This is a genomic window from Pantoea sp. 1.19, assembly GCF_001922585.1.
Taxonomy (GTDB): Bacteria; Pseudomonadota; Gammaproteobacteria; order Enterobacterales; family Enterobacteriaceae; genus 1-19.
Window position 1 is genome coordinate 457133 of the sequence record NZ_MRBS01000003.1, and the last position, 57671, is coordinate 514803.

54 protein-coding genes (2 of these 54 running past the window's edge) are annotated in these 57671 nt (G+C 61.2%); 19 read left to right on the forward strand and 35 right to left on the reverse strand.

Translation table 11 applies throughout. The features are described 5' to 3' along the window. The 3 genes from BS626_RS08805 to BS626_RS08815 all read right to left on the reverse strand — a co-directional run. Positions 1-225, reverse strand: partial view of a S9 family peptidase gene (locus BS626_RS08805; RefSeq protein WP_075182104.1) — the start only. Its footprint begins 1836 nt before the window's first position; 225 of the gene's 2061 nt are visible here — the first part of the coding sequence; its start codon is at positions 223-225; the stop codon falls past the left edge of the window. Positions 226-322: 97 nt separating this feature from the next. Next, positions 323-979: a tellurite resistance TerB family protein gene (locus tag BS626_RS08810; protein WP_075181996.1), complete on the reverse strand. Its 657-nt coding sequence runs from the start codon at positions 977-979 to the stop codon at positions 323-325. 137 nt (positions 980-1116) lie between these two features. Beyond that, complete coding sequence (locus BS626_RS08815; protein WP_075181997.1) at positions 1117-1425, reverse strand: YebG family protein; 309 nt, start codon at positions 1423-1425, stop codon at positions 1117-1119. Positions 1426-1556: 131 nt separating this feature from the next. Between BS626_RS08815 and purT the strand changes: the two genes are divergently transcribed. Beyond that, entirely contained in the window at positions 1557-2738 is a 1182-nt protein-coding gene (gene purT / locus BS626_RS08820; RefSeq protein WP_075181998.1) for a formate-dependent phosphoribosylglycinamide formyltransferase, read from the forward strand. 12 nt (positions 2739-2750) lie between these two features. Here the strand turns inward: purT and BS626_RS08825 are convergent, their stop codons facing one another. Then, positions 2751-3389: a bifunctional 4-hydroxy-2-oxoglutarate aldolase/2-dehydro-3-deoxy-phosphogluconate aldolase gene (locus BS626_RS08825; protein WP_075181999.1), complete on the reverse strand. Its 639-nt coding sequence runs from the start codon at positions 3387-3389 to the stop codon at positions 2751-2753. 60 nt (positions 3390-3449) lie between these two features. Then, positions 3450-4925: a glucose-6-phosphate dehydrogenase gene (zwf, locus tag BS626_RS08830; RefSeq protein WP_075182000.1), complete on the reverse strand. Its 1476-nt coding sequence runs from the start codon at positions 4923-4925 to the stop codon at positions 3450-3452. Between the two features lie 356 nt (positions 4926-5281). Here zwf and BS626_RS08835 point away from each other — a divergent pair, with 356 nt between their 5' ends. The 6 genes from BS626_RS08835 (at position 5282) to BS626_RS08860 (ending at position 14715) form a co-directional block, all read left to right on the forward strand. Further along, positions 5282-6145 (forward strand): MurR/RpiR family transcriptional regulator, encoded by an 864-nt coding sequence (locus BS626_RS08835; RefSeq protein ID WP_075182001.1) that lies wholly within the window; start codon positions 5282-5284, stop codon positions 6143-6145. 211 nt (positions 6146-6356) lie between these two features. Further along, positions 6357-7799 (forward strand): pyruvate kinase, encoded by a 1443-nt coding sequence (gene pyk / locus BS626_RS08840; protein ID WP_075182002.1) that lies wholly within the window; start codon positions 6357-6359, stop codon positions 7797-7799. A 388-nt stretch (positions 7800-8187) separates the two neighbouring features. After that, positions 8188-9732 (forward strand): aspartate aminotransferase family protein, encoded by a 1545-nt coding sequence (locus BS626_RS08845; protein ID WP_075182003.1) that lies wholly within the window; start codon positions 8188-8190, stop codon positions 9730-9732. A gap of 10 nt (positions 9733-9742) precedes the next feature. After that, entirely contained in the window at positions 9743-11041 is a 1299-nt protein-coding gene (locus tag BS626_RS08850; protein ID WP_075182004.1) for a lysine N(6)-hydroxylase/L-ornithine N(5)-oxygenase family protein, read from the forward strand. Further along, on the forward strand, positions 11034-13406 hold the full coding sequence (locus tag BS626_RS08855; protein ID WP_075182005.1) for a GNAT family N-acetyltransferase: 2373 nt from the start codon (positions 11034-11036) through the stop codon (positions 13404-13406). Before BS626_RS08850 ends, BS626_RS08855 begins: the two co-directional genes overlap by 8 nt. Before the next feature lie 70 nt (positions 13407-13476). Further along, positions 13477-14715: an MFS transporter gene (locus tag BS626_RS08860; RefSeq protein ID WP_075182006.1), complete on the forward strand. Its 1239-nt coding sequence runs from the start codon at positions 13477-13479 to the stop codon at positions 14713-14715. 57 nt (positions 14716-14772) lie between these two features. Here the strand turns inward: BS626_RS08860 and lpxM are convergent, their stop codons facing one another. The 3 genes from lpxM to znuA all read right to left on the reverse strand — a co-directional run bounded on the left by lpxM (position 14773) and on the right by znuA (position 18196). Continuing rightward, positions 14773-15747 carry a lauroyl-Kdo(2)-lipid IV(A) myristoyltransferase gene (gene lpxM / locus BS626_RS08865; RefSeq protein ID WP_075182007.1) on the reverse strand — a complete coding sequence of 325 codons (975 nt, stop codon included), beginning with the start codon at positions 15745-15747 and terminating at the stop codon, positions 14773-14775. Between the two features lie 155 nt (positions 15748-15902). Continuing rightward, positions 15903-17225: a murein DD-endopeptidase MepM gene (gene mepM, locus BS626_RS08870; RefSeq protein ID WP_075182008.1), complete on the reverse strand. Its 1323-nt coding sequence runs from the start codon at positions 17223-17225 to the stop codon at positions 15903-15905. A gap of 11 nt (positions 17226-17236) precedes the next feature. Beyond that, positions 17237-18196 (reverse strand): zinc ABC transporter substrate-binding protein ZnuA, encoded by a 960-nt coding sequence (gene znuA / locus BS626_RS08875; protein ID WP_075182009.1) that lies wholly within the window; start codon positions 18194-18196, stop codon positions 17237-17239. Positions 18197-18273: 77 nt separating this feature from the next. Between znuA and znuC the strand changes: the two genes are divergently transcribed. After that, positions 18274-19029 (forward strand): zinc ABC transporter ATP-binding protein ZnuC, encoded by a 756-nt coding sequence (znuC, locus tag BS626_RS08880; RefSeq protein ID WP_075182010.1) that lies wholly within the window; start codon positions 18274-18276, stop codon positions 19027-19029. Then, positions 19026-19808, forward strand: coding sequence for a zinc ABC transporter permease subunit ZnuB (znuB, locus tag BS626_RS08885; RefSeq protein ID WP_075182011.1), 783 nt, complete (start codon positions 19026-19028; stop codon positions 19806-19808). The genes znuC and znuB overlap by 4 nt, the downstream gene beginning before the upstream one ends. A 37-nt stretch (positions 19809-19845) precedes the next feature. On the opposite strand, the gene ruvB is transcribed toward znuB, so the two are convergent. From ruvB to aspS, 6 genes are all read right to left on the reverse strand, one after another. Further along, complete coding sequence (gene ruvB, locus BS626_RS08890; RefSeq protein ID WP_075182012.1) at positions 19846-20850, reverse strand: Holliday junction branch migration DNA helicase RuvB; 1005 nt, start codon at positions 20848-20850, stop codon at positions 19846-19848. Positions 20851-20858: 8 nt separating this feature from the next. Next, positions 20859-21473: a Holliday junction branch migration protein RuvA gene (ruvA, locus tag BS626_RS08895; RefSeq protein ID WP_075182013.1), complete on the reverse strand. Its 615-nt coding sequence runs from the start codon at positions 21471-21473 to the stop codon at positions 20859-20861. An 87-nt stretch (positions 21474-21560) separates the two neighbouring features. Continuing rightward, positions 21561-22088, reverse strand: coding sequence for a crossover junction endodeoxyribonuclease RuvC (gene ruvC, locus BS626_RS08900; protein ID WP_075182014.1), 528 nt, complete (start codon positions 22086-22088; stop codon positions 21561-21563). 37 nt (positions 22089-22125) lie between these two features. Beyond that, entirely contained in the window at positions 22126-22869 is a 744-nt protein-coding gene (locus tag BS626_RS08905; protein ID WP_075182015.1) for a YebC/PmpR family DNA-binding transcriptional regulator, read from the reverse strand. 60 nt (positions 22870-22929) lie between these two features. Continuing rightward, positions 22930-23367, reverse strand: coding sequence for a dihydroneopterin triphosphate diphosphatase (gene nudB, locus BS626_RS08910; RefSeq protein WP_075182016.1), 438 nt, complete (start codon positions 23365-23367; stop codon positions 22930-22932). Position 23368: 1 nt separating this feature from the next. After that, positions 23369-25147 (reverse strand): aspartate--tRNA ligase, encoded by a 1779-nt coding sequence (gene aspS, locus BS626_RS08915; protein ID WP_075182017.1) that lies wholly within the window; start codon positions 25145-25147, stop codon positions 23369-23371. A gap of 301 nt (positions 25148-25448) precedes the next feature. Here aspS and BS626_RS08920 point away from each other — a divergent pair, with 301 nt between their 5' ends. The 6 genes from BS626_RS08920 (at position 25449) to BS626_RS08945 (ending at position 29560) form a co-directional block, all read left to right on the forward strand. After that, positions 25449-26009 (forward strand): hydrolase, encoded by a 561-nt coding sequence (locus tag BS626_RS08920; protein WP_075182018.1) that lies wholly within the window; start codon positions 25449-25451, stop codon positions 26007-26009. Between the two features lie 49 nt (positions 26010-26058). Then, positions 26059-26886, forward strand: a complete 828-nt coding sequence (locus BS626_RS08925) for a DUF72 domain-containing protein (protein WP_075182019.1) — start codon at positions 26059-26061, stop codon at positions 26884-26886. Between the two features lie 243 nt (positions 26887-27129). Next, positions 27130-27522, forward strand: a complete 393-nt coding sequence (locus tag BS626_RS08930; RefSeq protein WP_075182020.1) for an MAPEG family protein — start codon at positions 27130-27132, stop codon at positions 27520-27522. A 54-nt stretch (positions 27523-27576) separates the two neighbouring features. Beyond that, positions 27577-28311 (forward strand): carboxy-S-adenosyl-L-methionine synthase CmoA, encoded by a 735-nt coding sequence (cmoA, locus tag BS626_RS08935; RefSeq protein ID WP_075182021.1) that lies wholly within the window; start codon positions 27577-27579, stop codon positions 28309-28311. After that, positions 28304-29275, forward strand: a complete 972-nt coding sequence (cmoB, locus tag BS626_RS08940) for a tRNA 5-methoxyuridine(34)/uridine 5-oxyacetic acid(34) synthase CmoB (protein WP_075182022.1) — start codon at positions 28304-28306, stop codon at positions 29273-29275. The genes cmoA and cmoB overlap by 8 nt, the downstream gene beginning before the upstream one ends. Positions 29276-29356: 81 nt before the next feature. Then, positions 29357-29560, forward strand: coding sequence for a hypothetical protein (locus BS626_RS08945; protein ID WP_075182023.1), 204 nt, complete (start codon positions 29357-29359; stop codon positions 29558-29560). Here BS626_RS08945 and BS626_RS08950 read toward each other — a convergent pair. After that, positions 29530-30369, reverse strand: coding sequence for a hypothetical protein (locus BS626_RS08950; RefSeq protein ID WP_139308796.1), 840 nt, complete (start codon positions 30367-30369; stop codon positions 29530-29532). The two genes, BS626_RS08945 and BS626_RS08950, sit on opposite strands and share 31 nt — an antisense overlap. 151 nt (positions 30370-30520) lie before the next feature. Beyond that, positions 30521-31276, reverse strand: coding sequence for a copper homeostasis protein CutC (cutC, locus tag BS626_RS08955; RefSeq protein ID WP_075182025.1), 756 nt, complete (start codon positions 31274-31276; stop codon positions 30521-30523). Between the two features lie 150 nt (positions 31277-31426). Here cutC and BS626_RS08960 point away from each other — a divergent pair, with 150 nt between their 5' ends. Beyond that, positions 31427-32569 (forward strand): MalY/PatB family protein, encoded by a 1143-nt coding sequence (locus BS626_RS08960; RefSeq protein ID WP_075182026.1) that lies wholly within the window; start codon positions 31427-31429, stop codon positions 32567-32569. Here the strand turns inward: BS626_RS08960 and BS626_RS08965 are convergent. Continuing rightward, on the reverse strand, positions 32566-33129 hold the full coding sequence (locus tag BS626_RS08965; protein ID WP_075182027.1) for a VOC family protein: 564 nt from the start codon (positions 33127-33129) through the stop codon (positions 32566-32568). The genes BS626_RS08960 and BS626_RS08965 overlap by 4 nt on opposite strands. Positions 33130-33754: 625 nt before the next feature. Between BS626_RS08965 and argS the strand changes: the two genes are divergently transcribed. Beyond that, positions 33755-35485 carry an arginine--tRNA ligase gene (gene argS, locus BS626_RS08970; protein WP_075182028.1) on the forward strand — a complete coding sequence of 577 codons (1731 nt, stop codon included), beginning with the start codon at positions 33755-33757 and terminating at the stop codon, positions 35483-35485. 23 nt (positions 35486-35508) lie between these two features. Here the strand turns inward: argS and BS626_RS08975 are convergent, their stop codons facing one another. The 18 genes from BS626_RS08975 to otsB all read right to left on the reverse strand — a co-directional run bounded on the left by BS626_RS08975 (position 35509) and on the right by otsB (position 54607). Continuing rightward, positions 35509-35910 (reverse strand): flagellar protein FlhE, encoded by a 402-nt coding sequence (locus BS626_RS08975; RefSeq protein ID WP_075182029.1) that lies wholly within the window; start codon positions 35908-35910, stop codon positions 35509-35511. Next, on the reverse strand, positions 35907-37991 hold the full coding sequence (gene flhA, locus BS626_RS08980) for a flagellar biosynthesis protein FlhA (RefSeq protein ID WP_075182030.1): 2085 nt from the start codon (positions 37989-37991) through the stop codon (positions 35907-35909). Before flhA ends, BS626_RS08975 begins: the two co-directional genes overlap by 4 nt. Continuing rightward, positions 37984-39135 carry a flagellar biosynthesis protein FlhB gene (gene flhB, locus BS626_RS08985; protein ID WP_075182031.1) on the reverse strand — a complete coding sequence of 384 codons (1152 nt, stop codon included), beginning with the start codon at positions 39133-39135 and terminating at the stop codon, positions 37984-37986. The genes flhA and flhB overlap by 8 nt, the downstream gene beginning before the upstream one ends. 147 nt (positions 39136-39282) lie before the next feature. Beyond that, positions 39283-39927: a protein phosphatase CheZ gene (gene cheZ, locus BS626_RS08990; RefSeq protein ID WP_075182032.1), complete on the reverse strand. Its 645-nt coding sequence runs from the start codon at positions 39925-39927 to the stop codon at positions 39283-39285. Positions 39928-39938: 11 nt separating this feature from the next. Further along, the gene (gene cheY, locus BS626_RS08995) at positions 39939-40328 is read right to left on the reverse strand and encodes a chemotaxis response regulator CheY (RefSeq protein ID WP_075182033.1); all 390 of its coding nucleotides are present in this window, start codon (positions 40326-40328) and stop codon (positions 39939-39941) included. Between the two features lie 34 nt (positions 40329-40362). Further along, positions 40363-41412, reverse strand: a complete 1050-nt coding sequence (locus tag BS626_RS09000; RefSeq protein WP_075182034.1) for a chemotaxis response regulator protein-glutamate methylesterase — start codon at positions 41410-41412, stop codon at positions 40363-40365. Next, positions 41409-42284: a protein-glutamate O-methyltransferase CheR gene (gene cheR, locus BS626_RS09005; RefSeq protein WP_075182035.1), complete on the reverse strand. Its 876-nt coding sequence runs from the start codon at positions 42282-42284 to the stop codon at positions 41409-41411. The genes BS626_RS09000 and cheR overlap by 4 nt, the downstream gene beginning before the upstream one ends. Positions 42285-42344: 60 nt before the next feature. Beyond that, on the reverse strand, positions 42345-43958 hold the full coding sequence (locus BS626_RS09010) for a methyl-accepting chemotaxis protein (RefSeq protein ID WP_075182036.1): 1614 nt from the start codon (positions 43956-43958) through the stop codon (positions 42345-42347). Positions 43959-43999: 41 nt separating this feature from the next. Further along, positions 44000-45679 (reverse strand): methyl-accepting chemotaxis protein, encoded by a 1680-nt coding sequence (locus BS626_RS09015; protein ID WP_075182037.1) that lies wholly within the window; start codon positions 45677-45679, stop codon positions 44000-44002. Positions 45680-45845: 166 nt separating this feature from the next. Further along, a complete protein-coding gene (gene cheW / locus BS626_RS09020; RefSeq protein ID WP_075182038.1) occupies positions 45846-46343 on the reverse strand; it encodes a chemotaxis protein CheW in 498 nt (165 codons plus the stop codon). Between the two features lie 20 nt (positions 46344-46363). Further along, the gene (gene cheA, locus BS626_RS09025) at positions 46364-48316 is read right to left on the reverse strand and encodes a chemotaxis protein CheA (protein ID WP_083615923.1); all 1953 of its coding nucleotides are present in this window, start codon (positions 48314-48316) and stop codon (positions 46364-46366) included. Positions 48317-48325: 9 nt separating this feature from the next. Next, a complete protein-coding gene (gene motB, locus BS626_RS09030; protein ID WP_075182040.1) occupies positions 48326-49345 on the reverse strand; it encodes a flagellar motor protein MotB in 1020 nt (339 codons plus the stop codon). After that, positions 49342-50232: a flagellar motor stator protein MotA gene (motA, locus tag BS626_RS09035; RefSeq protein ID WP_075182041.1), complete on the reverse strand. Its 891-nt coding sequence runs from the start codon at positions 50230-50232 to the stop codon at positions 49342-49344. Before motA ends, motB begins: the two co-directional genes overlap by 4 nt. 147 nt (positions 50233-50379) lie before the next feature. Next, a complete protein-coding gene (flhC, locus tag BS626_RS09040) occupies positions 50380-50958 on the reverse strand; it encodes a flagellar transcriptional regulator FlhC (RefSeq protein ID WP_075182042.1) in 579 nt (192 codons plus the stop codon). Further along, positions 50955-51311 (reverse strand): flagellar transcriptional regulator FlhD, encoded by a 357-nt coding sequence (gene flhD / locus BS626_RS09045; protein WP_075182043.1) that lies wholly within the window; start codon positions 51309-51311, stop codon positions 50955-50957. Before flhD ends, flhC begins: the two co-directional genes overlap by 4 nt. A gap of 129 nt (positions 51312-51440) precedes the next feature. After that, entirely contained in the window at positions 51441-51623 is a 183-nt protein-coding gene (locus BS626_RS09050; protein ID WP_075182044.1) for a hypothetical protein, read from the reverse strand. A gap of 774 nt (positions 51624-52397) precedes the next feature. Beyond that, positions 52398-53837, reverse strand: a complete 1440-nt coding sequence (gene otsA, locus BS626_RS09055; RefSeq protein ID WP_075182045.1) for an alpha,alpha-trehalose-phosphate synthase — start codon at positions 53835-53837, stop codon at positions 52398-52400. Then, complete coding sequence (gene otsB / locus BS626_RS09060) at positions 53834-54607, reverse strand: trehalose-phosphatase (RefSeq protein ID WP_075182046.1); 774 nt, start codon at positions 54605-54607, stop codon at positions 53834-53836. Before otsB ends, otsA begins: the two co-directional genes overlap by 4 nt. Positions 54608-55037: 430 nt before the next feature. Here otsB and BS626_RS09065 point away from each other — a divergent pair, with 430 nt between their 5' ends. Together BS626_RS09065 and BS626_RS09070 are read left to right on the forward strand one after the other, a co-directional pair. Beyond that, on the forward strand, positions 55038-55649 hold the full coding sequence (locus BS626_RS09065) for a hypothetical protein (RefSeq protein ID WP_139308797.1): 612 nt from the start codon (positions 55038-55040) through the stop codon (positions 55647-55649). A gap of 213 nt (positions 55650-55862) precedes the next feature. Next, positions 55863-57671 carry the 5' portion of a TonB-dependent receptor domain-containing protein gene (locus tag BS626_RS09070; protein WP_075182048.1) on the forward strand. Its footprint extends 258 nt past the window's final position, so 1809 of the gene's 2067 nt are visible here — the first part of the coding sequence; the start codon lies at positions 55863-55865; the stop codon falls past the right edge of the window.

Consider the following 57671-nt stretch of genomic DNA (forward strand, 5'->3'; position numbering starts at 1 on the left):
ACTGTCCTGCTGAGGGATCCGCGAAATCAGCTCATCCAGCAGCGTCTGTTTGAGCGGCTGCTGGCCGGCCAGTACCGCATCGGCATAGCGATTTTCCGCCTCCAGCCAGGCAATGGCCTCCGGGTTATTTCGCGCATCATCGCGCATCCAGAAATAGTTATCCGTGCGTTTATCACCGTGTTTTTCTAACACGACCGGGCGTTTAGCCGCGGCGGGGGGAGAGATCATTGTCCGTATCCATCGTTACAGGCTGAGGGAGACAGAGTGGCAAAAAACGGGGATGAACGCCAGCGCGGAACAATCGCTCCGCACTGGCCGCCGGTTATTCGCCGACCGTTGCACGCTGCTGGCGGAGGTCGCGCTCAATGTCGCGGCGCACGTCCGCGGGGATCTTCAGCGCATCGCCCAGCGCGTTGAGGTAGCTGCGTTCCATAAAGTGGTCAACATCGATAGCCGCGCAGCTGAGGAACCAGAGCTCGAGCGCCTCCTCCTCGTTGCTGACGCCGCGCGCCAGCCAGTCGGGATCGAGCGGCCGATCCATCGCCTGACGCACCAGCCGCTCACCGTCGTCGCCCAGCCCGATCTGGCGCAGGTTATCATCAATGGCCTGGCGCTCCCGGGCGTCAATGTGGCCGTCGCTTTTGGCGGCAAACACCAGCGCGGTGAGCAGCCGCTCGGCGCGATGATCGACCGGGGTCTCGCGCTGACCAAACTGCGGCTCATCGCGGTGAGTTTCACTGATGCGCTGCTTATACTTGTTCCACAGCACCGTACCGGCTACGGCCCCACCGCCGACAATCAGCGCATTTTTTCCATACTTGCTCAGCAGCTTACGGGAGGACTTATTGGCAATCAGCAGGCCGGCAAGCCCGCCCAGTGCGCCGGGTGCCAGCATCTTGCTCAGCCCCTCTCCCCCTGCGGTGCTGCGCTTGCCGCCGTTACCCAGCAGCCCCTGTAATTGCTGTAACCACTGATTCATTGCACTCTCCTCTGCGCTGCGTCAACAGGATGGTCCGCCGCAGGACGCAGCAGGCTGTCACCACGGCACGCTTTAAAGCTAGAGGTTGCAGTGTCAAGTTACGTCATGCCGTGCAAAGAGTGGCAAAGCTCGCCCACTCAGGCCGCATCCACCGCCTGCAGCGCGCCTTTTGTCGGTTTGTCGCTGGCAGCGGCGGCGTCCGCCGCCGGTGACGGCAGCCTGCCGGCGCGCAGGATATGCTGCAGTACCTCTTTATTTTCGGCAAAGTACAGCCCCAGTGATTCGCACTGGGCGTCGTCCAACGCCAGCGGGCTGTCGCCCAGCCAGTCGCTGAGAGCTTCAGCCATATCTAACGTTTTGTCCCAGGCCTCGGCCTCTTTTTTGCTGGCGAACGTCATTTTTTTCTCACCGTTTCTGACCACCACGTATTCAATTTCCACCGCCATGCGTATGCCCTTTCCATTACTGTGTTTTTATCCAGTATAACTAATCCGGTTGGCCAGATGCAACCGGGGATATCGCCACGCAAACGTTTTCGTTTATACTGCCAACGTTTTTTACTGAAGCAGGTGATGACATGATCCAATTAGGAACAGCGCTGCGCCCCTCTGCCACGCGAGTGATGCTGCTGGGCGCAGGCGAACTGGGAAAAGAGGTCGCCATTGAGTGTCAGCGGCTGGGCATCGAAGTGATTGCCGTCGATCGCTACGCCGATGCGCCGGCGATGCACGTGGCCCACCGCAGCCACGTTATCTCTATGCTGGATGGTGACGCGCTGCGGGCGCTGATTGCTGCCGAACGGCCCGATTTTATCGTCCCGGAGATCGAAGCCATCGCCACCGCCACGCTGGTGGCGCTGGAGGCGGAAGGCCAGCGGGTGGTGCCCTGCGCACGCGCCGCGCAGCTGACCATGAACCGCGAGGGAATTCGCCGGCTCGCTGCCGAAACGCTGCGGCTGCCCACCTCATCATACCGCTTCGCCGACAGTGAGTCGGCGTGTATCGCCGCCGCATTAGCGCTGGGTTTCCCCTGTTTCGTGAAGCCGGTCATGAGCTCTTCGGGAAAAGGACAGAGCCTGGTGCACAACGCCGGTCAGCTGGCAGCGGCCTGGGAAAAAGCCCAGCAGGGCGGGCGTGCGGGAGCCGGACGGGTGATTGTCGAAGGCAGCGTCGCGTTCGATGATGAGATAACCCTGCTGACGATCAGCGCGGTCGACGGCATACATTTTTGTGCGCCGATTGGCCACCGTCAGCAGGATGGCGATTACCGTGAATCCTGGCAGCCGCAGGCGATGAGCGACGCGGCGCTGCTCGCCGCGCAGCGGATTGCCGCCAGCGTCGTGCAGGCGCTGGGTGGCTACGGGCTGTTTGGGGTGGAGCTGTTTGTACGCGGGGATGAGGTCATTTTCAGCGAGGTCTCCCCGCGCCCGCACGATACCGGAATGGTGACGCTGATTTCGCAGGACCTCTCTGAGTTCGCCCTGCACGTGCGCGCCTTCCTCGGTCTGCCGGTTGGCGCAATCCGTCAGTATGGCCCGGCGGCATCGGCGGTGATCCTGCCCACCCTGACCAGCAGCGATATGCAGTTTGGCCAGCTGGAGCAGGCGCTGGCGGCGGGCGTACAGCTGCGGCTGTTTGGCAAGCCGGCATGTCAGGGCACGCGCCGCCTGGGCGTCGCATTGGCCAGCGCGGATTGCGTCGCGGACGCGGTACAGCGGGCGGTGGACGCCGCCGGCCGGGTCAGCGTTCGCGGTGGATAACCGCGGACGTCCTCAGCGGGCGTCCTGCACGGCCAGCCGCGCCAGCTCAGTGATTCGCGCGTAGTCGCCGCGCGCCAGCGCGTCGCCGGGCACCAGCCAGGAACCCCCGATGCACAGCACGCTCTCCAGCGCCAGGTAATCGCGGTAGTTAGCCGGCGTGATGCCGCCGGTTGGACAAAAGCGCACCTGCGGAAAGGGGCCGGCAATGGCGCGCAGCGCCGGGATACCGCCGCTGGCCTCCGCCGGGAAAAATTTGAAGATCTGCAGGCCGTGATCCAGTCCGGTCATCAGTTCAGATACCGTGCTGATACCGGGGATCAGCGGCAGCGGATGCGCCGCGGCGGCGCGCAGCAGGGGCGTCGTCAGTCCGGGGCTGATGGCAAACTGCGCGCCCGCCTCCGCCACCGCCGCCAGCTGCCCGGCATTCAGTACCGTACCGGCGCCAACGATCGCTTCCGGCACCTCCTGTGCGATAGCCCGCAGCGCCGCCAGTGCGCAGGGAGTACGCAGCGTCACCTCCAGTACGCGCACGCCGCCGGCGACCAGCGCCTTTGCCATCGGCACCGCCTGCGCCAGCTCGTGAACGACGATCACCGGTATCACCGGCCCGGTCCGCAGAATCTGCTCTGCCCGCCCCATCCTCTCTGCCATACTCTCTCCCGCCAGATTATTCAGACCATAAAAAGCCCGCCGAAGCGGGCTGTTAGCGCGTTACTCAAACTCGTTCCAGGAACGGCCGTCGCGGGTGATCATGGCCACCGATGCCACCGGGCCCCAGGTCCCGGCCTGATAAGGCTTAGGCGCATCGTTATCGGCGGCCCAGGCTTCAATGATGGAATCCACCCAGGTCCACGCCGCTTCCACTTCATCGCGCCGCACAAACAGCGCCTGGATTCCGCGCATGCTCTCCAGCAGCAGCCGCTCGTAAGCGTCGGCCAGATGTTCGTGGTTGAAGGTTTCTGAATAGCTCAGGTCCAGCTTGGTGGTTTGCAGGTTATGCTTGTGATCCAGCCCCGGCACTTTATTAAGGATCTGAATGTCGACGCCCTCATCCGGCTGCAGACGAATGGTCAGCTTGTTCTGCGGCAGCTCCTGCCAGGAGTCTTTGAACAGGTTCATCTCCGGGTTTTTGAAGTACACCACCACTTCCGAACATTTGGTCGGCAGACGCTTGCCGGTGCGCAGATAAAAGGGCACGCCCGCCCAGCGCCAGTTATCGATATCGACGCGAATGGCCACAAAGGTCTCGGTGTGGCTGGTTTTATTCGCATCCTCTTCTTCCAGATAGCCCGGCACCTTTTTGCCCTGCACAAAGCCGGCAGTGTACTGACCGCGCACGGTTTTCTCGCGCACGTTGCTGTGATCGATACGGCGCAGCGAGCGCAGTACGCGCACTTTTTCATCGCGAATGCTGTCAGCGCTGAGATCGGACGGCGGCGACATGGCAATCATGGTCAGCACCTGCAGCAGGTGGTTCTGAATCATGTCGCGCATCTGGCCGGCTTTGTCAAAATAGCCCCAGCGCCCCTCGATCCCGACCTCTTCAGCTACGGTGATTTGCACGTGATCGATGGTGCGGTTATCCCAGTTGTTGGCGAACAGCGAGTTGGCAAAGCGCAGTGCCAGCAGGTTGAGCACCGTCTCTTTACCGAGATAGTGGTCAATACGGAACACCTGACACTCTTCGAAATATTCACCGACCTGGTTGTTGATCTCCTGCGAGGTCTCCAGCGAGGTACCGAGCGGCTTCTCCATCACTACCCGCGCCGGTTTCGCATTCAGCTTCGCCTGGCCCAGGCCTTTACAGATGGCGCCAAAGGTGTTCGGCGGCATGGCAAAATAGTTGATGGTGACGCGCTTTTTCTGATCGAGCATTTTACCCAGTCGGGTAAAGCCAGCCGCTTCGTTAACGTCCAGATTGCAAAAATCGAGTCGGTTGCTCAGCGTTTCCCACAGCGCCTCATCGATTTTCTCTTTCATGAAGGTTTCCAGCGCTTCACGCACCACCTTGACGTAGGCCGCTTTATCCCAGTCCGCTCGCCCGACGCCAATGATGCGCGTATCGGGATGGGTCTGTCCCGCTTTTTCCAGCTGATACAGCGAAGGTAACAGCTTCCGGCGCGCCAGGTCTCCTTTCGCGCCGAAAATCACCAGATCGCACGCCTGGGCCGTTTGTGTTACCGCCATGTTAACTCTCCTCGTTGCCGGATGGTCCGTTCAGATTAGGTGATACTGAACAGGCCCTTATTGTCATTTTGCTACGCTACAATGTACTTGTTTGGATAACCTGCGTAAACCTGCCCGATGCCGGATCGCTCCTCAGGAGCAGCGATCGCGAAACGGGATGCCGCGCGCGTCGGCGCAGGTATCGCACTGTCGGCTAACGCGGGAAATCTGACCTGGGTCAAGTTCTGATAAAAAAAAGCGGGCTTTTCCGCGTTGCGGGTTGTTAGCGCATCACCGTGGCGGAGTATAGTCTCTCAACTGGCCATCGGTTTCACCTTTAACTGTTATTGATCCTATGTATGCGTGGTCTCTTCCCTATGAATATGCTGGACACTATCCGGTCCCACCTGCCGCAGTTAAGTAAGTCAGAACAAAAAGTCGCCCACGCGGTACTCAGCGATCCCGGCGAGGCGATCCGCATCAGTATCGCCCGCCTGGCGGTCCGCGCCGGCGTCAGTGAACCTACCGTGAACCGCTTTTGCCATCATCTCGGCGCGCGCGGCTTTCCCGATTTCAAGCTGCTGCTGGCGCAGAGCCTTGCGCAGGGTACGCCGGGGCTGAGCCAGCACGTGGCAGAAGATGACAGCGTTGACGCTTACAGCAGTAAAATTTTTGCCTCTGCGCAGGCGAGCCTGGCGCGCGTACGTCAGCAGCTGGACACCCAGGCGGTGGCGCAGGCGGTAACGCAGCTGTGCAACGCAAAGAAGATCGCCTTTTTCGGCCTCGGCGCCTCGGCGGCGGTAGCGCACGATGCCATGAACAAGTTTTTTCGATTTAACGTTCCGGTGTTTTACAGCGATGACGTAGTCATGCAGCGCATGAGCTGCATGAGCGGCGGCGAGGGCGATGTCGTGGTACTGATTTCGCACACCGGACGCACGCGGGCAATGGTGGAACTGGCGCGGCTGGCACGTGCAAACGGATCCACGGTGCTGGCCATCACTTCCCCCGCCTCCCCGCTGGCGGCGGAAGCGCAGCTGGCGCTGACCCTCGACGTGCCGGAGGATACCGATATCTATATGCCGATGCTGTCGCGACTGGCGCAGCTGACGCTGATCGATGTGTTAGCCACCGGTTTTACCCTGCAGCGCGGGGCGACATTTCGCCATAACCTGAAGCGGGTCAAAGACGCACTGCGCGATTCGCGGTTTGATAAAGCACCGCCGCGGGCCGAGAGATAGCGTTTACACTGACCGAACGAACGGGTTATGTTATTGCCAAGTAAAAATAACGTAAACAGAGGTGAGCACAGGGATCGCCTCAAGTTACCGTTTTCATTTAATCTGATGATCGGCGCCCGCTGCGGATCCGATTTCCCTCCTCGCACGGCTTGCCGGATCATGAGGAGGGTGTCAGCCTCAGACAACACCGCGAATAGCAACGGAGTCATACATGTCAAGACGTCTCAGAAGAACCAAGATAGTCACCACCCTCGGTCCCGCCACCGATCGCGATAATAACCTCGAAAAAATCATCGCCGCCGGGGCCAACGTGGTGCGTCTTAATTTCTCCCACGGCACCGCGGAAGATCACCAGCTGCGGGCAGAAAAAGTGCGCGACATTGCGGCCAAACTGGGTCGCCATGTGGCCATCCTCGGCGATTTGCAGGGGCCGAAAATCCGCGTGTCCACCTTCCGCGAAGGTAAAGTGTTCCTTAATCAGGGCGACCGCTTCCTGCTGGATGCCAATCTGGGCAAAGGCGAAGGCGATAAAGAGCGCGTCGGCATCGACTATAAAGGCCTGCCGGAAGATGTGGTGCCGGGAGACATTCTGCTGCTGGACGACGGCCGGGTACAGCTGAAGGTTCTGGACGTTCAGGGCGCGCAGGTGTTTACCGAAGTCACCGTAGGCGGCCCGCTCTCCAACAACAAAGGCATCAATAAGCTTGGCGGCGGCCTGTCGGCCGACGCGCTGACCGCGAAAGACAAGCAGGACATTATAACCGCCGCGAAGATCGGCGTAGACTACCTGGCCGTCTCCTTCCCGCGCTGCGGCGAGGATCTGCACTCTGCCCGCCGCCTGGCGCGCGAAGCCGGCTGTGAGGCGCAGATCGTCTCAAAAGTGGAGCGCGCTGAAGCAGTCAGCTCCCAGGCGGCGATGGATGACATCATTCTGGCCTCCGATGTGGTGATGGTCGCCCGCGGCGATTTAGGGGTGGAAATCGGCGATCCGGAGCTGGTCGGGATTCAGAAGGCGCTGATCCGCCGCGCCCGCCAGCTCAATCGCACGGTTATCACCGCTACGCAGATGATGGAATCGATGATCACCAATCCGATGCCGACCCGCGCGGAGGTGATGGACGTCGCCAACGCCGTGCTTGACGGTACCGATGCGGTGATGCTGTCGGCCGAAACCGCCGCCGGTCAGTATCCGGCTGAAACGGTCAGCGCAATGGCCAAAGTCTGCCTGGGCGCCGAGAAAATCCCCAGCATCAACGTCTCTAAGCACCGCCTTGAGGTCCAGTTTGATAACGTTGAAGAGGCCATTGCCATGTCGGCGATGTATGCCGCCAACCATCTGCAGGGCGTGACCGCCATCATTACCATGACCGAATCCGGCCGCACCGCGCTGATGACCTCGCGGATTACCTCCGGCCTGCCCATTTTTGCCCTCTCCCGCCATGAGCGCACGCTCAATCTGACCGCGCTGTACCGCGGCGTTACGCCGGTGCGTTTCGATAGCGCCAACGATGGCGTCGCCGCGGCCCATGACGCCGTGACTCTGCTGCGTGATAAAGGCTTCCTCGTCTCCGGCGATCTGGTGATCGTGACCCAGGGAGACGTGATGGGCACCACCGGCACCACCAACACCGCGCGGGTGCTGACCGTCGAGTAATCCCCCGCTTCCACCACTTCTTTACGGCCCGCAGCGGGCCGTTTTTTTTGTCCATCGCACTATAACGTGATCTTCGTCACACAAATATCATTAACAATACTAATAACAATGCCGCACGCATTTTGTGGTTGAATGATAATGATTTGTATTTATAATCCCATTTGAAAATTTCAACCTGCTTAACTCGCCTTTAACAGCGGCTAATCCCCAGTAAAGGGAGGGTATCTTACTGCTTAACGGTTAAGCCCAATTTCTCCACATGTCTTGCGTGCTTCGCATCACCGCGAACACATTAAATAAATTAAACATAACCGACCCGGCGTCGGGAAATGCGGCCGTCCTCCCGTCAGGACGGTCAGGCTGGTTTCATCCTTAAAAAGGTATTGCTATGGTCTTTCAATCGACACAACGCGTTTTCACTGCTTCGGACGATGCGGCGCACCCCGGTCGCTTTATTTTTAACCGGCACCGACTGGAAGATTATGCACGGCAAACGGCCAGCGCGCTGGCGCTGGTCACCCGCACGTTTCAGCAGGTAGAGAAACCGTTCAGCGGGATCCTGCCGCATGAGCTGGCACCGCGCCTGCGCGCTATAGATCTGGATGCCCCGCTGGGGGACGTCAGCGCTGCGCTGAGCGAGCTGGAGGCGGTCTGGCTGCGCGATGCGGTCTATTTTCATCTGCCTAAATACGTTGCGCACCTCAACTGTCCGGTGGTGATGCCTTCACTGCTGGCGGAACAGCTGATGGCGGCGGTCAACAGCTCGGTCGATACCTGGGATCAGAGCGCCGGCGGCACGCTGATTGAGCAGAAGGTGATCGACTGGACGCTGGCGCGCATCGGCCTGCCCGCCGGGGCCGACGGCATTTTTACCAGCGGCGGCACGCAGTCCAACCTGATGGCAATGCTGCTGGCCCGCGACAGCGGATGTGAACGGCGGCACGAGGGCTGGCTGATTAAGCAAAAAGGTCTGCCGCCGGAGGCCAGTCAGTGGCGCATATTCACCTCTGACGTTAGCCACTTCAGCATCCAGAAATCGACCGCTATTCTCGGGCTCGGCTACGATGCGGTGGTTCCGGTGCCCACCGATGACGCCTTCCGCATGGATCTGGGCCAGCTGCGCGAAGCTATCGCAGCGTGCCGGGCAGCGGGGCAGATTCCGCTCTGCGTGGTGGCCACCGCCGGCACCACCGATTTCGGCAGTATCGACCCGCTGCCGGCGATCGCCGCGCTGTGCGAACAGGAGCAGCTGTGGATGCATGTCGATGCGGCTTACGGCTGCGGCCTGCTCACCTCCGCCAGCGCCCGTCATCGCCTCGCGGGCATTGAGCGCGCCGACTCGGTGACCGTCGATTACCATAAATCCTTCTTCCAGACGGTGAGCTGCGGTGCGTTCTTTGTACGCGATCGTCGGCACCTGCGCCACGTCACCGTCCATGCAGACTACCTGAATCCGCTGAGCGCCGAGCAGGAAGGCACGCCGAACCTGGTGAGTAAAAGCATCCAGACCACCCGCCGTTTTGACGCGCTAAAAATGTGGCTAACGCTGCGTATCATGGGCGCTGACGCGCTGGGTGAAGCCTTTGACCAGGTGCTGGCGCTGGCCCGCGAGACCCATCAGCGCCTGGCGGCGCATCCGGCTATCGAGGTGCTGCACGCGCCCGAGCTGACCACCCAGGTGTTTCGCTATCTGCCCGGTGCGCGCTACAGCGACGAGCAGATCGATACCATTAACGCCGGGATCCGCAAGGCGCTGTTCCGCGCCGGCCACGCGGTGGTTGCCGGCACCCGAGTGGGCGGCCGCCAGTACCTGAAATTTACCCTGCTCAATCCCAACGCCACGCTGGCCGATCTGGATGACGTGATCGCGATGGTGGTGCATTACGGGCGTGAGCTATCCCATTCGGGCGTGCGCCACGCCGTCGCACAGTGAGGAGTGATGGATGAACCCGATCTACGATTTCGTCGCCATTGGCATCGGTCCGTTTAACCTCGGGCTGGCCTGCCTTACCGATCCGCTGGCGCAGGTGAACGGGGTTTTTCTGGATAAAAACCCCGGATTTGACTGGCATACCGGCATGATGCTGGAGAGCGCCCACCTGCAGACGCCCTTTATGGCTGATCTGGTGACGCTGGCCGATCCTACCAGCCGCTTCAGCCTGCTCAACTACATGAAGCAGAAAGGAAAACTTTACGCGTTTTACATCCGCGAAGACTTCTTTCTGATGCGCAAAGAGTACAACCAGTATTGTCAGTGGGCCTGTTCGCAGCTGTCCAATCTGCACTGGAACACCCATGTCGACAACCTGAGCTGGCTCGAGGAGGAGCAATGCTACCGGGTCGAGAGCCACCATACCGGCAGCGGCGAGCGCCAGATATGGCTGGCGCGCCGGCTGGTACTGGGCACCGGGCCATCCCCCTGGCTGCCGGAGTGCGCTCGCGGCCTGCGCGACCGCGTGACCCACTCCAGCGATTACCTGCGGCAGAAGGCCGCGTTGCAGGCATGCCGCGCCATAACCGTGCTCGGCAGCGGCCAGAGCGCGGCGGAAATTTACCACGATCTGCTGACCGACATTGACCGCTACGGCTATCAGCTGAACTGGATAACCCGCGCCCCGCGCTTCTATCCGCTGGAGTACAGCAAGCTGACGCTGGAAATGACCTCGCCGGAATGGGTGGATTACTTTCACGCCCTGCCCGCGACCCAGCGCGACCGGATTAATGCCGGACAGAAGTCGCTCTATAAGGGCATTAACAGCTCCCTGATCAACGATATTTACGATTTGATGTACGTCAAGCAGCTGGACGGCGAGCTAAATGTCAATCTGTTTACTCACGCTGAGCTGCGGGACATGCGCAAGCTGCCCTCCGGCGAACTGGCCCTGCACTTCTGGCACGAGGAGCAGCAGCAGGCCTTCACCCGCCACACCGAAGGGCTGGTGATGGCGACCGGCTACCACTACCTGCCGCCGCCGTTCGTCGAAGGAATTAGCCGCCAGCTGCGCTGGGACGATCGTGGACGCTATGACGTCCAGCGTAACTACAGCATCGATTGCCATAACCGGGTGTTCGTCCAAAACGCCGAGCTGCACACCCACGGTTTTGTTACCCCGGATTTGGGGATGGCCTGCTACCGCAACTCGGTGATCATTCGCGAGCTGTGCGGCCGGGAAATCTATCCGGTGGAGCGGCAAATCGCCTTTCAAACTTTTTCAGCTCAATCGGATCGTCAACATGTCTGACACGCTTTATACCTGCGCCCGCCCGGCGGGCCAGTTTACCCTGCGCCGCTGGCGTCAGGAGGATGCCGCTCTGATCCACGACTGGGTAACGCGCGACTACGCCCGGTTCTGGGGCATGCAGCAGGACAGCCTGCAGCAGGTAGCGGCATTTTATCGGGAGCTGACGGCGCAGCGCGCCGATGGCGCACTGATCGGCTGCTGCAATGGCCAGCCGGCGTTTCTGATCGAATGCTATCAGGCTCAACATGACGCCGTGGGTCAGCACTATCCGGCCGCCGAGGGTGACTACGGTATGCATCTGCTGCTGGCACCGCCGCAGCAGCCCGTTCCCCAGTTCAGTTGGCAGGTGTTCACCGTGGTGATGGATTACCTGTTCAGCCGGCCGGAAGTGACGCGGGTAGTGGTTGAACCGGACGTGCGCAACGACAAGATCCATCGCCTGAACCGGCGCGCCGGCTTTGTCTATCAGTATCCCATCAATATGGGACACAAAACCGCCTGGCTGGCGTTCTGCCAGCGCAGTGATTATCAGCAAGCACAACAACGGGAAGCGAAGTACATGAGTCATTCATCGGGCGTCATTGAAGGCGCACACTTAACCCGCGACAACTGGGCGCAGGCCAACCGCATGCTGGTCCGCAAGGCAATAGCCGAATTCAGCCACGAGCGTCTGCTGGCGCCGCAGCCGGATCCGCAGGCGCCAGGCTGGTGGACGCTGGCGGTGCCCGCCAGCGAGCGGCGCTACCGCTTTCGCGCCGACGTGCTGACGCTCGAGCACTGGGCGATTGCTCCCGACTCACTGGAAAAATGGGATAATGACGCGCCGCAACCGCTGGACGCGATGCTGTTTATCATTGAGTTTGCCGCGCACATCGGCATTCCTGAGACCATGCGCGCCACCTACCTGGAGGAGATCAGCAGCACCCTCGCCGGCAGCGCATGGAAACTGGCGCACCACACGGCCTCCAGTGCGGATCTGGTGCAGGCCGATTTCCAACAGGTGGAAGCGGCCATGACCGAAGGCCACCCCGGCTTTGTTGCCAACAATGGCCGCATCGGCTTTGATGCCCGCGACTATCTCGCCTATGCGCCGGAAGTGGCCGCGCCGGTGGCGCTGATTTGGGTCGCGGTACACCGCGACAATGCTCACTTCTCCAGCATCGACGGACTGAGCTACGCGCAGCTGCTTGAGGAGGAGCTGGGGAGCCAACAGCTGGCGCGCTTCCATACCCGCCTGCGCGAGCGCGGCGCAGCGCCCGAGGCGTATTGGCTGATGCCGGTTCATCCCTGGCAGTGGCACAATAAGTTGCTGACCGTCTTCGCCGCCGATATCGCCCGGCAGCAGATCATTCTGCTGGGCGAAAGTGAAGATCGCTACCAGGCGCAGCAGTCCATTCGCACCTTTTTCAACCACAGCCAGCCTCAGCGTCGCTACGTCAAAACCGCGCTGTCGGTGCTGAACATGGGCTTTATGCGCGGGCTGTCGCCTTACTACATGGCCACCACGCCGGCGGTCAATCAGTGGCTGGAGCAGCGGGTGAATAATGACCGCTGGCTGCAGCAGCACTGTCACTTTGCCATCCTGCGTGAGGTTGCCGCCATCGGCTATCACAACCGCTATTTTGAACAGGCGATTGCCGGTGACTCCGCCTATAAAAAGATGTTTGCCGCCCTGTGGCGGGATAATCCGGTCAGCCAGCTGCGTCCCGGCCGCCGCCTGATGACCATGGCCTCCCTGCTGCACGTGGACGCTCACCAGCAGGCGCTTCTGCCGCTTATCATCACGGACAGCGGCCTGCCGGCCGTGGAGTGGGTACGCCACTATCTGCGCTGCTACCTCAGCCCGCTGGTGCACTGCTTCTATCAGCACGATCTGGTGTTTATGCCGCACGGTGAAAACCTGATCCTTGAACTGGAACATAACGTGCCGGTGCGCGCGTGGATGAAAGACATCGGCGAGGAGATTGCCGTGCTTAATCCGACGGCCACGCTGCCGGAACAGGCGCAGCGGCTGGCGGTGGACGTCCCTGAGCACCTTAAGCTACTCAGCCTGTTCACCGATGTATTCGACTGCTTCTTCCGCTTTGTCAGTGCCATCCTGCATCAAAGCGGACTGCTGTCGGAAGACAGCTTCTGGCAATGCGTTGCCGACTGCGTGTATGAGTGGCGGGACGCCCACCCGGCGCTGGCCGATAAGGTTGACCGGCTGGATCCGTTTGTCGCGGCGTTTGACCACTCTTGCCTGAACCGCCTGCAGCTGGCAAACAATCAGCAGATGGTCAACCTGGCCGACCCGGCCAGCGCGTTAAAGATAGCCGGGCAGCTGCAGAATCCGATTGCGCGCTTTCGCCGTCAACCGCGATAATCCTCCCTCTGTCTGACGTCACGCGGCCAGACCCTGGCCGCGTCTTTTTTTTACTCATGGAGCGGTAATTATGTCCTCCCCCCCTCCGGTAGCGCGCCTGAGCGCGCGCTATCTGCTGTTTCCCCTGTCGCTGGTGCTGTTTGAGTTTGCCACCTATATTGCCCACGACATGATTCAACCCGCAATGCTGCAGGTTACACAGCAGTTTCACGTTGGCCCCGAGTGGGTGCCCGCTTCGCTGACCGCCTATCTGATCGGCGGGATCGTCTTGCAGTGGCTGCTCGGGCCGCTGTCGGACAAGATTGGCCGCCGGCCGGTGATGCTGGGTGGCGTGATGTTCTTTCTGGTCTGCTGCCTGGCGATGCACGCGGTGCAGAGCATCGAGCAGTTTGTCGCCGTGCGCTTTTTACAGGGCATCAGCCTGTGTTTTATCGGCGCGGTGGGCTATGCGGCGGTGCAGGAGGCGTTTGATGAAACGCTCAGCGTACGCATCATGGCGCTAATGGCCAACGTAGCGCTGCTGGCGCCGCTGCTGGGGCCGGTGGCCGGCGCAGCCTTCCTGTCGTTGGGTGACTGGCGCGGCATGTTTACCCTGTTTGCGGCCATTACCGCCGTGGCGCTGATCGGGCTGTGGCGGGCCATGCCGGAGACCGCCGGTCAGCGCGACACCTCGCTGTCGCTGCCGGCGCTGGGCCGCACCTACTGGCGGCTGGCGCAGGACCGGCAGGTGGTCAGCGGCTCGGTAGCGCTGGGGCTGGTGGCGATCCCGATGCTGGCCTGGGTTGCGCTGTCGCCGGTGATTTTGATTCACGATGAGGGGCTAACGCGTATGCAGTACGCTCTGCTACAGCTGCCGGTATTTTTATCCATGATCGTGGGCAACCTGACGCTCAGCCGACTGGCCGGCCGCTTACCGATTGAAGCCCCGCTGAAGCTGGGAGCGTGGCCGGTACTCGGCGGACTGCTGCTCGCCGCCGCCGCGACGCTGCTGGACCGCCACAGCTATCTGTGGATGACCGCCGGGCTGAGTCTGTACGCCTTTGGCTGCGGGCTGGTGAACGCCGGACTCTACCGCCTGACGCTGTTTGCCAGCCGTGCGGGCAAAGGCAGCGTGGCGGCGATGCTCGGCATGCTGAGTATCGTGGTGTTTGCACTGGGGATTGAGGCGGCGCGCTACGGCTATTTCCGCGGCGGCAACGGGCTGTTCAGCGCCATTAACCTGGCCTGCGGTCTGGCCTGGCTGCTGCTGATCCGCGCATTCCTGCGCGAGCGTCAGCGCCGCAGTCAGCTGACCGCATACGGTCAATAACCGCCCGCGCAGTGCGGATCGTCGGGGCCATCGCGGCCCCGTTTTTTTTCGTCCGGACTATTTGCGCGCGTACAGCTCGTCGCGCGCGTAAGGTTCGGTTTCGCCGGGCTTGCGGGTTTTGAGCAGTTTAAGGATCCAGGTGTACTGCTCCGGATGAGGGCGTACCAGCACTTCGACCTCTTCATTCATCCGCCGGGCGATGTGGCGATCGTCCGCGGTCAGCAGGTCATCCATGGGCGGGCGGACGTACACCTCCAGCCGGTGGGTCTGGCTGTTGTAAACCGGAAACAGCGGCACCACCTTAGCCCGACAGACTTTCATCAGGCGACCCACCGCCGGCAGCGTGGCTTTGTAGGTGGCAAAGAAATCGACAAATTCGCTGTGCTCGGCGCCGTGGTCCTGATCGGGCAGGTAGTATCCCCAGTAGCCCTGGCGTACCGAGGCAATAAACGGCTTGATGCCATCGTTGCGGGCGTGCATCCGACCGCCAAAGCGGCGGCGTACGGCATTCCAGGCGTAATCCAGCAGCTGATTGCGCTGGTTATGGAACATCGCCGCCATCTTTTGCCCCTCCGACGCGAGCAGCATTGCCGGAATATCGACGCCCCAGCCGTGCGGCACCAGGAAGATGACGTTCTCCTGCGCCGCGCGCAGCCGATCGATAATCTCCCGACCGTGCCAGTCCACGCGCTGGCGTATGTTTGCCGCGTTGCCCATCCCCAGCTCGGCCATCATCACCATCGCCTGCGGGGCCGTGGCAAACATCGCATCAATGATCGCTTCGCGCTCCGCCTCGGAGCGTTCGGGCAGACAGTAGTAGAGGTTGATCTGCGCGCGCCGGCGGGCACTGCGGGCCACTTTGCCCGCCAGGCGACCGAGGCTTCCGAGTAGCGGATCGCGCAGGCGCGGGGGCACTTTCGCCAGCGCGGCGAATGCTCCCAGCCCCAGCCAGGCGCCCCAGTATCGCGGGTGTAAAAAGGCCTTCTGAAACTGGGGAATAAACTCAACCTGGCTTTTTCTGTTGTTTTCCATGCACTCGCCTCACACAATAACGCGCTAATGATAGTGGCGGGAGCCGAATTTGCAATGCCTGATTGGCCAAAGCTGCTCTGTTAAGGCAGTAAAAGAACACGCCGACGCGGAAAAAAAACCGACATCACGATAATGTCGGTTTTTTAACAGGGTGATTAATCAAGCTTCAGCTGCGGCTGGTACGCGCGTACCTGAGCCAGATAATCACTGCGATCTTTTCCGGTCAGACCGTCGCTTCGCGGCAGCTTGGCGGTCAGCGGATTGACCGCCTGGTTGTTGATCCAGATTTCATAGTGCAGATGCGGACCGGTAGAGCGGCCGGTATTGCCCGACAGCGCGATGCGGTCGCCGCGCTTCACTTTTTGCCCCGGCTTCACCAGCAGCTTCTTCAGGTGCATATAGCGGGTCATATACTGCCGACCGTGACGGATTGCCACGTAGTTACCGGCCGCGCCGCTGCGTTTGGCGATGACCACTTCGCCGTCGCCCACTGCCAGCACCGGGGTGCCCAGCGGCAGTGCGAAATCGACCCCTTTGTGCGGCGCAATGCGGCCGGTCACCGGATTAACGCGACGCGGGTTAAAATTGGAGGAGACACGGTACTGTTTGACCGTCGGAAAACGCATAAAACCGCGCGCCAGGCCGGAGGCGTTGCGATCGTAGAATTTGCCATCTTCGGCGCGGAACGCATAGTAGTCCTTGTCGCCGCTGCGCAGGCGCACCGCCAGCAAATGGCTCTGCTCGCGTTTGCCGTCCAGCATCTCGCGCGACATCAGTACCGCAAATTTATCGCCTTTGCGCAGCTTGCGGAAGTCAAGCTGCCACTGCATCGCCTTGATCACCGCGCTGGTTTCCGCGCTGGTCAGCCCGGCGTTGGCGGCGCTGCTGGCAAAACTGCCGTTGACCGTGCCGCGCAGCACGCTGTTGCTCCACTCCCCTTTTTGCATCTCCACCGAGCGGGAGAAGCCGCCGGGGGCGCGATCGTAGGTGCGCGTTTCGCGGCGGTTCATCTCCCAGGTAAGCCGCTGCAGCTGCCCCTGATCGGTCAGCGTCCATGAGATCTGCTGCCCGACCCGCAGGTTGCGCAGTTCGCTATCGGTTTTCACCAGCTGGGCAATTTCGCCCATGTCGATACCGTACTGATTCAGAATGCTGCTGAGGGTATCGCCAGAAGAGACCACATAGTCGTGGGTGCCCAGCTCGTTGGGCACGTCTTTGTCGATTTCGTCCTGCGGGATGTCATCATCCGGCGTGGCCTGATCGAGCGGCTCACTGGCGTCCGGCAGCAGCGTACGCAGCTGGTCTTTGTCCAGTTCGATGGTTTTAACGATCGCTGAGGGTTCATCAGATGGGTGATAGATATAAGGCCGCCACACGGCAACGGCCAGTGTGGCGACGGTTAATGACCCCAGCATTACGCGGTGGGGACGCGGTAATTGACCGAAGGCCTGGGCGACAGCGCGGGCTAACTGTTGCACTTCGTTTTCCTCTAATCTCCTTTCAGACAGCTCGCATACTGGCCCGATAGCTGTTTGAGGAACTGCACGTAGCTGTCGCGTACCACGCTAAGATTGGTGCCCAGCGGGTCGAGGGTTCCCTGACGCACTGATGTTCCCCGAGCCACGGCCTGAATCACGGCCGGTCTGAATTGTGGCTCAGCGAAGACGCAAACGGCCTTCTGCTCAACCAGCTCTGTTCGTATTTGGTGTAAACGCTGCGCGCCGGGTTGGATCTCGGGGTTGACGGTGAAATGCCCTCGCGGCGAGAGCCCGTACTGTTTTTCAAAATAGCCGTAGGCGTCGTGAAAAACGAAATATCCCCGATCCTTAACCGGTGCCAACTGCGCACGAATCGACGTCTCTGCGGCGGCCAAATCGGCCTCAAATTGCTGCAGATTCGCATCGAGTTTGTCTTTGCGCTGCGGCATAAGTTCCAATAATTTGTCGTGGATTGCAACCGCCGATTTCCGTGCAATTTCAGGGGACATCCACAAGTGCATGTTGTATTCACCGTGGTGGTGGTGCTCGCCCTGCTCTGCGCTGTGCTCATCGTGGTGAGGGTGATGCTCACCGCCCTCATCCTCATGCGCATCGGCCCCTTTAATCAGCAGGGGTTTTACCGCGGGCAGTGCGCTTAATTCGAGGTTTTTTTGTGCCGGTAACTGGGCGGCGGACTGAGGCAAAAACGCCTCCATTTCCGGCCCCACCCACACAAGTAAGTCAGCGTTTTTTATACGTTTTATATCAGACGGACGCAGGGAATAGTCATGCTCTGATGCCCCATCCGGCAGCAGGACTTCCACCGGGGTGACGCCGTCGGCAATCGCCGCGGCGATAAAGCCCAGCGGCTTCACCGATGCCACAACGGCAGCGTGGCTGACGGCCGGTAATCCCCCCACGGTAAACAGGGCGCAAATTGCCCCTTTTAGCAGCCGGTTTTTATGTAACATAATGCGTCCATCCCTCGTTCGTTGCGCGAAAAGCGTGATATTATAACATCCTAATTGTTTGGCAACCTGAAATCGTGATGTCTCCATTAATTTCGCTGGAAAATATTGCCGTCAGCTTCGGCGGCCGCCGCGTCCTGTCTGATGTGTCGCTGGTGCTGAAGCCGGGACGGATATTGACGCTGTTGGGGCCAAACGGCGCCGGAAAATCGACGCTGGTGCGGGTCGTCCTCGGCCTGATCGCCCCGGACAGCGGCACCCTGACCCGCCCGCCGCGCCTGCGCATCGGCTATGTGCCGCAAAAACTCCATCTTGATCCCACGCTGCCGCTCAGCGTTGAACGCTTTATGCTGCTGCGGCCCGGGGTGAAGCGCGCCGAGATTCTGCCCGCCCTGATGCGCGTGCAGGCCGGTCATCTGCTCCACTACCCTCTGCAAAAACTTTCCGGCGGCGAGATGCAGCGGCTGCTGCTGGCGCGCGCGCTGCTCAACCAACCCCAGCTGCTGGTACTGGACGAACCGACGCAGGGCGTGGACGTTAACGGTCAGGTGGCGCTGTATGATTTGATCAACCAGCTGCGGAACGAACTCCACTGCGGCGTGCTGATGGTCTCGCACGATCTGCATCTGGTGATGGCGAAAACCGATGAGGTACTGTGCCTGAATCAGCACATATGCTGCTCCGGTACGCCGGAGGTGGTCTCCAGCCATCCGGAATTCATCGCCATGTTTGGCCCGCGCGGCGCTGAACAGCTGGCTATCTATCGCCACCACCATAATCATCGTCACGACCTTCAGGGACGCATTATTTTACGCAGAGGACAGGGGCCCTCATGATTGAACTGCTGTTACCGGGCTGGCTGGCCGGCGTGATGCTGGCACTGGCGGCGGGCCCGCTGGGCTCTTTTGTCGTCTGGCGCCGGATGTCTTATTTTGGCGATACCCTCGCCCACGCCTCGCTGCTGGGCGTGGCCTTCGGCCTGCTGTTGCAGGTGAACCCGTTCTACGCGGTGATTGCGGTGACGCTGCTGCTGTCGCTGGGCCTGGTGTGGCTGGAGCGCCGCCCGCAGCTGGCGCTCGATACCCTGCTGGGGATCCTTGCCCACAGCGCCCTGTCGCTGGGGCTGGTAGTGGTCAGCCTGATGAACGGCGTACGCGTCGATTTGATGGCCTATCTGTTTGGCGATCTGCTGGCGGTAACCCCCACCGACCTGCTGACGATTGCTATCGGGGTCACGCTGGTGCTGGCTCTGCTGGCCTGGCAGTGGCGGCCGCTGCTGTCGCTGACCATCAGCCCGGAGCTGGCGCAGGTGGACGGCGTGAATCTGTCGCGGGTGAAGCTGATTCTGATGCTGGTCACCGCGCTGACGATTGGCGTCGCCATGAAGTTTGTCGGCGCGCTGATCATCACGTCGCTGCTGATTATTCCGGCCGCCACCGCCCGCCGCTTCAGCCGCAGTCCAGAGCAGATGGCCGGTTGGGCGATCATCCTTGGGATGGTGGCCGTCAGCGGCGGTCTGAGCCTGTCGGCGTTGTACGATACGCCGGCCGGCCCGTCGGTGGTGCTGTGCGCCGCCGCGCTGTTCCTGTTCAGCCTGATGAAAAAAGCGCGCTAGCGGCACGACGGGCCGGCACAGGCCGGCCCGTCTCGCGTCACTCCCGCGGCGTTAAGCCAAAATGGCGATACGCGTGCTGGGTGGCCATCCGCCCGCGCGGGGTACGCTGAATAAAGCCCTGCTGAATCAGATAGGGCTCCAGAACGTCCTCAATGGTTTCCCGCTCTTCGCCAATGGCCGCCGCCAGGTTATCGAGGCCCACCGGGCCGCCGGAAAACTTCTCGATGATCGCCAGCAGCAGTTTGCGGTCCATATAGTCAAAACCGTGATCGTCCACGTTAAGCATGTCCAGCGCCTGCGCCGACACGCTGCCGCTCATCTCACCGCTGGCGCGCACCTCGGCGAAGTCGCGCACCCGCCGCAGCAGACGGTTGGCGATACGCGGCGTACCGCGCGCGCGTCGCGCCACTTCCAGCGCCCCCTCTTCCGTCAGCGCCAGCCCGAGGCAGCGGGCGCTTCGCGAGACGATGTGCTGCAGATCCGGCACCTGATAAAACTCGAGCCGCTGCACAATCCCAAAGCGATCGCGCAGCGGTGAGGTCAGGGACCCGGCGCGGGTAGTGGCGCCGATCAGCGTAAAGGGCGGCAGATCGATTTTGATCGACCGCGCCGCCGGCCCCTCGCCGATCATAATGTCCAGCTGGTAGTCTTCCATGGCCGGATAGAGCACCTCCTCTACCACCGGCGACAGGCGATGAATCTCATCGATAAACAGCACGTCGTGCGGTTCCAGATTGGTTAACATCGCCGCCAGATCGCCCGCTTTCTCCAGCACCGGGCCGGAGGTGGTGCGCAGATTCACCCCCATCTCATTGGCAACAATGTTAGCCAGCGTGGTCTTCCCGAGCCCGGGCGGGCCGAAAATCAGCAGGTGGTCGAGCGCGTCCCCGCGCATTTTCGCCGCCTGGATAAAGATCTCCATCTGCTCGCGTACCTGCGGCTGCCCGACGTACTCATCCAGCAGCTTCGGCCGGATCGCGCGGTCGATTATCTCTTCTTCGGTGACGGGCTCGGGGGAGACCAGGCGGTCGGCTTCAATCATGGTTGACCTCAGAGTGCAGCGCGCAGGGCTTCACGGATCAGCGTTTCGCAATCCGCATCCGGTTTATTCAGTTTACTCACCATGCGGCTGGCTTCCTGCGGCTTGTAGCCCAGCGCCACCAGCGCCGCTACGGCTTCGCCTTCTGCGTCATTGGCCGCTTCCGGCGGCTGACTGCTGGTCAGGGTAAAGTCAGTTTCCGTGGCAAACAGGTCGCCATGCATGCCTTTGAAGCGGTCTTTCATCTCTACCACCAGCCGCTCGGCGGTTTTCTTGCCCACGCCTGGCAGCTTTACCAAAGAGGCAATCTCCTCTTTTTCCACCGCGGTAACGAACTGTTGGGCAGACATGCCGGAGAGGATTGCCAGCGCCAGCTTTGGCCCGACGCCATTGACTTTGATCAGCTCGCGGAACAGCGTACGCTCCTGTTTGTGGTTAAAGCCAAACAGCAGCTGAGCATCTTCGCGCACCACAAAGTGGGTAAAGATGATCGCTTCCTGGTGCTGCTCCGGCAGCTCATAAAAACAGGTCATCGGCATATGCACTTCATAGCCGACGCCGGCCGCCTCAATTAACACCATCGGCGGCTGTTTTTCTACGATGTTGCCTCTCAGTCGACCAATCACATTCTGTTCCTTTCCGGTTGCGTATCGCAGGGTTATAGCATAAAAAAGGCTGGATGAATATCCAGCCTGGCGCCGATGTGACCCGGGTTACCCGTGACGCAGGCGCCCGCGCGCCAGATTGAGCGGTGAACCACTCATCCGCAGGGCATTTTGACTGACGTGGCAGTGGGTAATGGCAATAGCCAGCGCATCGGCGGCGTCCGCCTGGGGGTTTGCCGCCAGCTTCAGCAGCGAGCGAACCATATGCTGAACCTGGCTTTTTTCCGCGCCGCCGGTGCCGGTAACGGTCTGCTTTACCTGCCGGGCCGCATACTCAAACACCGGCAGATCGTGATTGACCGCCGCGACGATCGCCGCGCCGCGCGCCTGCCCCAGCTTCAGCGCCGAGTCGGCGTTTTTCGCCATGAATACCTGCTCAATGGCGAAGAAATCCGGGCTGAACTGGGTAATGATTTCACTGACGCCGGCGTAGATCAGCTTCAGCCGCGCCGGCAGATCGGTGCTGTTGGTGCGGATACAGCCGCTGCCCAGGTAGCTGAGCTGGCGGCCAGTCTGACGGATCACGCCGTAACCGGTGATGCGCGATCCGGGGTCTATCCCTAAAATGATCGCCATCAGCCGCCTCCCGGGCGCAGAAGCATTCGCGCCGCCATTACAGCGTCGCCGCCACCTCGTCGGAGATTTCACCGTTGTGATACACCTCCTGCACGTCGTCGCAGTCTTCCAGCATATCGATCAGGCGCAGCAGCTTCGGTGCGGTTTCCGCATCCATGTCCGCCTTGGTGGAGGGAATCATCGATACCTCCGCGCTGTCGGCTTTCAGGCCGGCGCCTTCCAGCGCATCGCGCACCTTGCCCAGCTCTTCCCAGGCGGTAAAAACATCGATAGCCCCGTCGTCGTAGCTGATCACGTCTTCGGCGCCCGCTTCCAGCGCCGCATCCATCACCGTGTCTTCATCCAGCCCCGGCGCAAAGGAGATCACCCCTTTTTTGCTGAACAGGTAGGCCACGGAGCCGTCGGTGCCGAGGTTACCACCGGTTTTAGTGAAGGCGTGACGCACTTCACCAACGGTGCGATTACGGTTATCGCTCAGGCACTCGATCATAATAGCCGTGCCGCCTGGTCCGTAACCTTCATAGATGATGGTTTCCATGTTGCTGTCGTCTTCGCCGCCGACGCCGCGCGCGATGGCGCGATTCATGGTGTCACGGGTCATGTTATTGGACAGCGCCTTGTCCATCGCCGCGCGCAGACGCGGGTTAGAAGCCGCATCGCCGCCGCCGAGTTTGGCGGCGGTAACCAGCTCGCGAATAATTTTGGTGAAGATTTTACCGCGCTTGGCGTCCTGCGCCGCTTTGCGGTGCTTGGTGTTCGCCCATTTACTGTGTCCAGCCATTGGATTCTCTCTCTGTCTCTGTGAGGGCGCGTCCACCCGAGCATTCAGGCGGCGCGCCGATCAACACAATACGTATTCTTCAATTGCCTGGCGATTAGACCAGGAGCAGGTCAGCGCCGCCGCCTCGGCGGCGGGTAGCCACCGCGCCGCCAGATGCTCGCTGAGGGCTAAGGCCCGTTCAGCGGGCAACGCCAGCGTAAACCAGTGCTCGCGATTGTGGCTGACCCCGGGGGCATAGCGATGGCGAAAATGGGGAAAGATCTCGAACACGATGCTCTTTGCGGTATCCCGCAGCATCAGCCCTTCGGCTTGGATGTCGATCCCCACCTCCTCCTGCACTTCCCGCAGGGCGGCGTCACGCGGCGTCTCGCCCGGCTCCAGGCTGCCGGTCACCGACTGCCAGAACGCCGTATCGTCGCGACGCTGCAGCATCAGCACCCGCCCGGTCTGCTGCGCATAAATGACTACCAGAACCGAAACCGGGTGCTTAAAGCGCATCTTATTTGCTCTCTGTACCGCCCTTTTTAATCACCTCGATCCCCAGCTCGCTCAGCGCCGACGGATTGGCGAAGCTTGGCGCCTCGGTCATCATACAGGCTGCCGCGGTGGTTTTCGGGAAGGCAATCACATCGCGAATATTATCGGTGCCGGTCAGCAGCATCACCAGGCGATCGAGGCCGAAGGCCAGGCCGGCGTGCGGCGGGGTACCGAACTTCAGCGCGTCGAGCAGGAAGCCAAACTTCTCGCGCTGCTCGGTCTCATTGATGCCGAGGATCCCAAATACCGTCTGCTGCATGGCGCCGTTATGAATACGCACCGAGCCCCCGCCCACTTCGTACCCGTTGATCACCATATCGTAGGCGTTGGCCACGGCGGTTTCCGGGGCGGCCTTCAGCTGCTCCGGGGTCATCTCTTTCGGCGCAGTAAACGGATGGTGCATCGCGCTCAGGCCGCCATCGCCATTCTCCTCAAACATCGGGAAGTCAATTACCCACAGCGGCTTCCACGCCTGCTCATCGGCGATCGCCAGATCGCGGCCCAGCTTCAGGCGCAGCGCGCCCAGCGCATCGGCCACCACGCTGGCGCGGTCGGCACCGAAGAAGATCATATCGCCATCCTGCGCACCGGTGCGGCTCAGCACCGCCTCGACAATGTCGGCGGTCAGGAATTTTGCCACCGGGCTGGTAATGCCCTCCAGCCCCTGCGCGCGGCTGTTGACTTTGATATACGCCAGCCCCTTCGCCCCGTAGATCTCAATAAATTTGCCGTAGTCGTCAATCTGTTTGCGGCTCAGCTGGGCGCCGCCCGGCACGCGCAGCGCGGCTACGCGCCCTTGCGGATCGTTCGCCGGACCGGAGAACACTTTGAATTCAACCTCGGTCAGCAGATCCGCGACGTCCACCAGCTCCATCGGGTTACGCAGGTCCGGTTTGTCCGAACCGTAGCGGCGCATGGCTTCGGCAAAGGTCATCATTGGGAATGACCCCAGATCCACCCCGATCACCTCCTGCCACAGCTGGCGCACCATGCGCTCCATCAGCTCGCGCACGTCCGGCGCGGTCATGAAGGAGGTCTCCACGTCGATCTGGGTGAATTCGGGCTGGCGGTCGGCGCGCAGGTCTTCATCGCGGAAGCATTTGACAATCTGATAGTAGCGATCAAAACCGGACATCATCAGCAGCTGTTTAAACAGCTGCGGCGACTGCGGCAGCGCGTAAAATTTCCCCTTGTGCACGCGGCTCGGCACCAGATAATCGCGCGCGCCCTCCGGGGTGGCTTTGGTCAGCATCGGCGTCTCGATATCGAGAAAGCCGTTGTCGTCCATAAAGCGCCGCACAAAACTGGTGATTTTCGCGCGGGTCTTCAGCCGGGTGGCCATCTCCGGGCGACGCAGGTCGAGGTAGCGATATTTCAGGCGCGCCTCTTCGCTGTTGACGGCGTTGGCGTCCAGCGGCAGCGGCTCAGCGCGGTTGATGATGGTCAGCTCGGTCGCGAACACTTCCACTTCACCGGTGGCCATCTCCGCGTTGCGGTTTTTTTCCTCGCGCGCCCGCACCTTGCCGGTCACCTGAATGCAGAATTCGTTACGCAGCTCGGAGGCGAGCGAGAACGCCTGCTCGCGGTCCGGATCGAAAAACACCTGCACAATGCCTTCGCGGTCACGCATATCAATAAAGATCAGGCTGCCGAGGTCGCGACGGCGATTTACCCATCCAGACAGGGTCACCTGCTGACCCACGTGCGACAGATTAAGCTGCCCACAATATACAGTACGCATAACGATATCCTTTAAACTCACCAAAGCCGACTGGCCGCGCTGAAGGTCGCCCCGCGCCGACTCGCCCGTAACAGAACGGGCCGGACGGGTCAGACGATCGCAAAAAATGGCCGCCATTATAATGGAAAAAGCGTGATGCGATAAGAGCATCGCGACGATTGTGCGCAACAAATGCCCGCCGGCGGCGGCTTCTCATAAACATTAACAAAACAGCGCGGACGTGGGCCGGCAGAGAGTCGTCAGCGCCGCCACTTTCGCGCTATGCTAGGCGTTTTCTTTCCTTTGCAGGGAGTATTTTGCTATGACGCTTCATCCCGCGAGCACGGCGCTGGTTCTGATTGATTTGCAGCAGGGGATCCTGCCGTTTGCCGGCGGCCCGATTGATGGCCAGCAGGTGGTGAGCCGCGCCGCCGCGCTGGCCGACGCTTTTCGCGCCCGCCAGGCAACGGTTGTGCAGGTGCGGGTGGGCTGGTCGCCCGACTTTGCTGACGCGCCGAAGCAGCCGGTCGACGCCGCCGGCGCCCACGCGCTGCCGGCAGACTGGTGGGATTTTCCCGCCGCGCTGAACGTACAGCCGACGGACCTTCAGGTGGTGAAGCACCAGTGGGGAGCGTTCTACGGCACCGACCTTGAGCTGCAGCTGCGCCGCCGCGGCATTGATACCATCGTGCTGGGCGGTATCGCCACCAATATTGGCGTCGAATCCACCGCGCGCGACGCCTGGGAGCGCGGCTTTAATCTGGTGCTGGCCGAAGATGTCTGCGCCGCTCAGGATAGCGAGCAGCACCACCATAGTCTGAAATGGATCTTCCCGCGCCTTGCCCGCGTGCGCAGCAGCGCGGAGATCATCGCCGCGCTCTGAGCGGACCGTTCACCGCGGGCGGCTCCTGCCGTCCGCTCAGGGAGAGACCATGCCGCCGATTCGCCTTGGCCTGCCGCAGTGGCAGCATCCGCAGTGGAAACGCTTCGGCATCGCGACGCTCGCAGATTATGCGCGCTATTTCGATTGCGTCGAGGGCAACACCACCCTCTACGCCTTGCCGCGCGCGGAGATCGTCATGCGCTGGCGCGACATGACCCACGATGATTTTCGCTTCTGCTTTAAGTTTCCCCACACTATCTCACACCAGGCTGCGCTGCAGCAGTGCGACGATCTGCTGGCGGGCTTCTTCCAGCTGATGGCGCCGCTGGCGGCGCGCATCGGCCACTACTGGCTCCAGCTGCCGGCCCGCTTTGGTCCCGACAACCTGCCGGCGCTATGGGCGTTTCTCGACGGCCTGCCGGCGGCGTTTCGCTACAGCGTGGAGGTGCGTCATCCCGCTTTTTTTGCCAAACAGGCGGCGGAGCAGGCGCTGAATCGCGGACTGCATCAGCGCGGGATAAACCGGGTGATCCTCGATTCACGCGGGGTTCATCAGGCGCAGCCCACCACGCCGGCCATCGTGGAGGCGCAGCGTAAAAAGCCCAGGCTGCCGGTACACGCGCTGATCACCGCGCAGGACCCGCTGATTCGCTTTATTGGCGGTGAGGATATTGCCGCCAATGTCGCGCTGTTTGATGCCTGGCTGACGCGGCTGCCGGAGTGGTGTGAACGCAGTCAGCCGTGGCTGTTTATTCACACGCCGGATATTGGTCAGGTGCTGCCGCTGATACAGGCTCTGTGGCCGCGGCTGGCGCAACGCCTGCCCGCACTCGGCCCCACCCCCAACTGGCCACAGCAGGCCTCGCTGTTCTCCTGATGCTGCGCCGCGCAGCGTCAGCCTTTTCCTGAAAAAGCGGGGCGGTCCGCGGACGGCGGTCGTATGGCCGGCCCGGGCCTGCCGCCCGTGACCGGCGAGCCATACGCTTCTTTCCTGCCGCCGCAGAATCAGCCCCCTCCCCCCGGAATACAGGGCCGCGCCGCCGGCGTCACTGTTTTCATGGCGACGCGGGAAGTTGCCCGCTAAGATAGCCGCGCTGAATGCTGGTGAAGGATGTGAAGGATGGTTAGCGCGCTGTATATCGTGTTAGGAGCACTGTTTATTATTAAATTTTCCTGGGATGTGGTGCGGCTGCGTCGTCAGTACCATGTGGCCTGGGGCGACGGCGGATTCTGGGAGCTGCAGAACGCCGTCCGTGTGCAGGGCAATGCGGTGGAGTATTTGCCGCTGGGTGGCCTGCTGCTGGTGATGATGGAGATTAACGGCGGCGACGTGTGGATGGTGCACGTTGGCGGCCTGCTGCTGTTGGCCGGGCGCGTCATGCACTATTTGGGGATGCACCAGCGGGAAATCCGCTGGCGGCGATACGGCATGATCGCCACCTTCGTGGCGCTGCTGTTTGCAATACTGATGAATCTGGTGTTTATGCCCTGGGATCTGATGCTGTCCCTGTAGGGTGCTTTCTGCCAAAATACCGTTTTCTGATGAACTCCCTGACGGACCCAAGATATGTCTGATCGTGATACGCTGTTCTCTGCGCCCATTGAAAAACTGGGCGACTGGACTTTTGACGAGCGCGTAGCCGAAGTTTTTCCCGATATGATCCAGCGCTCGGTGCCGGGTTATTCTAATATTATTGCCATGATCGGCATGCTGGCCGGGCGCTTCGTCACGCCCCATAGCCAGGTTTTTGACCTCGGCTGTTCGCTCGGGGCGGCCACGCTGTCGATCCGTCGCCATCTGCAGGCGGAAGGGTGCCGGATTATCGCTGTCGACAACTCGCCGGCGATGGTCGAACGCTGCCGCCGTCACATTGATGCCTTCCGCGGCGATACGCCGGTGACGGTGCGCGAAGCCGATATTCGCGACGTGAACATCGACAACGCTTCGCTGGTGGTGCTGAATTTTACCCTGCAGTTTCTGGCTCCGGACGATCGTCAGCAGCTGCTGGATCGTATCTATGCCGGTCTGTTACCCGGTGGTGCGCTGGTGCTATCGGAAAAGTTCAGCTTTGAAGACCGCCAGGTGGGAGAACTGCTGTTTGATATGCATCACGACTTTAAGCGCGCCAACGGCTACAGCGAGTTGGAGATCAGTCAGAAGCGCAGCATGCTGGAAAACGTCATGCTGACCGACACGGTAGCCACCCACAAACAGCGTCTGCAGCAGGCCGGTTTTCGCCACGCGGAGCTGTGGTTTCAGTGTTTTAACTTTGGATCGCTGGTGGCGGTAAAAGATGATTGAGTTTGGACGTTTTTATCAGCAGATTGCCACGCATCCGCTGCTGAGCCGCTGGCTGGAAACCCTGCCGGCGCAGATTGCCGCGTGGCAGGCCGAACAGCTGCATGGCCACTTCCGCCACTGGGAAAAATCGATTGAGGCCCTGCCGGCGATGGCGCCGCGGCGGCTGGATTTGCTGCACAGCGTCAGCGCCGACCGCGACGATCTTAGCGATCGTCAGCGCGCGGCGATTGACAAGCTGCTACGGCAGCTCATGCCGTGGCGCAAAGGGCCCTTCTCGCTCTACGGCTGCGAGATTGATACCGAATGGCGTTCCGACTGGAAGTGGCAGCGGCTGCTGCCGCACATCACCCCGCTGACCGGCCGCACCGTGCTCGATGTCGGCTGCGGCAGCGGCTACCACCTGTGGCGTATGGTTGGCGCCGGTGCGCAGCAGGCGATCGGCATTGATCCGATGCAGCTGTTCCTCTGCCAGTTTGAAGCGGTGCGTAAGCTGCTCGGCGACGACCGCCGCGCGCAGGTGCTGCCGCTGGGGATCGAGCAGCTACCGGCGCTGGAAGCGTTCGACACGGTGTTTTCAATGGGTGTACTCTACCACCGGCGTGCGCCCCTCGATCACCTCTGGCAGTTGAAAAATCAGCTGGTCAGCGGCGGAGAGCTGGTGCTGGAAACGCTGGTGGTGGAAGGCGATGAGCAGCGGGTGCTGGTGCCGGGCGATCGCTATGCCCAGATGCGCAACGTGTACTTTATCCCATCGGCGCCGGCGCTGAAGGGCTGGCTGGAGAAGTGCGGCTTTGTCGATGTACACATTGTCGATTACGCCGTGACCTCAACAGACGAGCAGCGGCGTACGGACTGGATGACCACCGATTCGCTGGCGGAGTTTCTCGATCCGGCGGACGCCAGCAAAACCGTAGAGGGCTACCCCGCTCCCCTGCGTGCGGTACTGGTCGCCCGAAAACCCTAATCCCTTCGCGGTGGCGTCGTCCGCCACCGCGGCCCGCAGGCTCAGAGAGGGGGCCTGCGGCAACCTGTTAAGGATGATGTCATGAAACGCCCTTCACTGATTCTGCCCTGCGTGCTGGTGGTGGCCGGCCTGCTGGCCCTGCTGTCGGTGCTCAGCAGCTGGCTGCTCCCGGACGAGCGTAAACACGACCGCAATGCGGTGACCCGCGGCGCGGCGCAAAGCCTGCTGCAGAGCGATGCGCCTCCGCCGGTCGCTCAGTCGGCGGTGTCGGGCGCGTCCCAGTAGGTGTATTTCACCGCCGTGGTCAGTTGGCGCGACTGCGTGCGCCCCGGCAGGCTCTCTCGCTCAACGGTGTAGGTTAGCGTGCAGTTAGCCTGCTCGTCCCACAGCTGGCAGCGGTCTTCGCTGCGGGTGATGCCCTGGTCATCCGGCTGTACGGTGCTCATACGCGTCTCACGCTGCTGGGCATCATAGTAATAGTGGCTTTCACGCCGGACGAGGGTGCTACTGATGAGCTGCCCGCGGGCGTTCCAGCGCCACGCGCTGACGCCGTTATTTAGCGGATCATCGCCGCGAGCAACCGCACGACTGAGCCGCATCTGCGGCGACCAGCCATAGGTGATGGTAGTCAGGCCCGGTTTTCCCTGCAGCATAAAGCGATCGCTGGCGCTGACGATGTTACCGTGTTTGCCGGTTAGCCAGCGAATGTATCCCTGCTTCACCCGCACCGGCAGCGTCTGCTCACCGCGCTGCGCGGTCACGACCACCTGATAGGTCGATTGCCAGCCATCGGGCCGCGCGGCGATCTCCGTACGCATCTCCACGCGGATGCCTTCGTCGCGCATCTGCCACGAAAAGGTGGCATCGCGCAGGCGGCCGCAGCGATCAAAGGTACCCAGTAGCCGCGCCTGGCGATCGGTATCTTTGCCGAAGGTGCCGACCACCACCTGCCGAATCGCCCCTTTGCCGGTGCCCTCGATCAGGATAAGATTATTGCCGTCATTAATTTGCTGATTAAAAGGCGGGCAGCGAAGCGGCTGCGCGGAGGCGCTGGCGGTGACGCACAGCAGCACGCTTAACAGAACTCTTTTCACCGGACACCCCTTCTGACAGATCCCTGCGCTTAGCATTGATGTTGAGAACGCTCAGCGCAAGCTTCACGCAAAAAAAACCCCACCAAAAGGATGGGGTCTGGTACTTGCAAACAGTACGTCATCAGGCGTGCTGTGCGGCAAAAATGGGGAATCAGGCCACGCGGTTGCTGCTGTCGGGCGCCATGGCGCGCTTCATCGCCTCGACCATTTCACCGTCCACGCCGTAGTGGCTAAACTCATCGTTTTCCGCGTCCGAACACATGGAGATGCCGGCTTTGCGATAGCGCATCGGTGAAGGCGTGGCGTGCCCGGCGGAGCTGTGCAGCTCGGTAATGCCGGCATCGAGAAACTTATGCAAATTACCGAGGCGCACGCCTGCACCGGCCATAATAATCGGACCGCGACTGCGATCATTTAGTTCCCTGAGTAACGTTATTCCGCTTTCGGCGGTTTGCTGCTGACCGGAGGTAAGGATCCGCGCCACGCCGAGATCGCTCAGCTGTTCCAGTACCAGCAGCGGGTGATGGCACAAATCGAAGGCGCGATGAAAGGTGACCGCCAACCCGTCGCACAGCGCCATGATTTGCCGCATCCGGGCCATATCCAGATGGCCGTCCTGATCCAGCATGCCGACCACCAGTCCCGGGAAACCCAGCTCGCGGATCTGCGCCACGTCGGATTTGATCACCGCAAACTCGGCGGCGCTGTAGCAAAAATCCCCACCGCGCGGGCGCACGATCGGGTGTACCGGCAAGTGAATTTGCCCCCGCGCCAGCTGTAGCATACCGGACGAGGGGGTGAGCCCGCCCTCTTTTGGCCCGGCGCACAGCTCAATGCGGTCTGCCCCAGCGCGTTCAGCAATCTGCGCGCAATCAACGCCATAGCAGCATACTTCCAGTTTTGGCATAACGTTCTCCTGATAATGACTGCCGGACAATTATTGGTTAATCTGGGGCCTGACGCGCATTTTTTCCGGGCTTTCTCGCCCGCCTGTTGCCTTGCTGCCCCGCGCAGAGGCGCAGAATGCCAGGCACCGCCCACAACAGGAACCGTTATCATGGCATTCAATTTCGACGAACGTATCGACCGACGTCACAGCGATAGCCTTAAGTGGCAAAAATATGGCGATAAAGACATTATTCCACTGTGGGTTGCCGATACCGACTTCCGCTCACCGCCCTGTATTTCCGACGCGCTGCAGCGACGGATAGCGCACGGTGTTTTTGGCTACGGCGGGGAGCCGCACGGCCTGACCGAGGTGATTCTGGCACGCCTGTGGACGCGCTACCAGTGGAAAGTCGAAGCGGAGTGGCTGGTCTATCTGCCCGGCGTTGTGAGCGGCCTGAACCTTGCGCTACGCTGCGCTACCGAGGCACAGCAGAGCAGCATCACGCCGTTTCCGATCTATCCGCCGTTTCGTCATGCCGCCACGCTGGCCGGACGCCCGCAGCGTCAGGCGCAGATGCAGCTGCGCGCTGGGCGCTGGCTGCCGGATTTCAGCGCCCTGGAGGCCGGGATGGACGGCAGCGAAAAGCTGCTGATGCTGTGTAACCCGCACAATCCCGGCGGCACCGTTTATCGCCGCGAGGAGCTGGCCGCCCAGCTGGCCTTTGCCCAGCGCCACGACCTGCTGGTCTGCTCCGATGAAATCCACTGCGATCTGCTGCTGGAACCGGGGGTTCGCCACCTGCCCTTTGCCTCACTCAGTGAGGATGCCGCCCAGCGCTCTATTACCCTGATGTCGCCGTCAAAAAGTTTCAATATTGCCGGGCTTGGCGCCTCGGTGGCGATCATACCCAATGCCGATCTGCGCCGCCGCTTTCAGGCCGCGCGCAAAGGCCTGGTGCCGGGGGTGGATATTCTGGCGCTGGTGGCCGCCGAAGCCGCCTGGCGTGACGGCCAGCCGTGGCTGGATGCTCAGCTTGACTATCTGCGGCGCAACCGCGATGCGGTAGTGGCCAGCATCAACGCCACGCCGGGGCTGCAGGTGGCCTCGCCGGAAGGCACCTATCTGGCGTGGATTGATGCCAGCGGGCTGGGATTAAGCCGCCCCGAGCAGCACGTCGAGCAGCACGGCGTCGGCCTCTCCGCGGGGCGGGATTTTGGCGATCCGCACTTTGTGCGCCTCAATTTCGGCTGCCATCGCGACCTGCTGCAGGAGGCGCTACGCCGAATTCAGTTGGCCGCCGCGGCGGTTTAATCCGCCTCGCTGGCGACGATTTCGGTAATCGACCACGGGTGAAATTTGATGGTGATCTCCCCGTTAGTCACCGCCAGGGTGGGATTGGGCAGCCGCTCTTTTTCTCCCCGGGGGGAACTGCATTTGATGGCGATGCGCGGCTGCAGCAGCCCGCTGTCGGAGAGCAGCGCCATCGCCCGCTGGTTCAGCGTTTGCGGATCGCCACGCAGCACCACCTCGATATGCTCCCACCCCTCGTGCCGGTACAGGGTCTGCCCTGGCCAGGGCAGTTCCACCACCGCCACCGACTGGCCAGCCAGGGTCAGCGGCTGATGCAGGCGAAACAGGCAGATCGGTCGGCCATTGATCTCGTTTTCCGACAGGCAATCCGCGATGCGGCCCAGCCCCCGCTTCCAGCGCTCGGCCGTGGTATTCTGGTGGCAGCGCACGGCCACGTGGTCGATTTCCAGCTCGCTCAGCTTCAGCCCCAGATCTGCCGCAAACGCCTCCAGCGCGCGGTGAAAGCGAGAAAAGTCTACGGATAAATCTGACAATTCCTCGCCAACGTGTTCAGGCCACATGATTTCCCCTTGCATGATTCAACGTTAGTGATGGCGGCATGGTAACGCAGCCCGGCCGGCAGGAACCAGCCGTTATTCCATTTTTCCGGCGCCCCGCCGCCAGCCTCATGAATCCACGATATTTTCCCGTCTTTCCGCCACGCATTACGCGACCTGCTGGATAACAAAAGTGAGTAATCGCGATAAAAAAAGGTTTTAAATCATTAAATTATTTATTTTACCCGATCCTTCTTAATTGCCGATGTGCAAATGGCGGGCTATCCGGATTTCGGCTAAGTTGTTGACGCCCCCTGACAGGATGCCACCTGTTACTGCTAACCTCCGTCGTCATTGTGCTGATGCGCGTCGGGTTTGCGCTGTGTCGCCGCGGGCAGCTGCGCTGTGATAAGCCGCTCAGTCACCCTCATCGCACTTTGCCTGCGCCGCCGTTCATCCTCCTGAGGCGCGCTGATGCCACCGCAGGCAGCAGCGCGCCGGCCTCCCGTCCTGTTGCGCCTGCTGACGCCTTGTCTGAAATACAGTATACTTTTCCCCTTATTTTTTCACTGCGCCGCCGCGGCGGGTGCAGTCTCCAGTTCCGTTCACTGCGGGTGAGCGGTTAAACACGTGACAAAAAGGGTTATCGGTGAATATTCAGGCGCTTCTTTCAGAAAAAGTCAGTCAGGCATTGCAGGCCGCCGGCGCGCCGGCCGGATGCGATCCGCTGGTGCGGCAGTCTGCCAAAGCACAGTTCGGTGACTATCAGGCCAACGGCGTGATGGGCGCGGCCAAAAAACTGGGTGAGCAGCCGCGACAACTGGCCGAGAAAGTGATCGCCGGGCTGGATTTGACCGGTATTGCCAGCAAGGTGGAAATCGCCGGTCCCGGCTTTATCAATATCTTTCTTGACCGCCGCTGGCTGGCAGGCGAAATCGATCGCGCGCTGCAGGCAACGCACATGGGGCTGACCCCGGTCGACCCGCAGACTATCGTGATTGATTATTCAGCGCCTAACGTGGCAAAAGAGATGCACGTCGGGCACCTGCGTTCAACGATTATCGGTGACGCGGCGGTACGTACCCAGACCCTGCTGGGTCACAAGGTGATCCGCGCTAACCACGTCGGCGACTGGGGCACGCAGTTCGGCATGCTGATTGCTTTCCTCGAAAAACAGCAGAATGAACACCCTGCGGAGATAGCCCTCGCCGATCTTGAGGCCTTCTATCGCGAAGCGAAACAGACCTACGATAACGATCCGGCGTTTGCCGAGCGCGCGCGGGCCTACGTGGTCAAACTGCAGAGCGGTGATGATTACTGCCTGCAGATGTGGCGCCGCCTGGTGGATATCACCATGGCGCAGAATCAGCTGAACTACGATCGCCTGAACGTCACCCTGACCCGCGACGACGTGATGGGGGAAAGCCTGTATAACAGCATGCTGCCTGGGATCGTTGCCGATTTGAAAGCCAAAGGGCTGGCGGTGGAGAGCGAAGGCGCAACCGTGGTCTACCTCGACGAGTATCAGAATAAAGAAGGGGAACCGATGGGGGTTATCATCCAGAAAAAGGATGGTGGCTACCTCTACACCACCACCGACATCGCCTGCGCCAAATACCGTTATGAAACCCTGCATGCCGATCGCGTGCTGTACTACATCGACTCCCGTCAGCATCAGCATCTGATGCAGGCGTGGACCATCGTGCGCAAAGCGGGCTACGTGCCGGCGTCGGTGTCGCTGGAACACCATATGTTTGGCATGATGCTGGGCAAAGACGGCAAGCCGTTTAAAACCCGCGCCGGCGGGACCATCAAACTCTCTGAGCTGCTGGACGAGGCGATTGACCGCGCACGCACGCTGATTGCCGCCAAAAATCCGGAGATGGCAGCGGCGGAGCTGGACAATCTGGCCCGCGTGGTGGGCATTGGCGCAGTGAAGTATGCCGACCTGTCAAAAAGCCGCACCACCGACTACGTGTTTGACTGGGATAACATGCTGACGTTCGAGGGGAACACCGCGCCTTACATGCAGTACGCCTACACCCGCGTGCTGTCGGTGTTCCGTAAAGCGGGCGTCACTCCGGAGAGCCTCCGCGGTGACGTCATCATTACTGACGATCGCGAAGCCGCGCTGGCGGTGCGTCTGCTGCAGTTTGAAGAGACCCTGACCCAGGTCGCGCGCGACGGCACGCCGCACGTCATGTGTGCCTGGCTGTACGATCTCGCCGGCCTGTTTTCCAGCTTTTACGAGCACTGTCCGATCCTCAGCGCCGGGGATGAGGCCACGCGCCAGAGCCGCCTGAAACTGGCCGCGCTGACCGCCAACGCGCTGAAGCTGGGGCTGGATACGCTGGGCATTGAGACCGTCGAACGGATGTGATCCCCTGCGGCCGCACCGTCCGCTCAGCGGACGGTGCGGTAATTCACCGTCACCTGATTACTGATCACCCGCGTCAGCGGAAACACCCTTCCCTTCCCCTCCACCTGGTAGATAAAGCGCAGCGGTTCGTCCGCCGGCAGATTGCTCAGCCCCCGCGTCGCGCCGTTGGCGCCCTCCAGCAGCACGCAGCGGGTGTCGGCGCACAGCCGCACCTGCAGACCGGCTGGCATTGGCCCGCTCAGGCGATACTGCCAGTACACCAGCGTCACCGTTCCCCGCGCGGCCCCATCGCCCAGCGCCGGCGAAGAAGCCGCCACGCCGCGCAGGCTCAGCGCCGGTCCGATACTGCTGTCACTCCAGCTCTGGCTCACCGCCGCGGCGCTGGCGCTCAGCAGCCAGCCGGTTAGTAGCCAGCCCCCCCTCACGACTGGCCGCCGAGGGTGGTCGTCATGCGGATCTGACGGTTGTCGCTCAGCTCCAGATTAGAGAGCACCGCCAGCTGCGGCAGGCTGCGGCGCAGGAAGCGCGCCAGCAGCGGACGCAGCGGATGGTTGACCAGCAGCACCGGCGGCGCACCGAGCATCTCCTGATGCGATACCGCCTGCTCTGCCTGGGTCAGCAGCCGCTCGGCGAGTCCCGGCTCCAGCCCGGCGCCGCCCTGCAGCGCCTGCAGCAGCAGCCGCTCCAGACCGGCGTCCAGTCCCATCACCTGTACCTCGCCGCTGCCGGGGAACCACTGCTGCGTGATAGCACGGCCGAGCGCCACGCGCACCACCGCCGTCAGCTCGCCGGTCTCCTTCTGCACCGGCGCGTGTTCCGCCAGCGTTTCAATAATGGTGCGCATATCGCGGATCGACACCCGCTCGGCCAGCAGGTTTTGCAGCACTTTGTGCAGCGTGGTCAGGGTGACCACGCCCGGCACCAGATCCTCGGTCAGCTTCGGCATCTCCTGACTGACGCGATCCAGCAGCTGCTGGGTCTCCTGGCGGCCAAATAGCTCGCTGGCGTGCAGGGCAATCAGGTGATTCAGATGGGTGGCCACGACCGTACTGGCCTCCACTACCGTGTAGCCCTGAATCTGCGCCTGCTCTTTCAGCGCGCTCTCAATCCACACGGCCGCCAGGCCAAACGCCGGATCGACCGTTGCTTCTCCCGGCAGTGCGCCGGCGGCGGTGCCGGGATTGATTGCCATCCAGCGCCCCGGCCAGGCATCGCCGCTGCCGATTTCAACCCCTTTCATCAGGATACGGTAGCGCGCCGGCGGCAGATCCATATTGTCGCGGATATGCACCACCGGGGGCAAAAAGCCCATCTCCTGGGCGAATTTTTTACGAATGCTGCGAATGCGCCCCAGCAGCTCGCCGTCCTGCTGTTGATCGACCATCGGAATCAGGCGGTAGCCCACCTCCATGCCCAGCGAATCTTCCAGCTGCACATCGGTCCAGGAGGCTTCGACGCCGGCCGGACTGGCGGCGCTGTGCGCGGCGGCCGGCGCCGCCGTCGGAGCCGGTCGTTCGCGTCCGCGCAGCCACCAGGCCAGCCCCAGCAGCGCGGCGGTAAACAGCAGAAATACCAGGTTAGGCATGCCCGGCACCAGTCCTAACAGGCCGAGCACGCCGGCGCTGAGCACCATCACGCGCGGATTACTGAACAGCTGAGTGACCATCTGCTCGCCCACATCCTGATCGGTGCTTACCCGGGTGACAATCACGCCGGCGGCGGTGGAGATCACCAGCGCCGGGATCTGCGCGACCAGTCCATCACCGATGGTCAGCAGGGTATAGCTCTGCGCCGCCGCGCCGAGCGGCAGGCCGTGCTGCACCACCCCAACCAGCAGGCCGCCTACCACATTGATTATCATGATCATGATGCCGGCGATGGCATCACCGCGGACAAATTTCGACGCCCCGTCCATGGAGCCGTAAAAATCCGCCTCCTGGGTCACCTCCGAACGGCGTTTTTTCGCCTCCTCTTCGCCAATCAGCCCGGCATTAAGATCGGCATCAATCGCCATCTGTTTACCCGGCATCCCATCGAGGACGAAGCGCGCCCCCACCTCCGCGATACGGCCGGCCCCCTTGGTGATCACCATAAAGTTAATGATCACCAGGATAATGAATACCACGATGCCGATTGCAAAATTGCCGCCAACCAGAAAGTGGCCAAAGGCCTCCACCACCTTGCCCGCCGCGGCGGCGCCGGTATGCCCTTCCATCAAAATAATGCGCGTTGAGGCGACGTTCAGCGCCAGTCGCAGCAGCGTAGAAAAGAGCAGAATAGTGGGAAAGGCGGCAAACTCCAGCGTGCGCTGGGTGAACATCGCCACCAGCAGCACCATGATCGATAGCGCAATATTGAAGGTAAACAGCAGATCGAGAATAAAGGGCGGCAGAGGCAGCACCATCATCGACAGGATCAGTAAAATCAGCACCGGTCCGGCCAGCACCTGCCACTGGGTTTGTTTCAGGTTATCCGGTAAGCGCAGCAGCGCGGCCAGATTATTCATGGTCAGGTGTCTCCACAGCAAAATCCAGCGCCTCGGGCACCGGTAAATGTTCAGGTTTGGACGGAATCAGGCCGCCCTCTCTCTTCCAGCGGCGCACCTGCCAGACCCACGCCAGCACTTCCGCCACCGCCGCATACAGCTGGCCGGGGATCTGCTGACCGATATCGCTGTGGCGATACAGCGCGCGGGCCAGCGGCGGTGCCTCCAGCAGCGGAATACGGTGGGTGGCGCCCAGCTCGCGAATGCGCAGCGCCACCTCGCCAGCGCCTTTCGCCAGCACGGTCGGCGCGCTCATCTTTTTCTCGTCATAGCGCAGCGCCACCGCGTAGTGCGTTGGGTTGGTGACGATCACGTCCGCTTTCGGGACATCCTGCATCATGCGGCGGCGCGCCGCGGCCTGCATCTGCTGGCGGATCCGACCCTTTACGTGCGGATCCCCCTCCTGCTCTTTGAACTCGTCGCGGATCTCCTGACGGGTCATTCGCAGGTTTTTGAAATAGCTGTAGAGTTGCCAGAAAATGTCAAAGCCAACCATCGGGATCAGCCCCAGTAACACCACCAGGCCGCAGACGGCGACCATATTCAGCGCGTTGTGCAGCGCGGTCAGCGGTGACTGGCCTATCAGCTGCGCCATGTGCGGCCAGTTGTGCCACAGATAGGCGCCGGCGACCGCGCCCACCAGTAGCGCCTTGAGCAGCGCTTTCACCAGCTCGGCCGCGGCCTGACCGGAGACCATCCGCTTGAGTCCTTTGAGCGGATTGATTTTGCCGATATCGACTTTGAGGGATTTACCGCTGAGCACCAGTCCACCCAGCAGCAAAGGCGAGGCGATGGCCACCACCACCAGTCCGGTCATCACCGGAATCAGCGACCAGACCGCCAGCCCGAGCAGCGCGCTTATCTGGCGCAGCATCAGTCCGGTGTCGCGGATGACCGCGTGGTCAAAATGCAGGCCGGCGGCAATCATCGCCGCCAGCTGACGCGCCATCCACGCGCCGCCCCACCACAGAATGCATAATCCCACCAGCAGCATCAGCATCGCCGTCAGCTCGCGCGAACGCGGCACCTGCCCCTCTTCCCGCGCTTTTTCCAGCCGGTGGGGGGTGGGCGATTCTGTTTTTTCCTCATCGCTGTCTTGAGACATGCGTGCGATCCTGCTGCGGTGACCTTGGGCAAGGATGCCAAAATTTGCCCGAAGCGATAGCGGGAGTAGCGCGCGAAAAAGGGGGTTAATGGCGGGATTGCCCGCACGGGAAAAGGGCGCGCCGCCGGCGGGCAGCGCGCCGGACAGTCAGAAACCGAGGCTATCGAGCAGATCGTCGACCTGATCCTGACTGGAGACCACGCCCGGCGCGGCGGTATTCACCTGCGGGCCGTTCAGCAGGCTGTCGCTGCTGCGCCCGCCGCGCCCGCTCTGCTCCGGCATATTTTCCAGCAGCACCATCAGCAGCTGCCGCTCAATCTCCTGAATGACGTCCATCATTCGCTTGATCACCTGACCGGTCAGATCCTGGAAGTCCTGCGCCATCATGATGTCCAGCAGCTGGGCATTGGTGAACGCGGTATGCTCCGGCACCGAAGCCAGGTAGCCGCGCGTATCGGAAACCAGTTCGCGGGCATCGGCCAGCGCAATCGGATTGTCAAACCACGCGTCCCAGCGCGCCTGCAGGGATTTGGCCCCGCGCTCCAGCTGGTTCTGCCGCGGCTGCGCGGCCTCCACGCTGTTCAGCGCCCGTTCGGCGGCCTGTGCCGTCATCTGTACCACGTAGTCCAGCCGGTCCCGCGCGTCCGGGATCGCCTCTGCGGCTTCGGCTATCGCCTGATCCAGCCCCAGCTCGCGCAGGCTGTCGCGCAGCATCCGGGTCAGGGCCCCGATCCGCGAAATGATGTCCTGGGGGGTGACGGCATCGGGTGGAAGTGTCGGAAGTGCGTTCATCACGGCTCCTTTTACATACCCAGTTTTTCAAAAATTTTGCCCAGCTTCTCTTCCAGCGTCGCGGCGGTGAACGGCTTGACCACGTAGCCGCTGGCCCCGGCCTGCGCGGCGGCAATGATGTTCTCTTTTTTGGCTTCCGCCGTTACCATCAGCACCGGCAGCTTGCCCAGCGCCGCATCGCCGCGTATGGTTTGCAGCAGCTGCAGCCCATCCACGTTAGGCATGTTCCAGTCGGAGATAACAAAATCAAAGCTGCCGGCGCGCAGTTTGCTGAGCGCCTCCGCGCCGTCCTCTGCCTCTTCAACATTGTTAAAGCCCAGCTCTTTTAACAGGTTGCGCACGATGCGGCGCATGGTGTTGAAATCGTCGACCACCAGAAAACGTAAATTTTTATCTGCCATGTTGTGATTACTCCCGTTAATTCGCCCGCAGGCGTCAAATGCGTAATGCCTGTCCGGCGCTAATTTTGGCCAGCATCTGCTGGCTGATTTGGTGGAGCCCCACCACGTCACTGACCGCCCCGTGGGCAATTGCCTCACGCGGCATGCCGAAGACCACGCAGCTCGCCTCGTCCTGGGCGATGGTCCAGGCCCCGGCGCGATGCATCGCCAGCAGCCCGGCCGCGCCGTCGTTGCCCATGCCGGTAAGGATAACGCCAACCGCGTTGCGGCCGGCGTGCTGCGCAACCGAGTGAAACAGCACGTCTACCGAGGGGCGATGGCGGTTAACCGGCGGCGCATCGCTCAGCTGCACCTGATAGTTGGCGCCGCTGCGCGCCAGCGCCATATGCCTTGCGCCGGGCGCGATATAAGCGTGGCCGGGCAGCACCCGCTCACCCTCTTCCGCCTCTTTCACCGTAATTTGGCACAGCTTGTTCAGCCGCTCGGCGAACGAGCGGGTAAATCCGGCCGGCATATGCTGGGTGATAAGCAGCGCCGGGCTGGTCGGCGGTAGCGGCTGCAGCACGTGGCGAATCGCCTCGGTACCGCCGGTCGACGCGCCGATAGCAATCAGCTTTTCGCTACTAAGCAACGGCCCGGCCTGTAGCATTACCGGTGCGGGCTGTGCGCCACGCACCGGCAGCCTGGCCCGCGCGGCGGCGCGTACTTTATCGGCGATGATGTCGCTCCACGCCAGCATCCCGGCACGAATACCCAGCGACGGTTTGGTCACGAAGTCCACCGCGCCCAGCTCCAGTGCGCGCAGCGTCACTTCCGATCCCTGCCCGGTAAGCGACGACACCATCACCACCGGCATTGGCCGCAGGCGCATCAGCTTTTCCAGAAAATCAAGGCCGTCCATCCGCGGCATTTCGACATCCAGCGTCAGCACCTGCGGATTAAACTGCTTGATGAGATCCCTTGCCACCAGCGGGTCGGGCGCGGTGGCCACCATCTCCATATCAGGATGGCTGTTAATGATCTCGGTCATCAGCTGACGCATTAGCGCCGAGTCGTCGACGCACATGACGCTTATCTTGCTCATCCTTTTTCCTTAGTCAGCCCATAGACCGTCTGACCGCGCAGGTAAAAGTCACGGCTCAACTGGCTGAAGTTTTCTGAATGCCCGGCAAACAGCAGGCCGCCGGGTTTCAGCAGTGGCACAAAGCGGCGCAAAATGCGCTCCTGAGTCGCTTTATCAAAATAGATCATGACGTTACGGCAAAAAATGGCGTCAAACGGCCCCGGCAGCGCCCACTCCGGCGCCAGCAAATTCAGCTGGGCGTAGCCGACGCTGGCGGCCAGCTCAGAACGCACCCGCGCCATACCCTCATGCGGACCAGTACCGCGCAAAAAAAAGCGCTGCAGCTGGGCAGGCGATAGCGTTCGCAGCTCCTCCTGGCGGTATACGCCGGCCACCGCCTTCTCCAGCACCTGGGTGTCGATGTCGCTGGCGTGGACGCGGAAACTGCCCGGTGCGCCGCCCAGCGTATCGGCGAGGGTCATGGCTATCGACCATGGCTCCTCACCGGTCGAGGCGGCGGTGCTCCAGACGCTGTAGCTGCCGCGCCGCCCGGCGGCGTGCTCCGCCAACAGCGGAAAGTGGTGCGCCTCGCGGAAGAAGGCCGTCAGATTAGTGGTGAGTGCGTTAATAAATGCCTGCCACTCCGGACTGTTGGCATCGCCCTCCAGCAGCGCCAGATAGCGACCAAAATCATCCAGCCCCAGCGTCCGCAGCCGGCGCACCAGGCGGTTGTAGACCATCTCGCGTTTGTGGTCGGCCAGGACAATACCGGCACGCTGATAAATCAGCTGACTGAGCCGGCGAAAATGGCTGTCTGACAGCGGCAGACGCTGCGCCATCTGCGCCAGCAGCGTACTGCTTTCCACCACGTCCGGTGACGTCGATTTTTTCATCTCAGGCCATCCTGGTTCATGCGGGACCGCACGCTGTGCGCGGCGCATCGCGTACTGCCATTAGGAGGTGAGCGCCGTCAGCGGCGTGCCCACGAGACCGGGCGACGGCGGCGCTGCCGCCGGGGTGCCCGCTTCAAGCACAAAACGCGTGACCGCCCGGGTTAACTGATCGGCCTGACCGTCCAGCGCACCGGTCGCCGCGGCGGCCTGTTCAACCAGCGCGGCATTCTGCTGGGTCACCTGGTCCATTTGGCTTACCGCCTGCGCCACCTGCTCAATGCCGCGCCGCTGCTCCTCGGATGCCGAAGCAATCTCGGCCATAATGCCGTTAACCCGGCTGACCGACTGGACGATAGCGTCCATGGTCTCCCCCGCCTGGCTCACCAGCGTCGCCCCCTGGTCCACGCGCGCCACCGAGGCGTCAATCAGCGCTTTGATCTCTTTTGCCGCCTGGGCGCTGCGCTGGGCCAGACTGCGCACTTCACCGGCCACCACCGCAAAGCCCCGCCCCTGCTCCCCGGCGCGCGCGGCTTCCACCGCCGCGTTCAGGGCAAGGATGTTGGTTTGAAAAGCAATACCGTCAATGACCGCGGTAATGTCGGCAATCTTGCGCGATCGCCCGGCGATATCCTGCATTGTACTGACCACATTGCCGGTCAGCGCGCCGCCCTGGTGCGCGGTGTCCGACGCGGTTTGCGCCAGCTGCGCCGCCTGGCGCGCGTACCCGGCATTACCGGCCACCGTCGCCGTCAGCTGCTCCATGCTGGCGGCTGTTTCCGCCAGCGAGGCCGCCTGCTGCTCGGTGCGCGCGGAAAGATCGTTGTTGCCCATGGCCATTTCGCGAATCCCGATCTGCATCGCCTCACTGCCGCCGCGCACCTGACGCACGGTATCGGCCAGCGCCTGCTGCATATCACGCAAACGGTTAAACAGCTGCCCGACTTCATTGCGCCCGCCGCGCTCAATGGTGCCGGCGAGGTTGCCGCCGGCAATGCGGGAGAAGTGCTCACGCATTGCGGTCAGCGGCATAATCAGGCCGCGGCGTACCCACCACAGGCCAACCCCGGTCAGCAACAAGGTCAGCGCCAACGCACCGGCGAGAATCGCGATCGACTGGCGATAAAAACTGCGGCTCTGCGCGCTGGCATGGTTCATCACCCCGTTCAGCTCGCTCATCCAGCCGGTATAGGCGGCAAGAAAGCGATCCTGATGCGCCTGCGTCGGCGAATCGAGGAAGTCCTGTAGTTGATAATTTTGCAGCCAGGCAATCAGCTGAGTCAGTTCGTGATGGTAGTCCGCAAAACTCACACGCAATCGCTGCTGCTGCTGCGCGCTGGCAGCGGTCAGCGGCGGCAGCGCGGCAAAACGGCGAAAGCTGGCATCGGCCGCCTGCAAATCCCGCTCTGCGGCGGCCATCAACACCGTGACCTGCTCGCGCGGCACGTTCAACGCGGCGCGGGTGCCGGCGCGGCTCAGGGTGACCCGGGCGCTGAGCAGCGATGCCCAGCTTTGACTGAGCGCATCCCGCTGCTGGCTGCCCACTTCCACCTGATGGGCATTGCGGGAATCCAGCCGGAAGGCGTTGAATGACAACCCGCTGCTGAGCAGCTGAATCAGACAAAACAGGCCCAGCAGGGTAAACAACAGGGTTGAGAGGCGAAAACGGTGCAGCATAGCGTTCTCCGGCACGGGCGCCAGGCGGCGCCCTTCAGGGGTTAAAACGTTTCCCAGTTATCATCCGCGGTGGCGAGCTTGCGCGGTAGCGGCGGGGACAGCAGCGGCGTTGCGCTGGCCGTCGGCTGCGGCGCGGCTGTCGCCGCCTCCGCGCGGTGGCGCGCGGCGCTGAGGCGGAATACCGCGACCGCCTGCGTCAGCCGGCTGGCCTGGTCTTCCAGCGCCGCTGCCGCCGTAGCGGACTGCTCCACCAGCGATGCGTTCTGCTGGGTAACGCGGTCCATCTCGGTTACCGCCTGCCCTACCTGGTCAATGCCGCGACTCTGTTCGTCCGAGGCCGAGGCAATTTCGCCCATGATATCGGTGACGCGGGTCACCGCGCTGACGATATCGCTCATGGTTTCTCCGGCGCTCTCCACCAGCACCGACCCGGTGTCAACGCGGCTCACCGAATCCTCAATCAGCGCCTTGATCTCTTTCGCCGCCTGGGCACTGCGCTGGGCCAGATTACGCACCTCGCCAGCCACCACGGCAAACCCCCGCCCCTGCTCACCGGCGCGCGCGGCCTCCACCGCGGCGTTCAACGCCAGGATGTTGGTTTGAAAGGCGATGCCGTCAATGACGCTGGTGATATCGGCAATTTTCTTTGAGCTGCCGGCGATATCGTTCATGGTTTTCACCACGCCGTCGACCACCTTGCCGCCGCGCCCGGCAATTTCCGAGGCGCTCAGCGCCAGCTGCGACGCCTGACGCGCATTCTCGGCGTTCTGCTTCACGGTCGCGGTCAGCTGCTCCATGCTGGCGGCGGTCTGCTCCAGCGAGGCCGCCTGCTGCTCAGTGCGTGAGGAGAGATCGTTATTGCCGGCGGCAATTTCGCTGGCGCCGGTGTAAATAGCGTCAGAGCCGTCGCGCACCGCGCTGACGGTCTTCACCAGCGATTGCTGCATGTGCTGCAGAGTGCGCGCCAGCTCGGCCATTTCATTGCGGCCGTGGCTGTCGATGGGCTGTGTTAAATCGCCGTTGGCGATGTGGCGGATACTGGCGATATTGGCCTGCAGCGGGCGCAGTAAAATCTGATGCATACCGCGCCATACCAGCGCTACGATTGCCAACAGTAGCAGGCCAAGTGCGCCCAGCATCCACAGCGATCGCTGATAAGCGCGCTGGTTTTGACTGACGCCGGCGTCGCTCAGGGCATCATTGGCCTTTTGCCAGCGGTTAAATGCCTGCTCAAAACCGTCCTGATAGCGCTGGGTCGGTTGATCAAAGAAGGCGTTAATTTTACCGGCGCCAAGCAGCGTAATCAGCTCGGTCAACGCGCCGTGCAGCGCCTCGTAATGCTGCTGAACGGCGGTGACGTTTTGCGCCTCGCGGCCGGCGTCGCTTAGGCTGGCATGCCAGGCTTTCCAGCCCGTTTCCGCCTGGGTAAGCTGCGTTTTCGCCACGCTAAGCAGCTCGGCGACGGTAGCCCCGCTGCCCATCTGATTCGTGTCCAGCATGTAGCGGATCCCGGCGCGATTCAGCGTATTGCGGGTTTGTATCAGCGCGACCCAGGCGGTGTTCAGCGTGGTTTGCTGATCGCGCAGCTGCTGATTGACCTGAAAACTGGCCTTATCACTTTTCAACGCCTGAAAAAATACGCCGCCAGACAACAGCTGCAGTACGCCAAATGCCACCAGCACCAGCACCAGGCTGGTCACCACTTTGATACGCCTGAACATATTACCCCTTAACAGTAGTTTGGCTTGTCACAGGGCATTATCGGCACGGCGGCGAAAAGCTTTATCGCAAAACGTCGCCGGCGTTAAAGAGGGCGTGAAAACGGGCGGCCGCTCAATGGGCGGCCGGACGCGGGGACGTCAGCCCCTGCGGGAGAGGGACCGCGTCTCAGGCGCTGCGCAGGTTATCCATCAGCGCCATCTCCTCGCTGCTCAGCAGCTTTTCAATATCCACCAGGATTAACATTCGATCGGCGAGCGCACCCAGTCCGGTAAGGTATTCCGTCGACAGGGTGACGGCAAACTCCGGCGCCGGGCGTATCTGTTCCTGCGTAAGCGATAGCACATCGGATACGCCGTCGACCACAATGCCCACCACCCGCTGCGCCAGGTTCAGCACGATCACCACCGTGTTGTCGTTATACTCCACGTCCGGCTGAGCAAACTTAATGCGCAGATCGATAATCGGTACGATCACTCCGCGCAGGTTGGTCACCCCTTTAATGAACGGCGGCGTATTAGCGATGCGCGTCACCTGATCGTACCCGCGGATCTCCTGTACCTTAAGGATATCGATGCCGTACTCTTCGTCGCCCAGCGTAAAAACCAGAAACTCCTGGCCCACGGTTTCGCCAGCCAGTTTTGTGACAGTTGCCATATCGGTCATAGTGTTACCCTTTTGCTTATTCAGGCTGCGGCTCCCGCCACACGCTTTTCACGATTAAGAGATTGCAGCGCCGAGACATCAACGATCAGCGCCACGCTGCCGTCACCGAGGATGGTGGCGGCCGAGATGCCTGGCACTTTGCGGTAGTTACTTTCGAGATTTTTGACCACAACCTGATGCTGTCCAATCAGCTGATCAACCAGCAGGGCGTAGCGTTTTCCGCCGCTTTGCAGGATAACCACAATACTCTGCGTCGCCTCGGTGCAGGCGTCAGCGACGTCGAAGACCTGCCACAGTTCCACCAGCGGCAGGTATTCGCCGCGCACCTCCAGCACCCGCTCGCCTCCGGCCAGCGGATGCAGATCGGCCGCCAGCGGCTGCAGCGACTCCATTACCGCATTCAGCGGCAGAATAAATACCTCATCGCCTACCTTTACCGACATGCCGTCAAGGATAGCCAGGGTCAGCGGCAGCAGAATGCGAATAGTGGTGCCGCGTCCCGGTCTGGAGCCGATCTCTACCGTGCCGCCCATCTCCTGAATATTACGCTTCACCACGTCCATCCCCACGCCGCGGCCCGAGACGTCGGTGACCTGCTCGGCGGTCGAGAAGCCGGGGGCGAAAATCAGCATATTGACCTCTTCATCACTCATGCTGTCGCTGACCGGCAGCCCGGACGCCTGCGCCTTGGCGAGGATCCGCTGGCGGTTAAGCCCCGCGCCATCGTCGGCCACCTCAATGCAAATATTGCCCCCCTGATGCTCGGCCGACAGCGTCAAATTGCCGCTGGCGGTTTTGCCGGCGGCGAGACGCGCCTCCGGCAGCTCAATGCCGTGATCGAGGCTGTTGCGCACCAGGTGAGTCAGCGGATCGATTATGCGCTCAATCAGGCTTTTATCGAGTTCAGTAGAGCTGCCTGACAGCGTTAACTCCACCTCTTTTCCCAACTTACTGGCCAGATCCCGCACCAGGCGTGGGAAGCGGCTAAAAACATACTCCATTGGCATCATGCGGATCGACATTACCGATTCCTGCAAATCACGCGCGTTACGCTCCAGCTGTCCCATGCTGTTCAGCAAGTCACCGTGCGTCACCGGATCCAGCGCGCCGGATCGCTGCGCCAGCATCGACTGAGTGATCACCAGCTCCCCTACCAGGTTGATAATTTGATCGACCTTTTCTACCGCCACGCGAATGCTGCTGGACTCGGCGGCACGCGCCGCCGGCGCTTTACGTACCGCTTCACGTACCGGCGGTGTGGCGTGGGTCAGCGCCGTTGGCGCCGTTTCCCCGGCCGTCGCCGGCGGCGCGTCGTTCAGCGCCGGGAAGCGGATTTGCGCCTCGTCAATGACAAAGCACAGCACGGCGACCACATCATCGCGACTGAGATCGCCGCTGAGAGTGGCCTCCAGCGAGGTCTCGCCGCGATTGACCGCCGACACGCTGCCGAGGTTACCCAGCTCTTCCAGCAGCAAGGAGACCTCCCCCGGCTTCAGCTGGCTGAGGGCGATTCGCATTGTCTGCGAGGCTGCCGCCGGCGGCACGACGCTGAGCGGCGTGACCGGGGCCGGCGCGTGCGCCTCGCCTTTGGCTTCCAGCGCCAGCTGGCGCAGCGCCTGACAAATATAATCAAAGCTGTCGGCATCAGGCTCCTGGCCCGATTTATAGGCATCCAGCTGATCCTGCATAATATCTTTGGTTTCCAAAAACAGATTGATGATATCGGTGTTCAGCGGCATTTCACCGCGACGGGCACCGTCCAGCAGGTTTTCCAGAATATGGGTGGTCTCCTGCAATACCGTGAAGCCAAAGGTGCCGGCTCCGCCTTTAATCGAATGGGCGGCGCGAAAGATGGCGTTCAGCCGTTCGGCATCCGGATCGGCGAGATCCAGCCCCAGCAAATGCTGCTCCATATCGGCCAGCAGCTCGTCGGCCTCTTCAAAAAACGTCTGATAAAAATCGCTGATATCCATGCTCACGCATCACCTCTGCTGGGAATCGCGCGCGGGCGGCGCCGGTGGCCCGGCCGGCGCGGCGGCCGCCCGGGGCGCGACCGGAGTCGCCGCTGGGGGTTGAGAAGATGAGTCACTGCCCGCCGTCTGGGGTAGCGGCGGCGCGATAAGGGTTTTTATACTCTCCGGCGAGGCGACAGGCATCGCGTCACTTTCGCGATTCTCCGCTTCAATTTGCTGTTCGGTTTTGCGGTTCAGAACCAGCAAACTGATGCGGCGATTGACGGCGTCCTGACCGGTGCGGTTTTTCAGCTTCATGGTGTCGGCCATGCCCACCACCCGCAGCACTTTGCCTCCGTCCAGTCCGCCCAGCACCAGTTCGCGCCGCGAGGCGTTAGCGCGATCGGCGGAGAGCTCCCAGTTGCTGTAGCCGCGATCGCCCCCGGCATACTGAAAATCATCGGTGTGCCCCGCGAGGCTTATCCGGTTCGGGATATCGTTAAGGATCGGCGCAATGGCGCGTAGAATATCGCGCATGTAGGGCTCGACTTCGGCGCTGCCGGTCATGAACATCGGGCGGTTTTGACTGTCGATTATCTGAATACGCAGTCCTTCATTGACCAGGTTAATGATCAGGTGCGGGCGCAGCGCGCGCAGGCGCGGATCGGCCTCAATCAGCTGATCAAGCTTATCGCGCAGCCGCTTCAGGCGGATCTCATCCAGCTTGCCCTTTTCGGCATCCAGATCGACCACCTTTTTCACTTCGCCCTCCCGCCGGGTGGGATCGTCGCCGCCGCCGGGGATCGGGCTCTCGCTGTCGCTGCTGCGCGGCCCGCTGGTCAGCGCCACTTTCAGCGGCGTGCGGAAATACTCCGCTATTTTCACCAGCTCCTGGGGGTTGGCAATCGAGATAAGCCACATCACCAGGAAGAAAGCCATCATGGCGGTCATAAAGTCGGCGTAGGCGATTTTCCATGAGCCGTGCGCGCCGTCATGTTTTTTGACCTTGCGCCGCTTTACCAGCACGATGGGGGGATTGTTGTGCTTCATACCTCTTGATCCGCCGTCGGCTGCGACGCCGGATTTTTGGCGTTGCGGACGTGCTCTTCCAGCTCAATGAACGACGGACGTTCAGTGGAGTAGAGCGTTTTACGGCCAAATTCGACCGCTATCTGCGGCGCATAACCATTGAGGCTGGAGAGCAGTGTTACCTTGACGCACTGCATCATTTTGGTGGTTTCGGCGCACTTCTGCCGCAGCACCGACGCCAGCGGTGAAATAAAACCGTAGGCCAGTAAAATCCCCAAAAACGTGCCGACCATCGCGTGAGCAATCAGCGCCCCCAACTCCGCCGCCGGGCGGTCCGCGGAGGCCAGCGCGTGGATAACCCCCATGACCGCCGCCACAATACCGAACGCCGGCAGCGAGTCGCCCATCATCGCCAGGCTCTGCGCCGGCACCTCGCATTCGTGCTCGTAGGTTTCGATCTCCTCGTCCATCAGGGCTTCAATTTCAAAGGCGTTCATATTGCCGCTAACCATCAGCCGCAGATAGTCGGTAATAAAATCCACCAGCCGGGGATCGGCCAGAATGCGCGGATAGCTGGCGAAAATGTCGCTTTCGCGCGGATTTTCAATGTCGCGCTCCAGCGACAGCATCCCCTGCTGACGGGATTTCGCCATCAGCCGATACATCAGCGCCATCAGATCCATATACAACGCTTTATTGTACTTTGATCCGCGCATCAGCAGCGGCAGCGCTTTTAGCGTGGCTTTGATCGCCTTGCCGTTGTTGCCGACAATGAAAGCCCCGATCCCCGCGCCGCCGATGATGATCAGCTCCGACGGTTGATAGAGCGCGCCGAGGTGGCCGCCGACCATCACGTAGCCGCCCAGCACCGAGGCAATCACCACGATATAACCCACTATTACCAGCACAATACAATCCTTACGTCTTACAACGTGTCAGTGGAGGATGGCCGGTGACCCGCACCGCGTTGCTGAGGCAAAAAAAAAGCAGCGACCGACGTCGCTGCTGGAATCTTCCACCTGGAGTGCCCGGGCTGTCGCTTGCGCGAGTCGCGGTTATACGGCCTGTCTGACCGACTCATCCAGCAGTTGTGACAGGTTATCGGCACGGTTGTCGGAAAGTTTACGCCTTTTTACCGCCCGCGAAGGCGGCTGGCACAGGCTGCACACAAAGCTGCCCACCGGCTGATGCGCGTGGGTGATAAAGCTGCCGGTACAGCACCTGCAGTCGCTGAGCTGCAGCATACCGCTTTCGACAAAACGCACCAGCGTCCAGGCGCGGGTCAGGGCCAGCACCGGCCCTTCGGCCTGTGGCGGGCACTGCTCAAGATAGAGGCGATAGGCCTGAATCACCGCTTCCACGCCGCGGCTGAGGCCGCTTTTCAGCAAAAACTGCCAGGCATTACAGAACATAGAAGCATGGATATTTTGCTCCCAGGTCATAAACCAGTCGGTTGAAAAGGGCAGCATACCTTTTGGCGGTGGACTGCCACGTAACTCTTTATACAGTTTAATTAAGCGGCCGCGACTTAATTGCGTCTCGCTTTCTAACATCTGTAACCGGGCCCCCAGCGAAATAAGCTCCATGGCCAGCTGAATATCGCGCGCTTCCTGAACGATACTTTTTTCGCTCATGATATCGCCCTCTTCTTCGCTATTGCACTGTCTTTCGTTGACACATCACGCAGCAGGCTGCTGGAGAGCAGAATACCGGTGTGGATCTGCTGCAGATCGTCCACGCGTGACTCCTGGGTTAGCGTCTGGATTGATGCACTGTCGGTGAAGCGAAACTGGCAGACCAGCTGATTGGTTTCTGCCAGCTTCACCATTTCCGGTAGAGTTAATTGCGCGAGGGTATCCGCCATAGCCTCATTAATCCCTAAACGGAACATGGCTGAAGCCTTATCCTGGTTAATCAAACGCTGAGCGAGCAACAAATATGACAAATTAATGTCGTAGATATGTTTGAGTAATTCTGAAGTACCCATTTTATTATCCTGACCCATGCACTGCTTGACATTAAAGCGGAAAAAGCCGCCGCCTGGTTGCTGGTTTCGCTGCCCATTGCTCACGCGTATTCCGCTCACGCGATGTCGTTGAAAGGTGTTTAAACACTTTCAATCGACGCTCACCTGGCGGATTGCGAATAACGTTGGGTGTTCAAATTCGATGGCAAAAAACAGAGACGATTGCCAAACGATGTCGGCGTGGACGCTGCATAAGTCAACGCGACCGTCCTTGTAATCAACCTCGTGAGCGTCTTCACTGAATCCACAGTGTGCCTCAGGTGGGTCAATCATCTTCCTTGACGTTCGCTTACATTTATTTAGGAATTATCTTAACTCAACGCAACTCTATCCCCTCTGTTTTCGTTCTACAACGATGACCGGCGCTGATTTTAGATAAAGTGTGATACAGATCACACTTTGTAAGGTAAATTTTTCTAAAAAACCATCAGCAATGCTGTTGGGTAAGCGAATAAATAACCGGGTAAGCATTTTTATGTTAAATTAACGGGGTTTTAACGTTACTTATAGGGTGATCGAACGCATTTCATCCAAAGGTTTCCAATTTTTTGGTGTACGCCCTCATCTCCTGGCAAAATCGCTACCACTCACTGGCATTACAACACAAAAGCCTTTGAATAAGATAAAGTTATGTCCCACACCCGGTCATTCCCCGGTAAAGGTCATAATTGGAAACTTTATGATTTTGTCAGCAACCCGTGAGCGCAATGCCGATAGTGTGAGGTTTTCGTTAAGATTTCATACAGTGTATGGCCGGAAGGATTATCCCAACCCGGGTTTATTACATAAGAAATATAACACTATTGTGCCTAACGCCCTTTGCGTGATGGCGATCCACCCGCGGCGGCGCCGGGGACCGTTTTTTGCGCCACGGCGCCGCTTCCTGTTGCCGGCCAGCATGCATTAGCCACATCCTTAGCAGGGTAACTGGACAGCCCGGCTGTTGCCCACTGCTGCAACGGCGCGCTGGCGCCCCCTCTTTGATTCCCCCGGAGCCACAAAAAACGCCCCCGGCGGGGGCGTTAACGGAGCCGATCGTGGCGATCGTCAGGCCGGGCGTGGAAAGGTCGCCACCTTACGCTCCTCCCGCGAACGTTCACTCCGCGGAGTAATCTGGCGCAGATCGGCGAGGTAGCTCTCCCGCCAGTGGCTGATGTCGTTTTTTCGCAGTACCGCCATCATGTCGTTGTAGCGTGAGATGCGCTCGTTCTGGCTCATGGTCGCCGCCCGATCCAGCGCGGCGGCCACGTCATCGCGATCGTAAGGGTTAACAATGAGCGCGCTGGTCAGTTCGTTGGCCGCGCCGGCAAAGCGCGACAATACCAGCACGCCCGGATCGTCCGGGTTTTGCGCCGCGACATACTCTTTCGCGACCAGGTTCATGCCATCGCGCAGCGGCGTGACCAGACCAATGTCGGTCAGGCGAAAAATTTTCATCAGCAGACGGCGATCAAAATGCTGGTTCAGATAGTAGAGCGGCGTCCAGCCCAGCGTACCGTAGGTGCCGTTGATACGGCCGGCTTCCGTTTCCAGCTGGTGGCGGATGTCCTGATAGGCCTGCACATCGCCGCGAGAGGTGGGTGCAATCTGCGAATAGCGGATTTTACCCCGATGCTGAGGATAGTTTTCCAACAGCGCTTCATAGGCCAGAAAGCGCTCCGGGAGGCCTTTAGAGTAGTCGAGCCGCTCACAGGCAATGATGTTTTTCGCATCGCCCAACTCTTTTTTCATGGCCGCCATTTTAGGCGGCAGCGGCCCTTCAGCCATCTCGCGAATGGCGTCCGGCTCGATGCCAATCGGATAGACCGCGGTCATAAATCGTTTGCCCCACGCCTGATGCTGCTGGGGATCGTCATTTTGCAGCGGGGTCTGTATGGCCAGCGACTCAAGGAATGCGGTGCGGTCGCTGTCGGTTTGGAAGCCGAGCAAATCATAGTCGCTCAGCATCTCCATCAGATCACGGCAGGGAGGCAGCGCGGTGAAAATCTCCGGCGTCGGGAAGGGAATGTGCAAGAAAAAGCCGATGCGATTATTGATGCCCAGCTTGCGACAGTAATACGCAAACGGCAGCAGGTGATAATCGTGGATCCACAAAATGTCGTCCGGTTTCAGCAGCGGCTGCAGCCGGCGCGCCAGTTTTTCGTTGACGTGGCAGTAGCCCTCCCAGGCCTCTCGCTGGTACTGCACCAGGTCGAGACGATAGTGAAACGCCGGCCAAATCACCGTATTAGAGAACTGGCAATAGTAAAGATCGTAATCGTGTTGATTCAGACTGAACGACGTGTACTGGATACCATCATGACTCTCTGTGTTCAGTTTTTCTTCATCATCCTCTCCACCGGCAGCGCCGACCTCACCGTTCCAGCCATACCAGATGCCGCCGGTGCTTTTCAGGGCATCAAGAATACCTACCGCCAGCCCGCCCGCCCCGTTGGATTGACCATCCGGGATAGCGATCCGGTTTGATACCACCACTAATCGACTCATGCCTTCTCCTCCTTACTGCAGGGTGTTTCTTGTTGTAATAATGTTTGTTGTAACCAGTGCGCCAGCGCCGGGACGCTATCCAGCCGGTACTGCGCCGCGGTCTCGCCATCGCCAATTTTTACTGAAATGCCGCCCAGCGCGTTAACCGCGCGAAAGCCGGCCTCGTCAGTGACGTCATCGCCAAAGAATATCGGCCTGCGTCCGGCAAACGGCGGCGCGTCCATAAAGGCCGCGATCGCCTGCCCTTTACTCACGCCCTGCGGCTTCAGCTCGACCACGCATTTACCCGGTTGCAGCTTCAGCTCGGGATAGGCGGCGGCGAGTTCCCGCGCCAGCTTCAGGATAGCCTCGCCCTGCTCCGGTGCCTGACGGTAGTGCAGTGCAAATGCGCTGCCTTTATTTTCCAGCAGCGTGCCGGGCAGCGCCGCCACGGCCTGCTCCAGCCGGCTGGCCAGTTCGGCCGCCAGGCCCTCCGGGAGGGTAATGCGCTGATATTGACCACGACTGTCGCGGCGCTCAGCGCCGTGAATGCCGGCCAGCGGCAGGGTCAGCGGCGACACCAGCGCATCCAGCTCGCCCACCGGTCGGCCGGACACCAGCGCCACCGCGCCCCCCGCTTCATGCGTCAACATTTCCAGCGTTCGCCGGGTCTCGGTGGTCACGACCACGTCATCGGGGTGCGGCTGGATCTCTGCCAGGGTGCCATCAACATCGAAGAAAAATGCCAGGGTTTCGACCGGAACGATCGGCGGCGGGGAAAGGGTTTTCACTGCTCCTCCTGTGGGACTGCACCACCAGGCGGCGGGTGTGCATCAGCCCGGCCTGTGTTCTTTGCGTACAACATCACAAAAGTATAGACAGCCCGGCCGGGATTGCCACGCGCACCGGCCGCCAGACCGGACGCCGCGGGACGTTTCACCGCCGCCGCCGGGCGTTCTCATCGCCGGTGACCCGCGCACGCCGGGGCAAAATGTCACCATGTTGTTAAAAAAAAGTAGCTGATAACTCAATTAATTAACCTGCTATTTTCCTCCCACGCCGCGCCTGACTTTTTATGGCCAATAATATGCAGAAACGTTTTAACATTAGCGGGAAAAATCGTTACACTCCCCGGCGATAATTATTATTTGAGAGCCTGCATTGGTCAGTTTATTTCGTCTGTCTACGCGCCAACTTCCGGCATTAATGGCGATCGCCGCCATGTTAATGCTGCTGATCGCGCCGGAGATCTCCAAAACTCTGGAGCATCGCCGCATGCAGTCGAAAACCGGTGCGGCCCTGCTGATGACCGCCGGAACAGAACCGGAAGATGCGCTGACCCACGCCGGCCATCACCCCGCCATGCCTGCGGCAGCCGCCCACGACGCTGGCCATCATCCCGTCATGCCTGCGACCGCCGGCCCTGACGCCGGCCATTCCCACGCGATGGCTCACGCCGCTGCGACGCCTGACCACGACGCTGGCCATCACCCCGTCATGCCTGCGACCGCCGGCCCTGATGCCGGCCATTCCCACGCGATGGCTCACGCCGCTGCGACGCCTGACCACGGCGCTCACGCCGCGCCCGGCACGGCCATGCCGTTTCACGTGATGCCTGATGGCTCGCTGATGCTCAATGATGCCCCCTGCGGCTACTGCCAGCTGCTGATGCATGTGCCGGTAATCGCCTGCATGGCGATGGTGCTGCTGTGCCTGCTGCGACTGGCCTCCCGTCCGCCGCCGGTCGGTGACGTGCCTACGCCTCCCCTGACCTGTTTTCCCGGACAGTCCCAACCGCGCGCCCCCCCTGCCCGCTCTCTGCTGCTGACCTGATGGTGCCACCGCGCAGCGGCCAGCGGTTCACGATAATGATTGCAATTGCCCTCGGTAAAATTAATTACCGTCCGTCGCTCCGCGCGTTAAAAAAATAATGCGCCGCTGACGCACGGCCATTATTTTCCCGTGCGATAACCCGCCAAAGAATATTCCTTTGGCTGGCGCTTTCGCCTGCGGCACCGATTTATCTTTTGATCACAGGGAATTCATGTGAAAACAGGACATTTTCGCTTTTCATGCATTACGCTGGCGCTGACCAGCTTGCAGGGTCAGGCCGCGGCCATGCCGGCGGCGCACTTTGACGAGCCGGTGATGACCGTTACCGCACCGCTCAGCTCACCGCTGGAGGTCAGCAGCTCGCCTAAAACCCCGCGTCAGCCGGTGCCGGCCAGTGACGGCTCCGACTACCTGAAAACCATGCCGGGCTTTGCCCAGATCCGCAACGGCGGCACGAATGGCGATCCGGTATTTCGCGGTATGTTCGGCTCACGGCTGCGCATTCTAACGAACGGCGGTGAGATGCCCGGCGCCTGCCCGGCGCGAATGGATGCCCCCACGTCCTATATTTCTCCGGAGAGTTTTGACACGCTTTCGCTGATTAAGGGACCACAAACCGTACTGTGGGGACCGGGCAACTCGGCGGGTACAGTGCGCTTCGACCGCGAGCCGCCGCAGTTCAGTCAGCCCGGCATGCAGGGCGATGCCAGCCTGCTGCACGCCAGCCACCACCGCTGGGATGAGAACGCCGATCTGAGCGTCGGCAGCGCCGATGGCTACCTGCGCGTGATTGGCAACCACTCGCGCGCCGGTGATTACCGCGACGGCAGCGGTGCCGTGGTACCTTCACGCTGGAACAAATGGAACGCCGACGTGGCGCTGGGCCTGACGCCGGATGCCGATACGCTGTGGGAAGTGACCGCCGGCCGCGGCAACGGCGACGCGCGCTACGCCGGGCGCAGCATGGATGGTTCACAGTTCAAGCGCGACAGTCTCGGCCTGCGCTATAAGCAGAGCGACATCGGTGAGGTATTTAACGCCGTAGAGGCGCAGATCTACTACAACTATGCCAACCACATCATGGATAACTATAGCCTGCGCAGCCCGGGCAGCGGCGCCATGCCGATGCCGATGGGTGAGATGGGCGGGATGCCCGGCATGGACGGCATGGACGGCATGGACGGTATGGACGCCGGCATGGATATGGACATGAGCCAGCCGATGGCGATGCAGTTGGATCGCCGCACCGTTGGCGGCCGCGCGCAGGGTACCTGGCAGTGGCACGCCCTGACGCTGAAAAGCGGCATGGACGCGCAGACCAGTACCCACCGTAACCGGGAACAGGCCGGCTGGAAAAAGGATGCCCGCTTTCACGATGTCGGCCTGTTTAGTGAGCTGACCTGGCACGCCTCCGCGCGCAGCGATCTCATCGGCGGCGCGCGGCTGGATCGCGCGTGGGTAGATAATTTTACCGGCGACGGTGAACGCGCCCGCGTGACCGCCCTGCCGGCCGGCTTTTTACGCCTTGAGCACCGACTGGCCAGTCAGCCGGTGATGTTCTATGCCGGGCTGGGTTATACCGAGCGTTTTCCCGATTACTGGGAGTTGTTTTCTCCGACGTCCGGCGCTGATGGCCACAGCAGCGCGTTTGACACGGTGAAAACCGAGAAAACAACTCAGCTGGATATCGGAGCACAGTATCGCGGTAAACGCGCCAGCGGCTGGATATCCGCCTGGCTGGGGCGGATTGACGATTTCATCCTGTTTGATTACGACCCGCATAATCGCTATATCAGCCGGGTATCGAACGTCGATGCCACCACTCTCGGTGCCGAAGCCGGCGTCGGTTATCAGCTGACCGACAACTGGAGTACGGACGCCAGCCTCGCCTTCACCCGCGGTGAAAACCGTAGCAGCCACCGACCGCTGCCGCAGATCCCTCCGCTGGAGGGACGCCTGGCGCTGAACTGGCAGTCCGGTGACTGGAGCAGCAGCGGCCTGCTGCGGCTGGTTAACGGTCAG

Coding starts and splice junctions, on each gene's coding strand:
- BS626_RS08810 (WP_075181996.1), bottom strand. CDS start 979: ATGAATCAGTGGTTACAGCAATTACAGGGGCTGCTGGGTAACGGCGGC.
- BS626_RS08815 (WP_075181997.1), bottom strand. CDS start 1,425: ATGGCGGTGGAAATTGAATACGTGGTGGTCAGAAACGGTGAGAAAAAA.
- purT (WP_075181998.1), top strand. CDS start 1,557: ATGATCCAATTAGGAACAGCGCTGCGCCCCTCTGCCACGCGAGTGATG.
- BS626_RS08825 (WP_075181999.1), bottom strand. CDS start 3,389: ATGGCAGAGAGGATGGGGCGGGCAGAGCAGATTCTGCGGACCGGGCCG.
- zwf (WP_075182000.1), bottom strand. CDS start 4,925: ATGGCGGTAACACAAACGGCCCAGGCGTGCGATCTGGTGATTTTCGGC.
- BS626_RS08835 (WP_075182001.1), top strand. CDS start 5,282: ATGAATATGCTGGACACTATCCGGTCCCACCTGCCGCAGTTAAGTAAG.
- pyk (WP_075182002.1), top strand. CDS start 6,357: ATGTCAAGACGTCTCAGAAGAACCAAGATAGTCACCACCCTCGGTCCC.
- BS626_RS08845 (WP_075182003.1), top strand. CDS start 8,188: ATGGTCTTTCAATCGACACAACGCGTTTTCACTGCTTCGGACGATGCG.
- BS626_RS08850 (WP_075182004.1), top strand. CDS start 9,743: ATGAACCCGATCTACGATTTCGTCGCCATTGGCATCGGTCCGTTTAAC.
- BS626_RS08855 (WP_075182005.1), top strand. CDS start 11,034: ATGTCTGACACGCTTTATACCTGCGCCCGCCCGGCGGGCCAGTTTACC.
- BS626_RS08860 (WP_075182006.1), top strand. CDS start 13,477: ATGTCCTCCCCCCCTCCGGTAGCGCGCCTGAGCGCGCGCTATCTGCTG.
- lpxM (WP_075182007.1), bottom strand. CDS start 15,747: ATGGAAAACAACAGAAAAAGCCAGGTTGAGTTTATTCCCCAGTTTCAG.
- znuA (WP_075182009.1), bottom strand. CDS start 18,196: ATGTTACATAAAAACCGGCTGCTAAAAGGGGCAATTTGCGCCCTGTTT.
- znuC (WP_075182010.1), top strand. CDS start 18,274: ATGTCTCCATTAATTTCGCTGGAAAATATTGCCGTCAGCTTCGGCGGC.
- znuB (WP_075182011.1), top strand. CDS start 19,026: ATGATTGAACTGCTGTTACCGGGCTGGCTGGCCGGCGTGATGCTGGCA.
- ruvB (WP_075182012.1), bottom strand. CDS start 20,850: ATGATTGAAGCCGACCGCCTGGTCTCCCCCGAGCCCGTCACCGAAGAA.
- ruvC (WP_075182014.1), bottom strand. CDS start 22,088: ATGGCGATCATTTTAGGGATAGACCCCGGATCGCGCATCACCGGTTAC.
- BS626_RS08905 (WP_075182015.1), bottom strand. CDS start 22,869: ATGGCTGGACACAGTAAATGGGCGAACACCAAGCACCGCAAAGCGGCG.
- nudB (WP_075182016.1), bottom strand. CDS start 23,367: ATGCGCTTTAAGCACCCGGTTTCGGTTCTGGTAGTCATTTATGCGCAG.
- aspS (WP_075182017.1), bottom strand. CDS start 25,147: ATGCGTACTGTATATTGTGGGCAGCTTAATCTGTCGCACGTGGGTCAG.
- BS626_RS08920 (WP_075182018.1), top strand. CDS start 25,449: ATGACGCTTCATCCCGCGAGCACGGCGCTGGTTCTGATTGATTTGCAG.
- BS626_RS08925 (WP_075182019.1), top strand. CDS start 26,059: ATGCCGCCGATTCGCCTTGGCCTGCCGCAGTGGCAGCATCCGCAGTGG.
- BS626_RS08930 (WP_075182020.1), top strand. CDS start 27,130: ATGGTTAGCGCGCTGTATATCGTGTTAGGAGCACTGTTTATTATTAAA.
- cmoA (WP_075182021.1), top strand. CDS start 27,577: ATGTCTGATCGTGATACGCTGTTCTCTGCGCCCATTGAAAAACTGGGC.
- cmoB (WP_075182022.1), top strand. CDS start 28,304: ATGATTGAGTTTGGACGTTTTTATCAGCAGATTGCCACGCATCCGCTG.
- BS626_RS08945 (WP_075182023.1), top strand. CDS start 29,357: ATGAAACGCCCTTCACTGATTCTGCCCTGCGTGCTGGTGGTGGCCGGC.
- cutC (WP_075182025.1), bottom strand. CDS start 31,276: ATGCCAAAACTGGAAGTATGCTGCTATGGCGTTGATTGCGCGCAGATT.
- BS626_RS08960 (WP_075182026.1), top strand. CDS start 31,427: ATGGCATTCAATTTCGACGAACGTATCGACCGACGTCACAGCGATAGC.
- BS626_RS08965 (WP_075182027.1), bottom strand. CDS start 33,129: ATGTGGCCTGAACACGTTGGCGAGGAATTGTCAGATTTATCCGTAGAC.
- flhA (WP_075182030.1), bottom strand. CDS start 37,991: ATGAATAATCTGGCCGCGCTGCTGCGCTTACCGGATAACCTGAAACAA.
- flhB (WP_075182031.1), bottom strand. CDS start 39,135: ATGTCTCAAGACAGCGATGAGGAAAAAACAGAATCGCCCACCCCCCAC.
- cheZ (WP_075182032.1), bottom strand. CDS start 39,927: ATGAACGCACTTCCGACACTTCCACCCGATGCCGTCACCCCCCAGGAC.
- cheY (WP_075182033.1), bottom strand. CDS start 40,328: ATGGCAGATAAAAATTTACGTTTTCTGGTGGTCGACGATTTCAACACC.
- BS626_RS09000 (WP_075182034.1), bottom strand. CDS start 41,412: ATGAGCAAGATAAGCGTCATGTGCGTCGACGACTCGGCGCTAATGCGT.
- cheR (WP_075182035.1), bottom strand. CDS start 42,284: ATGAAAAAATCGACGTCACCGGACGTGGTGGAAAGCAGTACGCTGCTG.
- BS626_RS09010 (WP_075182036.1), bottom strand. CDS start 43,958: ATGCTGCACCGTTTTCGCCTCTCAACCCTGTTGTTTACCCTGCTGGGC.
- BS626_RS09015 (WP_075182037.1), bottom strand. CDS start 45,679: ATGTTCAGGCGTATCAAAGTGGTGACCAGCCTGGTGCTGGTGCTGGTG.
- cheW (WP_075182038.1), bottom strand. CDS start 46,343: ATGACCGATATGGCAACTGTCACAAAACTGGCTGGCGAAACCGTGGGC.
- cheA (WP_083615923.1), bottom strand. CDS start 48,316: ATGGATATCAGCGATTTTTATCAGACGTTTTTTGAAGAGGCCGACGAG.
- motB (WP_075182040.1), bottom strand. CDS start 49,345: ATGAAGCACAACAATCCCCCCATCGTGCTGGTAAAGCGGCGCAAGGTC.
- flhC (WP_075182042.1), bottom strand. CDS start 50,958: ATGAGCGAAAAAAGTATCGTTCAGGAAGCGCGCGATATTCAGCTGGCC.
- flhD (WP_075182043.1), bottom strand. CDS start 51,311: ATGGGTACTTCAGAATTACTCAAACATATCTACGACATTAATTTGTCA.
- BS626_RS09050 (WP_075182044.1), bottom strand. CDS start 51,623: ATGATTGACCCACCTGAGGCACACTGTGGATTCAGTGAAGACGCTCAC.
- otsA (WP_075182045.1), bottom strand. CDS start 53,837: ATGAGTCGATTAGTGGTGGTATCAAACCGGATCGCTATCCCGGATGGT.
- BS626_RS09065 (WP_139308797.1), top strand. CDS start 55,038: ATGTTAATGCTGCTGATCGCGCCGGAGATCTCCAAAACTCTGGAGCAT.